Genomic DNA, 57,671 nt, shown 5'->3' on the forward strand with positions numbered 1-57,671 from the left:
ACGGCTACGCCATTATCTGGATGAGAAGGGAAATAATTCTCCTACAAACATTTTACTCATACTCCAAGACCGAAATAGTGGCGGAAATTATAGATAATCGGACTCCATTTATTTGGATCGATATGATTATGCCTGATAATAATCTCCTTGTGGGCATGGACATTGATAGCTTGTGTTTCAACAATAGCAAAGTAGGGAGAGTAATCAGGAATTCTAATATGCTTTACTTTTGCCTCAATTTGAATCGGACACTCTGCGATTCGAGAAGGTTTTACAGATTTAGATTCAAAAGAACTTTAGGTTTAATAACCTCAGTACTTGGGATATCAATTACGTTTTTCACTGTTATTTTCCTCCTTATTTGTGCTCTACTATATTGTAAAACTTATATATTTCTACTATCATCGAAATATGGATTACACAAAAGGAGGAGATTAAGCTGAATGCAAACCCGAATATTGCTATCATTGCTTCGATAGTTAGCGAAGCTTCGCGAGCTGCCATCTTAACAGTTCTGCTGGATGGCCGGTTCCATCCTGCAAGCGAGTTAGCGTATATGGCAGGCATCAAACCCCAGACAGCAAGCTTTCATCTGCATAAGATGGTCGATGCAAACATCATAACCGTTGAAAAACAGGGCAGACACCGATATTATGGGATCCGAAATCCGGAAGTTGCTCAAGTGATGGAATCATTGTTATCAATAGCACCAACGAATCAAATTAAGTCATTCAAACAAGCTAAAGAGGATAAGGAGATTCGTGCAGCGAGAACATGTTATGACCATCTTGCAGGAAATTTAGGTGTGAAAATCACCGATTCCTTAATTAGTATGGGGATGATTAAAGAACAACAGAAAGATTTTATCATTACCGAAAAAGGAGAGCAGTTCTTTTTAAGCCTTCAGATTGACATCCAACAAGTTAAAAGAAAACGCCGCTCATTTTCTCACAAATGTTTGGATTGGACCGAAAGACGTCCGCACCTGGCAGGAGCTTTAGGAAATGCTTTGTTTGAAAAACTGTTAGAGTTAAAGTGGATCAAGCGAATACCACAGACGAGGGCAATTAAAATCACTTCAGTTGGAAAAACCGGCCTGAAAGAATTATTTTCGATTGATGTTGTAATTAACAAATAATGAAATAGATACGAGCCGGGGTTATCTACAGAATAGTTAACGTCGGCTTTTTATTTTAAAAGCATTTGCACAGAAATATAAAAAGGATACAGAACCATTTTCTCTCTTTTAAAATTTATTGTTGTTTTCTAAATATAAGTGTTTTATTATATAAGTAAGTTCTTATATGTTTATAAAGGAGGGTAGCAATGGGAGACAGGTCATTAGAAGATAATGCCAAGATACTAAAGCTTTTAGGGGACAAAACACGCTTAGCGATGTTAGGCCTGCTTATGATTAATGAATGCTGTGTTTGTGAGTTTGTTGATATCTTTAAAATGTCTCAGCCTGCCATCAGCCAGCATTTACGAAAATTGAAAGATGCCGGTTTAGTCAAAGAGAACCGAAGAGGACAGTGGATTATTTACTCCCTAAATCGCGAAAATGCTTTTTTTCCTATGGTTCGAGATGTATTAAAGCATGTTCCGAGTCAGGAAGAAAAATTCATTTGGCTAGAGCAGCAAGGATTGAGAATTTCATGTGATTAATGGAGGATAGCAACCAATGTTACAGATTGTTTTAGCATCTGTCATTTTTTTAGTGACGCTCGTACTTGTCATCTGGCAGCCGAAAAATTTATCGATCGGGTGGTCTGCGTGTGGAGGAGCGATTCTAGCCCTTATCGTTGGAGTCGTTGATTTTCAGGATGTTCTCGATGTAACGAACATTGTTTGGAACGCAACACTTGCCTTTATTGCGATTATCATCATTTCCTTGATTCTTGATGAAATAGGATTTTTTGAATGGTCTGCACTTCATATGGCGGGAGTAGCTAAAGGTGATGGAATCAAAATGTTTGTCTATGTATCGATATTAGGAGCGATTGTAGCGGCATTTTTTGCGAACGATGGAGCAGCACTAATATTAACGCCGATCGTTTTAGCAATGGTAAGAGCATTAAATTTCGATGAGAAAATGGTTTTCCCATTTATCATTGCAAGTGGTTTTATAGCTGATACAACGTCTTTATCTTTAGTCGTCAGTAACCTGGTGAATATTGTTTCGGCAGACTTTTTTGGAATTGGTTTTAGTGAATATGCTTCCCGAATGATCGTTCCAAACTTGTTTTCACTAGTAGCCAGCATTGTAGTTTTATTTCTTTATTTTAGAACAAGCATTCCAAGGCGATATGACTTGAATGATTTAAAAAGACCAGTCGACGCGATTCGCGATAAAAAAATGTTTCGCCTCTCATGGGAAGTATTAGCTGTATTATTGGTTGGCTATTTTGCCAGTGAGTTCTTCAATATACCTGTCTCGATTATTGCTGGCATTATCGCGATTTTCTTTTTATTTATGGCAAGAAAAAGCCCGGCAGTCAATACGAAGCAAGTCCTAAAAGGCGCTCCCTGGGCAATCGTCTTTTTCTCAATCGGAATGTATGTGGTCGTTTACGGTCTACGTAATGCGGGACTAACAACTATCCTGGCCGATGTAATCCAAATCGGGGTTGACGAAGGGTTATTTGCCGGTACGATGTTGATGGGCTTCATTGCGGCGATTCTTTCTTCGGTGATGAATAACATGCCTACTGTCATGATTGATGCCCTCGCTATCGCAGATACTACAGCTGCGGGGACAATGAAAGAAGCGCTTATTTATGCAAATGTTATTGGGTCAGATTTAGGTCCTAAGATTACACCTATTGGTTCTCTGGCAACCTTGCTGTGGTTGCATGTTCTATCGCAGAAGGGTGTCAAAATATCGTGGGGTACCTATTTTAAAACGGGAATCGTCTTAACCATTCCGGTATTGTTTATCACATTATTAGGGTTGTACCTATGGTTACTCATAATTTAACCAGTTAATAAAACAAAGGAAAAGGAGCAGTAAAACATGTCAAATAAAAAAACCATCTATTTCTTGTGTACAGGTAACTCATGCCGCAGCCAAATGGCCGAAGGATGGGCAAAAAAATTTCTAGGTGATCAGTGGCGAGTTCTCAGTGCCGGAATCGAAGCACATGGGTTAAATCCAAATGCCGTTAAAGCAATGAAGGAAGTAGATATTGATATTTCCCATCAAACATCAGACATCATTGACACTGAAATATTAAACAATGCAGACTTTGTTGTCACTTTATGCGGTGACGCAGCAGACAAGTGCCCAATGACTCCTCCTCATATAAAACGCGACCATTGGGGCTTCGACGATCCTGCAAAAGCTGAAGGAACCGATGAAGAGAAATGGGCAGTTTTTCAACGTGTACGTGATGAAATTGGAGAACGCATTAAGCAATTTGCTGAAACAGGAAAGTAATACCGATTCCGGGAGAAATCTCGGCTATTCTTTCAAGGAGTGTAATCACATGAAAAAACTAGAGGTATTTGATCCAGCAATGTGCTGCCCGACCGGGGTGTGTGGACCGAGTGTAGATCCCGAATTGACGCGTATTGCTTCTGCACTTTTCCTGATAGAAGGGAAAGGGTTTACTGTAAAAAGGTATAACTTAGCTAGTGAACCAGATGTTTTTATTGATAACGCCAAGATATCTCAGTTGTTAAATGAAAAAGGCCCTAGTGTATTACCGATTGTGTTATTTAATGATGTCATAGTAAAAGAAGCAGCATATCCTACAAACGATGAACTGGCAGAGTGGTTTGAAATGGACACCAGTGAATTGTCAATAAAGAAATCTACAAATAAGCTTTTATAAGGGAGAAGGTGGCTTTTATGTTTCCTGTATTTAACCCGGCAGAAGTCAGTCTAACACCATACATGTTCTTTACCGGAAAAGGAGGAGTTGGCAAGACATCCACTGCAAGCGCACTAGCTATAGCTCTTGTAAACAAGGGAAACAAGGTTTTAATCGTTTCCACGGATCCAGCTTCCAATCTACAGGATGTCTTTGAAGTAGAATTGAGCAATGAAATTATCCCGATACCACAAGTAAAAGGTCTTTTTGCCTGTAACCTTGATCCTGAAGAGGCAGCAAGGCAATATCGTGAAAAATTGGTAGGTCCATATCGCGGAAAGATGCCTGACAGTGTCATCCAAACTATGGAAGAACAATTATCGGGCGCTTGTACAGTTGAAATTGCTGCCTTCGATGAATTTACAAATCTGTTGGCCAATCCCTATATTACAGAAACGTATGATCATATCATATTTGATACAGCACCAACAGGTCATACGTTGCGGCTTTTACAACTTCCGACTGCCTGGACGGATTTCTTAAATGACAATAATCATGGAGCCAGTTGTTTAGGTCCACTGTCCGGCTTGGCTGATAAAAAAGAATTGTATACCAAGTCAGTTGAGGCACTTTCCGATAAGAACAAAACAACACTGGTCCTTGTTGCACGCGCAGATGTTTCTTCTCTTAAAGAAGCAGAGAGAGCAGCAAAGGAACTTGGTGAAATTGGTATTTTAAATCAAATGGTATTGATTAACGGGGTTCTTCAACACGTCAAAGAAGATGATGAAATTTCTGCTGCTTTTTATCAGAAGCAGCAAGATGCATTATCTCAAATACCTGAGTACTTATTGACACTATCATTATTTGAAACACCTCTCGTTTCTTATTCTCTGACAGGAACAGATGCATTAACAAAATTCTTCGAGAAAGAAGCAATCCAAGAAATATCCTATCAAGAACTCGAAATTCTTTCTTTACCTGACTTTAAAGATGTAATTAATGATTTAGATCAGCGGGGAATTCGTGTAATATTTACGATGGGGAAAGGTGGAGTTGGTAAAACAACGATTGCTGCAGCGATCGCAGTGGGACTTATAGAAAAAGGATATCGTGTTCACTTAACTACAACGGATCCTGCTGCACACTTAGCTAATATATTAGGAGTGAACGATGTTCCTAAGAATTTATCAATCAGCCGAATTGATCCGAAAACAGAAGTTGAGAAATATCGAAATGAAGTGTTGAGCAAAGCCTCCGTCGATTTGGATGAAGATGCAATAGCTTATATAAAAGAAGACTTGGAATCACCTTGTACAGAGGAAATCGCCATTTTCCGGGCGTTTGCTGACGTGGTAGCAAAATCCAAAGATGAAATCGTAGTTATAGATACAGCACCAACCGGCCATACTTTGCTTCTTCTTGATGCGGCTCAATCCTACCATAAAGAATTGGAGCGCTCTACTGGAGAAGTATCAGAAAGTGTAAAGGACCTCCTACCTCGTTTAAGAAACACTAAAGAAACTGAGGTCATTATCATTACTCTTCCTGAAGCTACACCTGTTTTGGAGGCAAAGCGATTGCAGGAAGATTTAAGACGTGCTGAAATTTCTCCTAATTGGTGGATCATTAATCAAAGTTTTCATGCTACTGATACAACCGATCCAGTTTTAAGAGGGCGATCATTGGCAGAGAATTACTGGATTCAAACAATAAAGAATGAAATAGCAAAAAAAGCCGCTGTTATTCCATGGTTAAAGGATAAAAATATAGGATATCAACAAATAAAAAATCTTATTAATCATTGAGAGGTGGAACAAATTGAACATTACAAATCAGGCTCGTGATCTCTTGAACCAATTGTTTCAAGAACGGGATGCTTCAAATATTCGTGTATATTTTGCAGGTTTTGGCTGAGGTAAACCACAGGTGGGGCTGGCTCTGGATGAGCCAGATAAAGATGATAAAGTGGTAACTATTAATGGGATACATGTCGCAATTGATCCTAATATTGAACCCTATACAGAAAGTCTTACTCTCGAAATTAATCAGGAGAAAAATGGACTTGTATTGTTAGGGAATGAAAGTGATTGTTGTTAACAAAACATTCTTAATTGGACATTAGAATACAATATCCAATGACTAACAACCAATAATGAACAAGCTGATGAATCCTGCCAAAAATATAGGCAGGATTTTTTATATAATGAAAATGTTCTAAAAACTACCAACAAACCAGTTTTTTATGAAATAATAATTTTAATAAAAACGATTTGTTTGATAAAGATAGGTGATAAAATGAATGTGCTCTATGTGATGATTGGTGGTTTTTTCGGTGCTATTTGCAGGTATGCATTTGGAGAGTGGTTAGCTGCAGACAGGTTCCCAATAGGCACTTTAACAATTAATCTGTTAGGATGTTTATTCCTTGGCTGGTTTTTAACGTCCGTAAGTGAAAGAAAAACCGTCAGACCCGAAACAGTTTTGTTTATCGGCACTGGATTCACTGGCTCCTTTACTACTTTTTCAGCGTTCTCACTCGAAACAATTAACTTATTGAAAAATGGCAATGAATTCTTCGCCATTTTATACATTCTTGCGAGTATGATCTTAGGTGTATTTCTTACTTTCATTGGCTACAAATTAGCAAATGTTAAAGGTGAAGCAGGATGATTTGGTTAATTGGATTGGGTGGCTCTTTTGGCGCTGCTGCCAGATACATATTAGGTACGATTATAAATAAACGGACACAAAGATTATTTCCTTTTCCAACGGGAACCTGGCTTATTAACATCACAGGTTCATTTCTGCTGGGTTTCATTGCTAATCTGCATATTGGTAATCAAATAGAGGAGTGGGGATGGTTTCTATTTGGTGTCGGTTTCTGTGGTGCTTTCACAACTTTTTCAACTTTTGGATATGAAGTAATCATGCTGCTGCAATCCAAAGATATTAAATTGGCATTAATATATGTATTAAGCTCGATAATTTTAAGTGGCATTGCTGTCGCGATCGGACTCAATATTTAACAATCAATGACACCAGATGGGGGAGAGTTATCAAATGTATTCTATTATGTTATTTATACTTGCAGGTATTGCAGAAATTGGCGGGGGTTATCTTATTTGGCTATGGCTACGGGAAGGAAAGCCATTTTACCTGGGCATTTTTGGAGGATTATCTTTAGCCTTATACGGGGTTATTGCAACATTTCAGTCGTTTCCTTCCTTTGGCCGAGTCTATGCGGCATACGGGGGAGTTTTTATCGTTCTATCTGTTTTATGGGGATGGGGGATAGATAAAAAAACTCCTGATACATATGACTGGATTGGTGCCATTATTTGTATGATAGGTGTTTCCATTATGCTGTGGGGACCGAGACAATCATAAATATAAGGGGTGAAATTAAATGGTGATTCAATCGAATATGTCTCCAAAGTCTATTGTTCTGGTTTGGGAGTCTACAAAAGAAGTATTTAATAAATATAATATCCAACTAACTGACGAAACCTTAGAGTCTGTGATCAAAGAAGAAATTCTTATTTTGCTTCTTGCTGAATTAAATGAAAAAATTGGCAGTTCCAGTGCAACTTGTATAGAAGGCGGCTGACAATTGCCATCCAGAAATGGAGTAGGTAACTCCATATAATTTATTTATCAAGCATTTAAAAGCCGGATTTGGCGTTTACTCAAAAGATTCAATCCCCCTTCAATTTGAAGGGGGATCTGATAGAGTCAATAATTTAAAGCGACACTATCTGGAACAGCATTCGTCATGCTCATTGTTAGAACAGCATTGTTCTTTTTTTTCGGACGAACAACATTCATCTTCATCATTAGTTCCCTGATCTTTTACTTCTACGATCTGAACATTACAACAGCTTGCATTTTCTTCAGAACTCTTTTTGAATAGGTTAAACATAAGATCATCTCCATTTTTTATTTTTATTGTTCGTTAGCATTCGCTGCAACTAGGTGGCTGGCTTAATACACTAGTTTCTCGACTCACTTTCAAATTCTTCACTACCTTTACAAACCTATTTTCTTTTGTGATTGAGGCAAACTTCCAAGCTTCATTCGCAGCTTTTTCTATTTGCTTCCTCTTTAAATCAACTAACATATGTTGTTCATAAGAAAACATTGTAACCACTCCTTTTAATTTGTTATATATCAATCTTTTATAAAAGATTAATACCTTATATAAAATAGAACAGCGTGCCCGAAAGTGTAGACATTGAGAATACAGATAAAATAAAGGCAACAACTAAACGTTTATGGAAAATCGAATTAAGCAGTGCAACTTCCGGTAAGCTTGCGCCGGTCGAACTAATCATTATTGCCATCACAGGGCCTAATGCCATCCCTTTGACAATCATCATTTGCGCGATTGGAATCATCGTTGAAAGACGAATATACAATGGGATACCAATGATCGCCGCTACAGGAATTAACCACCATTGGTCACCACCAAAGTACGTTGTAATGAAATCTGTAGGAACTGCTCCATGAATGATTGAACCAATGAAAGCTCCGATAATGAGATAAGGATAAACGGTCTTCATTAGGCTTAATGTTTCATCCCAAGCTTTCTTTAGATTAAATTTACTGCTCTGTTCTTTTCCGCCTGAGATGATCACATTTTTAACGGCATTTTCAAAACCAAAAGCTTCAAGAGTGAAACCTATTACGATGGAAAAGATCGTGGTAATGACGGTATAGATGATCGCTACTTTCCATCCGAGCAGGGCACCCATCAAAGTTAATATCGTCGGGTCAAGAACTGGTGACGCAAACAAGAAAATCATCACAAAACCGAATCTGATTTTCTTCTGGAGCATGCCGACAACAACCGGGATCGTCGAACATGAACAAAACGGTGTAACAAATGCTAAAATGACTGCAATTACAGCTCCAACAATCTTATTTTCGTTAAATAAATACTTTTCCATTTTGTCATAGGGCATTAATCCTTGTAGAATACTGACTGCAAAAGAGATAATAAAGAACAAGATAGTCAACTCAAGAGCAATCGCTAAAAAACTAATCATTACATCTTTCCACATAATAATCCTCCTTTATTACTTGTAAAATGCAAGTATATATGTAAAAGTTAATTCTCCTTATTTCGGAGGACAACAATAGTTTTCCGATTTCCTCATCGCATCGTCCAACAGTGTCATCGACCGGATGACAGACTCACGTTCATACTCGCTCAAATGAGATAAAATTTGATTAAGATAATTATTCATCTCTTGATTAATGTTTTCTTCAATTCTCTTGCCTTCAGCAGTAAGCGACAAAATGTTCACCCGGTTATCGAGAGGATGAGGGGTCTTTTTCACTAGTCCTTGCGCAACAAGTGCCTTGACCTGCCGGCTGAAAGTCGTAATATCCAAGCCAAGTTCACCGGCGACATCTTGCATGGAAGGCTCGTTTTGTCTTGATATTTCATAAATAATATGGCTCTGAACCAGGCTGACATCTTCTCCGCAGCAGCTCTCACAGCATCGTTCATTGAGAAAGCCAAACCTTCTGACCACCATTTGAAACACACTTCTTAAGTTGTTATTTTCCATTAAATTCACCTCTAGTTCAGTTATAAATTATTTATTTGCATTTTGCAACTATTTTATTTTCAAAATGCAAATAATTTTATACAATATTTAAAAATACCAAGTAAGAAGGGGAGATCGGGTTTGAACACGGATATCGAGACAAGATTGGCAACCAAAGAGGATTTACAATCGATTTTGCGAATTTACAACCAAGGAATTGAAGACCGGGTTGCTACATTAGAAGAGGATCAGAAGAGCTTGGATTATATGGAAGATTGGTTTAGCCAGCATAACGAGCGTTTTGCCGTTGTAGTAGCCGTGCAAAATAATGAAGTTGTCGGTTGGGCATCGTTGAATCGTTATTCGAATCGATGCGCGTATAACGGAGTCACCGATTTGTCCATTTACATAAAAAGAGAGTATCGCGGCAGGGGAATCGGCTCAATTCTTTTATCCAATATCGAACGAATTGCCATGAAGAATAACTTTAATAAAATCGTTTTATTTACCCTGCCTTTTAATAAGTTGGGACAGGGCCTTTACCGTGACACCACCCACGACTGAAGCCGTGGGCTTCTTTTCTTGCTATTACCTTGCTTATTTCAGGTATAGCCCCTTCCGGAGAAGGGACCTAAAGCAGAGGCAGGGATACGGCAAGCAACATTTATTGGAGAAACAGTCCAATAAAAGGGCGGTGTCGTGCCTACTACGCCTTCCTCCAGGCGATACTTTTATCACTTGTTTCCTTACGTTTTTTTACTGTCAGGTACCTTCGGTACCAAACGGGTTGTCGATACAAAACATCGACCGATTTTGTCTCCATCGCGAATCTTTTCCGGCATATATTTTGTGCCCCGTTCACATCCCGATGGATTTCTGTATTGTGTACAGAACATTTAAACTTGCGGCCATTGGCTTTATGCCTTCCACCGCAAAAAGGGCAGTCTTGAGAAGTATAGCTTTCATTCACGAAGTGAATGTTGATGCCCTTAAGTTCGGATTTATATTTTAATTGTTGTTTGAATTCACCATAAGACCAGCCTGAGAGTTGCTGTCTTCTGGTTTTATTATTTTTCTTCTTTTTATTTTCGTCTTTTTTGCTGTTCTTCTCAATCCCTTCGGGATTTCCAACCACCAGATCAGATACTTCTTCCTGTACTAAAAAGTTAATCGCTTCTTTTGTAGACTTGTGGATCAAATATTCAATTTGAGCATCTGATTTTGACTTTAAACGATTTTTAGCTTTGATATACTTCTTCTGTTGCCGGGAGCCTTTCTTACATCGGCTGATTTTCTTTGACAGTTCAGAAAGCAACTTGGCTCTGCGTTGTTTGATGGAACGAATCGCCCGGCCGGAAATCACTAAAGCTTTATCTTCAGTTGCCAACGTGATGGAATGAATTTCTCCTAAATCAGAACCAGCAGGTTTGAATCTTTTAACTTTTGCTTCTTCTTCAACTTCAATGACATAATGAAACCAATACGAACCGTTTTTATAAACAATTTCTGCATAAGAAATGTTGGATAAGTTTTCAATCGCTAAATTTGGAATTTCGATATAATCTTTTTGTTTTTTGACCGTTTCGTTCCAGCCTTTTTTCTTCTTCTTTTCGACCATATTTTTTAAAGATAACTTGTTTGAATAGTTGCTGTTCTTTAAGATGATGATGTTGTCTTTCACGCTAATAGCCGACTTTTTATATGGAATGGAGAAGAAGCGTTTAGATCGCCAAGGATATTTAGCGTTTTTATCTCCATTTCGACGTTTAGTTAAAGTAGATGTTCGATTTTCATCATATTTGGCGACAATTTCTTGAACGGTTTGAGAATGAAGGTCATACGTATTTTTAGTCATTTTCACAAGTTCGGAAGTCGAAATCCATTTTTTAAAAGTGAAATAATGGTCATTTGCATATCGAACAACATCGGACCAGCATTTCCCGGATTCAAGTTGTTTATTTTTTAATTGATGATATAAATCTTTTTTATATGGAATTTTAAACTTATGAGTTAATTTCACGTGTTGTCCTCCTTTCTTTTACGAACGCAGGTTCGCTATTTATATTTTTATTTTAAACTTTATAAATAGAAAAAGACAAGGAATCACTCTCCTTGTCACTCTATTTTTTTTACCTTTTATGTCGAATTCATCCCACAGCTGAAGCAGTGGGCTTTCTTCGACTAATCTGTAAAAATGGTTATCGGGAAGTCGGTGTGTTTAAGAATCAGGGAATGCTGGATGGCCGTTATGTTGACGTAATGATTATGGAAAAGATTATCAATAATAATTGCTGATCTGGCTTGTGGAATCGTTCGGATGATATACTGGAAGTACCAAGATAATCGGAGTGATGAACGTGAAACAGATGGATTTTTCTGATTTAAATAGATCAATCGATGAAAAGAAAAGTGATGTTGAACGTAATTTGCTCCGGACAACTAGTTCGGAGCGAAAAATCCGCACCCGTCCCCGTGATGAGGAAGAAGCTAAAATTCTTGATAAACTATGCATCCAGCGGTGGAAAAAAGCAGAATCTGAAGGGAAGATTAAATATATAAGTGATCGGGTGTGGTATTATGAATTCGATTGAAGAAGCCAGGGCGAAAATCAAGTCACTTACTTCAAGAAATAAATTTGAGAAAATGATCGAGGTAGCTGCCATTCTGACAAAGCTGTTAGAGAAAAACCGCATCCGACCGGTGATTGTATTTTCGGATTGCAAATGAATCGCCGGGCCAGGCGGTTTTTGTTATGAGCATCCTGTAAGGCGAACGATACCAATCACTCACAGAAAGGGACATACTATTATTGTGACCCTCGCTCTGCTACATAAAAAACACCAAACGGGGAGGTTTTAACATTGTCAGGAAAAATAGAGTCCCGCTTCGCGGACGCTTGTATTGAACGGTGTGATAAGGAATCAGAACAGGTGATTGCTGCAGAAACACCAGCATTTTTAGAGCGGCCGATTGCATACCTTGAAAAACACAAAAATGAATTTATTTATCTCGAGTCTGATTGGTTCGACAAAATCGGAATCGATGCTGTTTCATTGGAAGTTGATGATGTTTTCGGAACATATGATACCATGGTTGGTTTAAAGCTCAAAAAAGCAGCGGAAGCCAGAATAAAGGCATACCTTAATCAAGAATTAAACGGGGAAGAAACGAAATATGATTTAATGTTCGATCATGCAGACGGTTTATGGAACTTAAATTTTACACTGAACTATGTGAACGCCTTTCACGAAGAGTTGTCAATCGGAGAAGCGTATAACCTGATTTATCTTTTTTTGTTTAAACTGGTTGAGGCGGCGGATCACGAATGCTCCGCAGAATTGAAATAAATCAAAAGTAACCGCTCCTCTGCCAGAGGAACGGCAACCGGTTCAAATCAGTTGTTGTTTTATCAAATATCTGATCACGGTCGCAACTGCATCGTCAAGTGAGTATAGACTCGTATCAATGACTAATTCCGGCGTTTCAGGTATTTCATAAGGGGAGTCAATTCCTGTAAAATCTCGGATTTCCCCTTTTCTGGCTTTCTTGTAGAGGCCTTTAGGGTCCCGTTTTTCACAAACTTCAAGCGGACATTTCACATAAATTTCAATAAACTCACTTTGTTCAAAAAGGTTGCGGACTGCGCGCCGATCTTCACGGAAAGGGGATATAAAGGTAGTGAGAACAATTTGCCCGCTGTCGACGAATAGCTTGGCGACTTCGCCAACTCTCCTAATGTTTTCAACCCGATCTTCTTTGCTGAATCCAAGCCCTTTGTTTAAACCGTGACGAACATTGTCACCATCTAAAACATAGCTTTTTGCCCCTAATGTAAACAGTTTCCGGTCAACTTCATTGGCGAGCGTCGATTTTCCCGATCCGGACAAACCGGTAAACCACAATACGAAACTGCGATGCCCATTCCTTTTTTGTCTGTGTGCCTTTGTCACTGTCAAAGGGTGCCATACAATATTACTTGCCATCGTTTGCCACCATCCCTGATCGGAATAGTGATTGCTGCTGCATGCCTTCGATTAGTATTTTGGCGACTTCCGGGCGGCTGAATTCTTTCGGGGGCATCTCCCCGTTTTGCAGCATGGCTCTAACCTTTGTTCCGGAAAGGGACACATGGTGTTCTTTTCCATGTGGACATGTTCTCGATGATGCCATGTTTTCACACTTGCGGCAATAATAGCTATTTTCAAAGAATATTGTCTGAATGCCAATTTCTTCTTGGGAAAAAATACTAAAAATCTTCTGGGCATCATAGCTGCCGTAATAATTTCCAACACCGGCATGATCACGCCCGACAATAAAGTGCGTGCAGCCATAATTTTTCCGGACAAGGGCGTGGAATATGGCTTCTCGAGGTCCTGCATAGCGCATCGCAGCCGGGAAAACCGATAAAAAGACGCGGTCGCTTGGATAATAATGCTTTAGTAGAATTTTGTAGCTTCGCATTCGGACATCGCTTGGAATGTCATCCGCCTTTGTTTCGCCGACAAGCGGGTTAAGAAATAAACCATCAACCATTTCAAGTGCGCATTTTTGCAGATACTCATGGGCGCGGTGGACAGGATTTCGCGTTTGAAATCCGACAATCGTGTTCCAGCCAAGTTTTTCAAACATGGCCCTAGTCGCTGTCGGCACTAAGTAATAACCAGCAAACTCATCATTTGTCGGACGCTTTACAAGTGTTACAGGTCCGCCCAAATAAACTTCAGGGCGGTCAAACAATTTTCTTACACCGGGGTGGTTCAGATCCGCTGTTTTAAAAACTTGCTTCGCTTCCTCTGTTTTGTCCGGCATAAACAAATCTTTTACTGTCATTACACCGTATACGATTCCATCTTTAACAAGATTAATGGTTTCACCGTAATGAATATTTTTCGCCACTTCATTTGAAACAGGGAGGGTAATCGGAATACTCCATGGCAGCCCGCTGCTGAGGCGCATTTCTCTGACAACGGAACGATAATCATTTTCCCCCATAAAACCTTCTAACGGGCTGTAAGCGCCAATCGCAATAAGTTCAAGATCACTAAATGAGATATTATCCAATTCTACGATTAAATTTTCATCATTGACCGGAAGTTCCTCGTCAACACGATTTATTAACACTCCACCGTGTGGCTGAATCATGTTATGTTCCTCCTAACAGCTTCTACAGTTACTGGTTTCTTATAAAATACTGGTTTTTTCTTGTTCCTTGGTTTAATCAGGCTCATAAAGCCGACAGTAGCCACAAACACACATAGGACTGCTGTAATCGAATAAAGGTCAAAATCCATAAACAGTTTTACCAAGTTATACGAAAGCACAAGGGAAAAAAACGGTGACATAAACCAGACTTTCAACAACCTGTTAATCACATCTTTTTCCCATATTTCCCATCCCTTGCTGGACATTCCGATTCCGAGAATGCTGCATGTCGTGATTTGGGTCTGCGGTACCGGAATTCCAAACAAGGACGCGATGATCACAAGAGTTGCCCCAAGGCCAGAAACCGCACTGCCCTGTAAAAGACTTAATTCAGTGATTTTTTTTCCGTTCGTTTCAATCACTCTGCCCCCGAGTAATAATGCACCCAAAGCAACGAATAAACCACCTATAAAGATCCCGCTGTTAACATGGATAAGCCCTGCAGCAACAAGCGGTCCCACAGAATTGGCCACATTATTCATCCCGGCTGACAGAGCCTCCATAAAGCCAGTTGCAATCACAAGCAGGGCTAGAACTTTGGCCCAGCGCTTTTCTTTCAGGAAAGTGAGCTTGTGCTCCATTTTCTTGATGAGCTTATCAGCAAAATAGGCGAGGAAAAAGGCGATGATTGGAATGAAAATCCAGTACATGACGATGGTGAGAAGCGACCCGATATACACCTTTTTAAAAGCAATGCCAACGCCGACAATCGCCCCTACGGTAACCTCGCTTGTTGATAAAGGTATGGCAGCCAGGTTGGCTATAAAAAGCGATATCGTCGCCGATGCAAGAATAATCAGTGAGATATTGACATTGATAACATCCTGGGGGATGATCTTCGAACCAAGCGTTTTCACAACTTCTCCGCCCCCAAGTGCAGCTCCAAGCATCACTCCAATGGCACATATAACCAATGCAATCCGCTTTGTTTTAACAGCCCCGGAACCATAAGCAATTCCCATCGAAGCGGCTGCACCGCTTGCCCCGATATTCATCGCAAAGAAAAGACCGACTGCACAAGCAAGGACAATAACAATCAATGTTGTACAACTCCCATCATGACTTGTGCAGTCCACATTCAGTTTTTTCGCTTGTTGCCCATCTTCCAGCCCGGGAATCTGCAGGTCCTTCGACAGACACCGTGCAAGGTGCACAGCCAATGCTAGGATAATGCTGATCATGCAGAGGGTTATATGGAAGTTGATTCAACTGGATATATTCCCAAATATCATTCCATGTCCAGTGAATGAGCGGGCAAATTTTGATACTTTTAAATTTGTCGTCCTTATTAATGAATTGAATGTTTCTCCTCGTTAATGACTGCTCCCGGCGCAAGCCCGAAATCCAGGCATCGACCTTGGACAGCTCTGAAGCAAGAGGTTCAATTTTTCGCAGCTGGCAGCAAAGATTCGGGTTCCGCTTCCATAGTTCATCTCCATACTGATCAGCCTGTTCTTGAATGGTTAAACTAGGTTTAACGAATTCGATTGAAAAATCTTTGTATCGATTTCTTATTTTGTCAGCAAGTTCATATGTTTCTTTAAAATGCAAATCCGTGTCCAAAAAAATTACTTTTGCTTCCTTATTTACTTTCGATAATAAATCTAAAAGCACCATACCTTCCGCTCCAAAGCTGCAGGCATATACGATGCTGCTGCCATATTGCCGAGTCGCCCACTTCAGCACATCCATTGAATCACGCAACTGTCCCAATATCTGCTGTAAATTCGCTTCATTCCAAGTCTCATATGTTAATGCACTTTCCATCGATTTCCCCTCGCTTTTAGAAAAGTTTTGGGTAAAGGGACATTCACGTCCAAACACCCGATTAACCTTAAAAATTAGGTTAAAGCCTAAAGCAGATTATTCATTTTTTGGGGGAAATGTTCGCTAAAACGGCGCCTATTTATTGCGTTTTCCGCAGAATCCGGGGGATAAGGTACCTTTTACCAATAGGCGAATATACTTATAATGGTTGTGGAGTTTTCTATGTTAATATTTCAATCAATTTCAGGTTAAGCAGGAGAGTGCTAATGAAAATTACCATTCATCAAGGACATCAGCACCAGTTAGAACCTTCCGATATCAACATTGTGATCGATGTAATTCGTGCATTCACCGTTGCACATTACGCTTTTCGGGGAGGCGTAAAAGAAATTTTACTTGTAAAGGAAGTAAGTCAGGCTGTCAGGTTAAAGGAACAATACCCGAACTGCCTATTGGCAGGCGAGGTTGGCGGCCTGCCGATTAAAGGATTTGATCTCGATAACTCCCCCAGGAATGTATCAACACACAACATGTTTGGCAAAACAATCGTGCAAAAAACGACAAACGGTGTAAAAGCAACACTGAATGCATTAGAAGCAAATGACGTTTTTGTTACAGGGTTTAGCAACGCAAGGTCAACAGCGGAATATGTGAAAAAATTAGCAGCTCAAATTGATGATGCGGTCATCAATATTATTGCTTCGCATCCGGACGGGGATGACGATTTAGCTTGTGCGCAATATATGAAATCAATCATCGAAGGGGTATATTCAATGAAAGCCGAGGAAGTGGTCAAAAGAATTGTAAACTGCCGGGCGGCCGAAAAGTTTTTTGATGAATCACAACCCGAGTTTGACCATGACGATATTTATTTTTGTATAAAAGAATTGCCGGAAGAATTTGTAATGAGGGTTGACGTTGGACGAGGAATACCAAGAATTTTGATGGTGACACTATGAGTTATGCGGGATTAAGTCTGCCTGTTAGGCAAAACAAACCTAGAAACAGTGGTCTGACGATTTTGATAGATAACGGTGCACCAATGAGCTTTTTGGAGGATACGATAACAGATGCCGGGCAATTTATAGATTTTGTGAAGTTTGGCTGGGGCACATCAATCGTGAGTAATAATATATCCAAAAAAATTGCCTGTTTACGGGAAAATAATGTTGAGTTTTTTTTCGGTGGAACTTTGTTTGAGAAGTTTTTAAGCCAGAAAAAACTGGACGATTACTATCTTTACTTAAAAAAGTTTGGTTGTAACTATGTTGAAATCTCCAATGGGACAATCGAGATAGCCAACAGAGACAAAGCAAAATTTATCAACGAATTTTCGTCGGAATTTTACGTTTTCAGCGAGGTTGGAAGTAAAGACAGTGATGTGTCAGGATCCATTGATTCTGTTGATTGGATTGAATTTATACTGGAAGACCTTGAAGCAGGCGCAAAAAAAGTGATAACGGAAGCGCGTGAAAGCGGAACAAGCGGCCTTTGTCTGGGAGACGGGGAAATGCGGTTTGATATTATTGATGACATATATAGATCCGGAATCGATATAAATCAAATCATTTTTGAAGCTCCAACCAAGAAAATGCAAACTGCTTTTATCAAGCTGGCCGGGCCAAGTGTAAATTTGGCCAACATACCATTAGTTGATGCTATACCGTTGGAAACGCTGCGACTTGGACTACGTTCCGATACATTTTATTTATTCGACAGGGAGGAGAATAAGTGAGAGCTTCCAACAAAGTATTCCATCTCGCCATTCCTTGCAAAGACCTGGATGAGACAGTAGCATTTTATGAAAAGCTTGGCTGTGAACTGGCAAGAAGATACCACGACAGGGCAACTTTCAACTTTTTCGGTGATCAGCTCGTCTGCCATTTAAGCCCCGAAAGTATTGATTTACAGCCTAAAATGTATCCGCGCCATTTTGGGATTACATTTATGGAAAGACAAGAATTTGAGCACACGCTCAATTATGCGTATGAAAGAAATTTGCCATTTTTTCATGAGCCTGCGATTCGTTTTGCCGGAAAGCAGGAAGAGCATGAAACATTCTTTTTAATCGACCCGGCTAATAATTTACTTGAATTTAAATACTATTATAATATAAATATGGTCTATTAAACTTACCTGAGAGCGGATGTTTGCTGCTCTCTTTTTATTTTTGATCGCATTAGCAGCTATTTCCTATCACAAATTCTTCCATTAATCAAAATATTTAAATTTTTTTGTTAAAAACATAAAATCATACTAAAGACCTAGCGAAATTTGTCGATATTAGTAATATAATGTTGAATATAGGCAAAAAGAATCATGTTCAATTTTTATAATTTTTACTATTTATCCCGATTAAATAGTCATATCCATGTCTTTTCTGTTAAATTCATTCTTTCGATTGGTTGATATTGCCATCGCACAAATGGAGATGATCAATCAAAATACATCTGAAACCGGAAGTGTCATTCAGATGTTAAACGAAAAGTCGCTGGAAATTGAGAAAATAGTTTCTCTCATAAAGAGCATAGCAGAACAAACAAACTTGTTGGCTCTTAATGCCGCGATTGAATCTGCCCGGGCCGGTGAGCACGGAAAAGGCTTTGCTGTCGTCGCAGCAGAGGTCCGTAAATTAGCGGAACAGTCCGGTGAATCAACTGGGCAAATTAATAACCTAATAAAAGACATTCAGCAAAGCGTCAACCAGGCAGTCGAATCAACGATAAAAGGTGAGACTGCCGTAAAAACAGGAATTGAATTAGTTAATAATGCTGGTCATTCCTTTGAGGAAATTACGACAGCAGTTGTTCAGGTAGTAGACCGGCTAAAAGACGTAACAACCTCTTGGATCAGATTAACGAAGGAACCTTTTCTTTAGTTGACACGATGGTTGGAGTCAATGAAACAACCGTCAAAACAAGCGAATACGCTCAGGAGATTGCAGCAGCAACTGAAGAGCAAACCGCCTCAATGGAAGAAGTCAGTGCTGCCACGGTCACATTGGCCCAAACCGCACAAGAATTGCAAAGCATTGCCAGACAGTTTAAGTTCTAATTTGGATAGTAGTTTGGAACGACTAATAAGCAGCAGAATTCATAAAGAGTTCTCTGCTTTTTTACTTTTATAGAAAATGATGCCTTCTCGATATTTAATAACTATTGTAAGATGAAATGAGAGAAGCTGGGAGGGCGCGTATGAAAATTTTATATATAGAAGATGATCTAGAAATTGGAAAATGGGTCAAGGAAGAGCTGGAATCAAAAGAATATGAAGTGTACTGGCTCACATCCGGACTGCAAATTCCTGAAAAATATAATGATTATGATTTAAAAATACTGGACACTGGTCTTAAGAAGAGAAGGATGCATCCATAATGGTATGCCTCATCGTGCAGCAAAGCAATTATAAATATATACCTCCGGCCTTCATGGTAAAATAGTAGAAGCTGTTTACAGAAACCAGAAGGAGTTTCCCTCGATGAATCAAACATTTAACAACAAGGAAAAAATGACACAAATATTGATCTTATTAATTCCGATCCTCATCACCCAGCTTGGGATGTTTTCAATGGTGTTTTTTAATACGGTGATGTCAGGTAAATATAATCCGGCAGATCTGGCAGGAGTGGCGATCGGTTCATCGATCTGGAATCCCATCTTTACCGGGTTAAGCGGTATTTTGCTTGCCGTTTCCCCGATTGCGGCCCAGCGCTTTGGTGAGAAGAAGAACAGTGAAATCACGTCTGTTGTGGCTCACGGTATTTATTTGGCTGTTTTGATTGCGCTGTTGGTTATCATAGTTGGTATTTTTGCACTCAATTCGCTTTTAAAAAACATGGACCTCAATCCAAGTGTAGCGCAAACTGCTCATGATTATTTGGTTGCGTTAAGTTTTGGAATGATTCCCTTATTTATCTTTAATGTGTTAAGGGCTTTTATTTATTCACTCGGGAAAACCAGGATCGTTATGATCATCACCATCGCTTCATTGCCTATTAATTTCTTCTTGAATTATGTATTGATTTTCGGCAAGTTCGGTTTTCCGGAGCTTGGAGGGGCGGGAGCGGGATATTCAACCGCGATCACCTATTGGATGTTATCAGGTGTAACGGCATGGATTATTGCCCGGCAGGAGCCATTTTCCGCTTATAATGTCTTCTCAAGTATGAATCATTTTTCATTGGCGGAATGTAAGGGAATTTTAAAAATCGGTGTGCCAATGGGGCTGTCGACTTTTTTTGAGACTAGCATGTTTGCCGTTGTCACGATTTTGTTGAGCCGATTTGATATTACCACAATTGCATCATACCAATCTGCGCTGAACATCGTATCCTTCCTTTATATGATCCCGATCAGTATATCGATCGCTTTGACCGTGTTAGTAGGGTTTGAAGTAGGGGCACGGCGCTATCAAGATGCAAAAATCTATAGCTGGATGGGAATTGCGTTATCCGTGTTGATCGCACTTTGCACAGGATTAATGGTCATTATTTTCCGCTACGAGGTTGCCGGCGTTTATTCCAACGAAGCAGCTGTTATTGCGTTAACAGCCCATTTCTTGATCTATGCTTTATTCTTCCAAATTTCCGATGCGATCCAGGCAACCGCGCAGGCTGCTTTACGAGGATATAAAGATGTAAATATCGCCTTTATCATGACACTTATTGCTTATTGGCTTATCTGTCTTCCTGTTGGTTTTATTTTAGCCCACCATACCAAATTAGGGGCGACCGGATACTGGATCGGCTTGACGATAGGATTATTGGCTGCGGGCATTTGTTTATCGATGAGGCTCATATATATTCAAAAACGGAAATTTAGCAGTGGCACACATGGGGCCTGACCCCAAAATGCAAGCAGCTCTTTTTTATAGGAAATAGAAAAAGCTGTCTATTTCCATGACAGCCTGCGCAATTCAAGTAATTGATTTTTTTATGTTAGATGGTTGACCTGTAACTGGCCGCCATAGAAATGTCTTTTCTTTAAGTAAACGTAAAGAGCAACAAACAAAACCGCGCTTAATGCCCTCATAACACTAGAGAGTCCCATTGCTATTTCCATCGTCGTTGTTTCAAGCATATACACACCGAATTGCGGAGCGATGAATCCAACAATAGCGAGTAAAATATTGTAGTTGGATATACAGCTGCTGCGATTTGTATCTTCCGTTACTTCAAGAAGCTGATTAAACAGCAGCAACACTGTCCCCGACACAAACAATCCGGAAAAAGTATTGATGACAATTAAGTAAATCAGATTTGTCGATAAAATTGTCAATATCGGAGCAGATGCCATTCCTAATGAAACAAACACGAGCATTTTCGCATTGCTGTGCTTATCAGCCATTCTGCCCCACCATTTGAAGCTGACAACTTGGCTGACTTGATTGGCCACAGCAATTAAACTAATCCATAAAGCTGTCGCTCCTGCATGTTTAATATTATAAATATTAAACAATGACCAGGACATCTGCCAGGCAAAATTAAAAAACAGTCCACAAACCAGAAAGTACAGGAAGGGTTTATGTTTAAAAACATTCACACCCAGCTTAAATGACTTGCTGTTCGTTTCCTTCTCAACACGGGGCTCAACATGCCTGTTTAAATAATAAATTTCAAGCAAGCCGACAAAAAAGGCAAACAAAAACAAGATCTGATAAGGAACAGGATTGCTTTTATCAAATTGTTGCAAGAGTAAACCCATTAAAAAAGTGGCGCCCATCCCAACAATTGTAATGATTTTATTCCGCTCGCTAAAAAAATCATTTCTTCTCTTCTCTGTAATGATATCGCCAATAAAGGCCTGCCAACTTAAATTTGCAAATGATCCCGGAAGATTCATCATGCCAACCAAAAGAACGAACAGCCAGCTTCTGTATTCAGATGGAATATAAATGACAAAAAACATCGCCACTAAAAACAGACGGGTAAATAAAAACGAGTATGCGGTAAATTTCTTTTTTTGTCCAAGCCGGCCTAAGATAACAGACCCGATCAGCATCGCAAACATACCAATAAATTGAGGCAGCGAACTTATTAATCCTACCTGATAATTGGTGGCACCTAAAACACTTATTGCGAACAACGGAAAATAGTTGTTACTTATGTTTAAAACAATCGATGTGCCAATTCCATTTTGAATACTCAACTTTTCGTTACTATCGTTCACACTTTTAATAAGTGCCATTGTTGATTTCATCTTCTTTCATTTATAAAAATAAACCTGGGCTGACTGACATGAAATTCCTTAGTTATCATAATCCTCTGATTATGTTTTGGCAATAGGGAATTTTGTTATTTTTTAACGAAATTATGACTGTGATCCAAGAAAAAATAACATGTGAAAAAAGCTGCGAAAGACGAGATGCAGGAGAGTTTTGCTATAATAGATTCTTGATGGATCAAACCATTATATCTCTTTGGCTAACCCGAATCTTTTCAAAAGTAATATCGATTTTAAATTTCAAAAGGAGGCAGGACAAACATGCGTTTACAAGGAAAGAAAATAGTAAGCCTTGTGCATCACGATTTTGAAGATCTTGAGCTATGGTATCCAATTCTTAGGCTGCAAGAAGAAGGGGCAGTTGTCCATCTGGCAGGAGAAAAGGCAAAAGAAAAGTATATCGGAAAATATGGAGTGCCAGCCATATCTGACTACTCTTACGGTGATATCAAAGCTGAAGATTACGATGCAATCCTTGTACCGGGTGGCTGGGCTCCAGATAAGATCCGGCGTTTTCCCGAAGTGATCTCACTGATTCAACATATGGACGAAAGTAAAAAGCCGATCGGGCAAATCTGCCACGCCGGCTGGGTGTTGGTTTCAGCGAAAATTTTGCAGGGTAAAAATGTAACCAGTACGCCCGGGATAAAAGACGACATGGAAAATGCAGGTGCAACATGGTTTGATGAGCCGGTTGTCGTCGACGGGCACCTCGTATCAAGCCGCCGTCCGCCGGATCTGCCTGACTATCTGCGCGAGTTTATAAAAGTACTGGAATAAAAGTAAACACAATTAGGAGCAGTCTGATAATCTAAAATTCCCCAAACAAAAAGCCGTTTTAACGGCTTTTTGTTAATACCTAAAGTCTATATGTACACAACTAATTTGGTTTTCTCTTGTTTATTTCCTCGGTTACAACATATGCTAATTCATCATTGCCAAACAGTGATAAAATATTAAGCAGCGTTTCGTCAGCAACTTCTCCAGCCTCATCCTTCGGCACAGTTAAATCTATTGCTTCCTTCAAGGCAACATTAGCGAACTGGTTTGGATAGGCCCTTAAATATAACTCTTCAGGGTTTAGATCATGATTAACGCACCACTGGGCAAATACGAGAATCATCATTTTCTCCTCACCTTGATAGTTTTCAATTATTTTCTTTTGCAGCTCTTTATGATCCATTTGAAATCTCCTTAAAGGTTCTATAGACAATTATAATAAAAGATGAATGATTTTTCACTGATGGAAAAAAAGTTGGCACATAGTTTTGCCCAATACAAAATCAACAATCTGTTTTGATTTTAAGTAGAGATAGCATTATTTTGTTTCTTTTAGGGAAGATAATGATTGAATGATTTTCATAAAGTAATTCATTAACTGAAAACGAACAGTTATTTAAATAAGATAGTATTATCGTTTCCTATGGCATACTTTGTTTAGACAACTTCATTCGTTTTTCGGTTTAGCTTATTACGTTATGAAATTTACTCGATTGTTAAGCTAATTCAAATGAGAGGGGAATATTCCATGGAAAAAATTGAAGTGGGCGAAGTGTTTACGATCAGTGATGAAAATGACGAGGAGCAGGAGGTTGAAGTGCTTGGATCGATGCATATTGAAGGCTCTGAGTATGTGGCAGTTAGCTTTGTCGAAGACCTCCAGCAGGACGACGAAGGCGACATTGATGTTTTCTTTTTAAAGGTTGATGACGATGGTGATTTCTCAGCTATCGAAACCGATGCGGAGTTCGAGAAAGTTTCTGCTGCATTTGCAGAAATTATGGAAGAGGAAGATTGAATGTACATAAAGTGAGCGATCAAGAATCAACAAGCAGGGGGGATGTTAGTATCCACCCCTGTTTTTTATTTCTTCCTTCCCGACGAAAGTAAGAATTAGCAGAAGTAAAACATAAAATGCCTGGTTTATTCATAGAATGGACAAGGTGTAAAAAAGGCATCAGACGATTGGAGACGGGTGAAATAATGGTGTTGTCGAAGGGAAACAATCGATCATTAGGCTCAATATTCTTTCGGCAAGTGCTTACCTATGGTTATTTAACATTCGGTGGGGTTATTCAGGGAATAGGGATGGCGTTATTCTTATTTCCTAATTCGATTCCTTCCGGCGGCGCAGCAGGACTTGCTGTTCTTTTAAATTTTTTTCTGGACCTTTCATTGGGGCTGGCCCTTTGGTTTTCGAATTTGATTGCTCTTTCATTAGCCGTTAAATATTTCGGCTACGAATGGACATTTCGGACCATGTATTCGGTATCAATTACTTCATTTACCGTGAATTGGGTAACTGCTTTTTGGTATATGCCTGAATTAAATATAGGATTAGACATCGTTTTAGGTGCAGTATTGTATGGGATCGGCGTTGGTATTTTAATCAGGTACGGTTCATCGAGCGGAGGGATGGTCGTCATCGCACTAATCATTGCCATGCAAAAAAATTGGTCTCCAGGGAAAGCAATGTTTTGGGTTAACATATCGATATTTTTCTTAACTGCTTTAGTGATTGATTTAAAAATCGTATTATTTGCGATTACTTGTCAATTCCTATCGACCAAAATCATTGATTTGGTGGATAAATACAAAATAGAATTCACCGTTTTTCAAGAGATGGGATGGAGAAGAAAATAGCTGATAGCAATGAAAAGACCTAAATCGGGTTGTACAACAGAACACTGAACATATTTAAAAATAGTGTATATAAAAAGTGTATTGATAAAAATGGGGGGAGCGAATATGTTCATTCACACGGTTGAAGCTGGTGAGTCTTTGTTTGCAATAAGTGAGCCAGGCCCTGTCGCACCGATCAACGAAGTAAGGAGAACGATACAATTTGCAATAGGCCGCGTACCAAGCAGAAAAATTATACTCGGAGTTCCTTTATACGGATATAATTGGGTGCTGCCGTATAGGCAGAAGATATAACCAAATTTAATTGTTATTTCCGCAAATTCGAGCAGAGTTACAAAACATGATAAATCTCGATCGATTATTTTTTCTCCATAAATGGGTTAATACTAAGATTATACATTGACATGGAGGAAAAACGATTAATGCGCAGAAAATGGGTTATTGTCACAGTTATTTTAATAGCTATTGTCCTTATTTCTATTGTTTCTTTCAGGTTTATCCATTTTGAATATGCTTATATGCCTGCAAGGAATAAGGTACTTTCGACTGAAAACAGAAATAGTGAAGGTTCCTATGATATATGGGGAACTATGGTTTCTAAAGAAGAAGCGGTTGAATTAAAAAAACAACATAAAGCAAGCAGTCTTTCCGCTGAAAACGGTGCAGTGGAAATCAACGACTCCTTATTACAACTAGGCAGAGAAACTTTTTACAAGGAAACCTTTGGTAATGAAGTTTTTCTTACAGATATTATGGGTGTCGTAGATGGCCCTTTAACGATAGCGAATATGTCTAAAGCTATTATAGCTCTGAAAGGACAAGGCACGACAAATTTGCGGGTTACGCTTGCAGAATCTGCTGTTATCGGAGATAAAAGTTTTAATAAAGGTGAATTGATCGATACCGGCATTGATGTTGCGAAGGGGAGTAATACTCCATTGGGGATGCCGGTTTCTTTATCTGATGGCAGAATCCGGGTAGGAATCAGTTGTGCTGCCTGTCATGCAACAGTTGATCCCACTAACAAACAGGTAATGGAAGGTGTCACAAATCCAGATTTAAACACAGGGCTCATTATGGCACTTGCTCCTAATACAGCTTCATATTTTACTCATTCTGAAGTTACTTCTCTTAAAAAGTTCTTAAATGAAAATTCAGCTTCGGTCACTAATAGTAGTGGCGAACAAGAATTACTGCCGGATCCTTATCTGTTAGAAAACTCGGTAGACCGCACACTATTAAAATGGCCGCGCGGTAATTTTGATTCATCCATTGATATGAAAAGCAATCCGACTCAAATCCCTGATGCTTTTACTTTAGGAGATCACCCATTCAGTTGGAGCGGAGCCGCAATGGCTGGCCCGTTTAAAGGGTTAAGCGCGTTCAGCAATAATGTTCATGCGCAAAATTCAGATAGTCTTGCGCAGGCGCCATCAAGCCAAGTTCTTTTTGGTATAGACCCGGAGGTTTATCTCGGAACCATTCTTCAAAATTCCGCTGCCGAAAAATATCGGTATGATCCGAAAAAAGGGCAAAAACCATCGAGCTTTTTCGCAGATATCGATCCAACCCCGGGCGTTCCCGGCTTAAACCAAATGGTTAAACCGCCTTCTTTTCCAAAAATTACACTGGTCGCGCCAGATGGCCTGCATGTCAGTGCGCCGGATCACAAAGTAAATGAGCAAAATAATAGTGTGGCGGCATGGCAGAATACACTTGAACCGCCACAGAGAAAGAAGAAAATAAACAAGGAGATGGCGAACCAGGGAAGGAGTGTGTTTGTAAACGCAGGCTGCATTTCCTGCCATGCAGGGAACTATTTCACAAACAATCAGGTCATATCGTCACAAGTGCTTGGTACCGAGCCGACAAGAGCTGCCGCATTTAGGAAAACAGAGACGTTGTTCGGCGAGAGTGGGCTGTATGCTCCTAATACACCCGTACCCGTTCCCGAAAATGCAAAAGTATTGAAGGTGCCAACAAAGCAGTTTGATCCGGAGCAAATCAAACTTGCCTGGGCTAAAGATGGATCTCCCGGAGGTTATAAAGTTCCAAGCCTGATCGGGTTGTATTGGGGCGCGCCTTATTTGCACGATGGCGGTGTAGCAGTGGGACAATCGCTAAAAGACGCTGGTGTCGCTAACACGATTTTAAAAGGGAAACCTGCAGATCCGCAAAATAGCTTGCTGGCATTGATTGATCGAGATTTGCGGCAAGAGGTTATCAAAAACAATCAATCATCGCAACACTTACAAGATGTTAGAGTTACTGGTAAAGGGCATGAATTTTGGGTTGACTCCGACAATGGCTTTTCTGAGACCGAACAAAAGGCGCTGGTCGAATACTTAATGTCTTTGAAAATGCCTTAAATAACATACTCTAAGCAAAAACCCGGCAAAATGTGCCGGGTTTTAACATGATTTATAACGTTCCCATCAAGATGCTTGCCACTATTACAGATGCAACGGTTACAGTTGTAAATCCGCCAATAAGGAGCGGTAAAAGGATTTGGTTGAAAATATATTGTTGTTCCTCATTTATTTATTATTATCTTCAGATAATTTCTTTTTTTAGAAATCTATAAATTAGTCTATAAAAAATCATAAAAAAGGACAAGTAGAAAATCTTTATTAAAAGCAAGAAATGTAAAAATACAACAATTGGAAAGTCATACCTATATATTAGAATAATTTAGATTAAAGCTGCTAAAGCCAGGAGAGAGCATATAAAACTCAATATAAGTTCAACAATGACATAAAAAAACGACCCACTGGGTCTTATATTTTAACTGCAGCAAAATCTTCTACAACCTGCTTTACTTCTTCCATTACTTTCTTGGCAATGTCAATCTCGTTCAGTTCGATTACTATAACGCTAAGTCTGCCAACATACTCTGGCTGTATTGCCCTGTCCATTTCGTTCACCTTTTGTTTAATCCTCGACAATAATTGGTCTTTTACTGACGAAGAACACACTGCAATTGTAGGCAGATATACACTGTACGGAGTTATATCCGTGTCCACGTTTGTGATTAAATTTACCCAAAATTGTCCCATCGGAGTCTCAAGCTCGTTAAAGTAGGTTTTTCCATTTTGATGGGTTTCTTCATAGCAGTCCCAAGCCAAAATTTCCACCTCCTTAAGTAAACCCTTTTCTTTTATACTATCATTTTTTGATTATTTTGAGTACTTATTCTAGTTGTTTAAGCGGATCAACTTTTTCCAAGTATCAAACTTTATATGAGTTAGCTAAAGATGTTAATAAAGACAAGCCTCCTGCGATAGCTCCTGGGTTTTCAGGGATTACATTAGCTTATAATGCGAAATATCTTGAAGAAGTGGATGAAATTTTGAAGAAGGCAGAATTAGCTGGCGCGGAAATAAAAAAAGAGACGACAAGAACAGATTGGGGCGGCTATGGCGGATATTTCACTGACCTTGATGCTACTATTGGGAAGTTGCATACGGAGATGACTGGGAATTTGATGAATCTAATATGTTAGTTATTGAAGAACAGTAATCAGTTCACATGAAATACTTGACCCGCTTTGCTATATGCAGAGCGGGTCTTTACTGATATGACAAGAGAGTGACATTGCTTTTTTCTTTTATAAAAAAACCAGAGTAAAGCTTGGGTGAACTTTATGAACAAAATTGATTTTAAGTTTTTTATGCTTTTTATTTAATTAATATTTAAAATAGTTTTAACTTTTGTAAAATTAAGAAAGCGATTACAAAGGGGGAATTTAAATGTTTACAATAAAAAAAGTTTCAGGAATGATGCTCGCTTTCGCGTTGGTTGGTGCTTTGGGGGCATGCAGCAGCGATGAACCGTCGGCCAAGGTTCAAAGAAGTGAGGAGAAGACAGGCTATCCGAATAAGGCGATTACGGTGGTTGCCCCATCAGGAGCGGGAGGAGGCTGGGATTTAACGGCCCGTTCGTTTGTAAAAGTTTTAAGCGAAACAAAACTGGTTGAACAGCCTATGACAGTAGAAAACAAACCGGGTGGCGGGGGTGCTGTCTTTATGGCGGAATATGCGACCCAGCAAGTACAAAATAACGATATGCTATTTGTAAACTCACCGCCCATCATCATCAATAATCTAAAAAAAGAAGGAAACAGTCCATATGGCTACAAGAACACGACACCATTGGCGCAGCTTACGAAGGATTATGGAGCGATTGTTGTCAAAGCAGATTCGTCATTCAGTAATTTGGAATCTGTGCTGGCGGAAGTGAAAAAAGATCCTCAGAAACTTACATTTGCTGGTGGATCTGCACCAGGATCGATGGACCACCTTGTATCCATTCTTCCAGCGTATGAATACGGAATTGATCCAACGAAGATTAAATATGTTTCTTATGATGGCGGCGGCGAAGCAATCACTGCCTTGCTTGGCGGCAATGCGGATGTGATTGGCACGGATGCTTCAAGTGTCAAAGAGTTTTTAAAGGCGGGAGATGTCAAGGTGTTGGCCGTCACTTCACCGGAACGGCTGGCAGGAGACTTTAAAGATATCCCAACAGCAAAAGAGCAGGGAATTAACGCGGAGTTTACAATCTGGCGCGGAGTATTCGGACCGGAAAAAATGTCTGAGGAAGCAAAAGCATATTGGGAAAAGACTATTGAGAAATTAGTAGACTCAAATGAATGGAAGACGGAAGTCGAAACACAGGGATGGGAGTTAGACTATAAGAACAGTGCAGACTTCAAGAAGTTTTTGGATGACCAGGAAAAACAAGTACAGCAACTGTTAGAAGCTCTTGGTATGGAAAAATAATCATTTAAGGGGAACGTCCTCCCCTTAAATGTCAACTGCGGTTCACCTCACGCTATCATTAAAAAGTAGGAAGAGGAATTTGCAACGAGCAGGGGGATAAACTTATGGAGTTGAAATTTGATCGTGTTGCAGCCATTTTGTTTCTGGCTGTCGGAGTGCTTTTTATGATTGGAAGCAGGGGGATTGCGAGTTCGGCATATGGAAGTGTAGTAGGGCCTGATATTTTTCCGTTCTTTTTAGGACTATTGCTAGTTTTATTAAGTATCCGCTTGTTTTTTGAAGCAAAAGGTACCGCTTCACATGCGGAAAAACAGGAAAAAAGGGAATACAAGCCTTTTCTCATCATTCTTACAGCAACATTGTTGTATATTTTAACGTTGGAAACAATCGGGTATGTGATCACGACTTTTCTTTTTCTGTTTGTGTGCTGTCAGACAATGGAACGTACAAAGGTGATTTCATCCCTTATTATATCGGCCTGTTTTTCTGGGTTGGTCTATTACTTGTACGTTGAAGTGCTGAAAGGGACGCTTCCGGGGTGGCCTGTCTGGTTTTAGTATTGGAAGGGGGGATTGCTGATGGGAACAATCGATTACTTAATTCAAGGTTTTGATACAGCATTCATTTGGTATAATTTGATTTTTGCGTTCGTCGGTGTGTTAATTGGGACTGCAGTTGGCGTTCTCCCGGGGATTGGCCCAATGAGTGGAGTTGCCTTGCTCATTCCCGTTACAGCTTCGATAACGGGAGGCCTGCCGCCGGAACAGGCTGCCACAAGTGCCATTATTTTGCTTGCCGGAGTCTATTATGGGGCCATGTATGGAGGTTCGACAACTTCTATTTTGCTAAACACACCAGGTGAGTCCTCTTCGGTCGTGACGACATTGGATGGATACCAAATGGCGAAACAGGGAAGGGCAGGCAGCGCGTTATCAATCGCGGCTATTGGTTCATTCGTTGCGGGAATTTTTACGCTGGTGGCCTTAATTGGCCTGGCCAAGCCATTATCGAACGTAGCGCTGAAATTCGGCCCGGCAGAATATTTTTCCCTTATGCTCCTGGGACTTGCCGCTGTCAGTGGATTAGCAGGGAAATCAGTCACAAAGGCGCTGATTATGACAGTTTCAGGATTGCTGCTTGGGACGATTGGCATTGATAATGTTTCAGGAATGGCACGTTTCACCTTTGAAGTACCATGGCTGTACCAGGGCATAGAATTTCTGACGATAGCAGTAGGGTTGTTTGCGCTCGGAGAAGTCTTCAAGACAATCCTTGAAAAAGATGAGGACAACGGTGAGGTTGCGAAAATTAATAATTTGCTTCCCTCTAAAGAAGAACTGAAGGAGTCGGCAGCACCCATTGCGCGCGGCTCTCTTTTAGGATTTTTTATAGGGATACTGCCAGGTGCAGGTGCAACCCTGGCTTCTTTCTTCTCATATATCATGGAAAAAAAACTTTCAAAGAATCCAGCGAAATTTGGAAAAGGAGCGATTGCTGGTGTCGCAGCACCTGAATCAGCAAATAATGCAGCGTCCGGTGGAGCGATGATCCCATTGCTCACTTTAGGAATTCCAGGTTCAGGTACGACAGCAATCTTGATGGGAGCCCTGATGATGTACAATGTTCAGCCAGGTCCATTATTGTTCGAAGACCATCCGCAGGTCGCCTGGGGCCTGATAGCGAGCATGTTCATAGGAAACGTCATGCTGTTGATTCTGAACCTTCCGCTCGTCAAAGTGTTTGCAAAAATTATCCAGACACCAAAGCAATTTTTAATTCCGATTATCATTGCCATTTCCATCTTTGGCGTCTATGCCGTCCAGGTGTCGACCAATGATTTGCTGCTATTGCTGGCGTGCGGTGTTCTGGGGTATTTTTTCAGCAAAAATGATTGCCCGATTGCTCCGCTTGTTCTTGGTCTTGTTTTAGGGCCCATGATAGAGAACAACCTTCGCAGAGCGTTGACCATTTCAAATGGGGACTACGGAATTTTCTTTGACCGGCCGATTTCCCTTGCATTTCTTTTGGTAACCGCCCTCTGGCTTGTAGTACCAATGATTTTAAAAATGAGAGGCAAACAGGTCATCGTCAATGAAGAAGCTTAAGATTATTTATATTAAACTGCCGCAAAAAACTCCTTTTTTCAAGGGGTTTTTTTCTATATGATTAAAAGAGAGGTGATTGGATGCGTTTACATACCAAACTAATGCTTGGAATCAGCATTGTGATTATCTTCCTGGGTGTGGTATATGAATATACTTTTAAAAACATCATGGAATCCAACCTTGAACATGATATAGGCACGAAAGCATTAGCAATTGCTGAAACGATTGCCAGTATGACGGAAATTGAACGGGCTTTTCAGTCAGAAAATCCCGCCTTTATCATCCAGCCGATCGCCGAAACAATACGGAAACAGGTCGGAGCAGAATTTATCGTTGTCGGTAATAGGGAGGAAATTCGCTATTCCCATCCAAACCCTGAGAGGATTGGACAAAAAATGGTGGGAGGAGATAATGGCCGTGTATTTAAAGGGAAATCGGTCATTTCAGAATCAACGGGCACTCTTGGACCGTCATTAAGGGGCAAAGCTCCGATCATGAGCGGGGATCAAGTGATCGGGGTCGTGTCTGTCGGGTATTTACAAACAGATATCGAAAAGGAAGTTTCAGCAATACAGCGTAAAATTTTTATCACTACAATGATCATTTTAGTAGGGGGGTTGCTCTCTGCTTTATTAATCTCTCTAAATATCAAAAGGGCGATTTTCGGACTCGAACCGAATGAAATTGCCTGGATGTATCAGGAAAAGCATGCAATACTGGAATCGATTCATGAAGGGATTATAGCCATCGATACTGCAGGCCGGATTACCGTTGTGAATGAGACAGCACACAGAATTATGAATATTCCAATTACCACCATTCTCCGTGGCAAAAGAATAGAAGACATCATTGAACATACTCATCTTCTTGATGTAGTCAGCTCAGGAAAAGCTGAATATGACCGTGAATTCATGATTGCCGGAGAGGTTTTTCTTGCAAACCGTGTCCCAATCTTAGATAAACACGGTGAAGTGATTGGCGCAGTAGCAAGCATGAGAAATAAATCTGAGCTCTCATCTCTTTTACAGGAGCTATCCCATGTAAAGGCCTACGCCGAAGGGTTGCGTGCACAAACCCATGAGTATTCAAACAGGATGTACACCCTGCTTGGTTTGATTCAGCTAGGTTCCTATAAAGAAGCGATTGATTTTATCTCAAAAGAAGTAGATGTAGCCCAAGGATTCATTCGTTTCCTTATGAAAGAAATACCTGATCCTATACTGGCAGGGTTTATTTTAGGGAAGATCAGTTTGGCGAGCGAGCTAAAAATCAATTTTTCCGTAGACCGGGAGAGCAGTTTTACAGATGTTCCCGTCGACATAAGCAGGGACCAATTGGTCACAATTATTGGTAACCTGATTAATAACGCCTTTGAAGCTGTACGCGAGAATAGACTCGAAGACAAGAAAGTTTCTTTATTCCTGACGGACCTTGGCAAGGAGTTGATCATCGAGGTTGAAGATAATGGCGGGGGAATAGCCATCGAAAACAACGGAAAAATCTTTCAGGAAGGGTTTACGACGAAAAACATACATGGCAACGCCGGGATTGGACTAAGCCTTGTGAACAACACGATAGAAAGATTAGGTGGATCGATCAGCTTTTCTTCCAAGCTGGGAGAGGGAACGATCTTTACTGTTGCTATACCGAAAAAAGGAGGTAAACTAAATGAAGGACAGCCGGAATATTGAAGTTTTGATCGTCGAGGATGACCTGAGGATCGCAGAAATCCAGAAGCGGTTTATTGAACAGATTGATGGGTTCCAAACGATAGGGATTGCGGCCAGTTACATGGAAGCAAAGAGCTTTATTGATATTATAAAACCGGATCTTCTTCTGCTGGATGTCTACTTTCCAGACATGAACGGGATCGATCTATTAAAAGAGACGAAGCAGCAAACAAAACAAATAGATGTCATCATGATCACCGCTACAAAAGAAATACATAAGGTTCAGGAGGCTGTTAGTATAGGAATCTTTGATTACATCATCAAGCCTGTCGTTTTCGAAAGGTTTAGGCAATCCCTAAACCGATATAAGGAATATCACACCAAACTTCATGAGCTAAGCAAAGAAAGTTTACTAGTCACACAGGAACAAGTGGACAAGCTTCTAAGGAAAGACATCGATGGTAGCGGAAGCGACAAATCGTTTTTGCCAAAAGGAATCGATCCGCTCACTTTGGATAAAGTATTAGAAGTCCTTGGCAAAGTCAATTCCGGTTTAACAGCCGAAACTGTCGCGAAAGAAATTGGGGTAAGCCGGACCACAGCGAGAAGATACCTTGAACATCTCATGTCTGAAGAAAAGGTCCAAGCCGATCTAGCTTATGGAACGGTTGGACGACCAGAGAGGGTTTATGTGGTAAAGGATTAAGATAGTAATAGCATCTTGGAATGCCGATGACTATCAATTCTAAGTCAATGTTCGTTTTTCAATTAAAGAATTGCTTTATGAAATTCATTCTATTAATAGAAAATTATAAATTATCATCAAAACATGTTATTTTATGCAGAGTTGTATAGCTTATAGGTTATAATTAAAAAAAAGACTAGGGGAATAAAGAAAAAGATGAATTCGATTGCTAGTGTTGGAAACTACTTAATAGTTAATGCAGAAGAAATAGCTGTTGAAATTGTTGAATATGTACTTGAAAAAATACATGCAGATATTCCTGACTGGGAATTAGCGAACTAAACATTGATTACTTAATTGTCGATTTTTCCGGAATTTTGAAAATTGACGCAGAAATTGCAGAATACCTATATCAAATCGAAAACGTTCTCCGTTTGCTTGGGATACACACAATTGTGACAGGTCTACGGCCGAAATTAGCACAAACAGTCGTAATTGCAGGTATTGACATGTCATCTATTCAGACATTTGCTACGGTTAAGCAAGCACTGGAAAGTATAAAGCTGTAAATATAATTTATAGCGGGGGTTGCTGCGGCAACTCTTTTTTTCATTGAACACGAAAAAAACGAATAAATGTTATGTACGGCATTGTTCTTTAAATACTTATAAGCTACTGTAAAACAAAATATTAGCCCTTGGTGAATGAAAGGGTAATAATAGAAGATGTATTTATCGAGGAAACAGGTGAATTACATGGCACAGCATGATTTTACGACTGGAAGCATCTATAAGCAGCTGATTGTTTTTTCAACACCGATTATGCTGACAAATATACTGCAGGTTTCATATCAATTTATCGACAGTCTATGGGTCGGAAATCTCCTCGGGGCTAACGCACTTGGAGCCATCTCCGTATCCGCGACGGTTATTTTCACTGTCTTGTCTTTTATTATCGGGATTAACAACGCTTCATTGACGATCCTCTCCCAACAAAAAGGGAAAGACAGCGAAGAAGGTTTAAAAAATTATCTAAATGCGTTTGTTGTTTTGCAGACAATATTGTCATTAATGCTGGGTGCAATTGGGTTTGTATTTTCCAAAGAGATCTTGTTGCTGCTCGATACACCGGAACCAATGGTGGCTGAAGCGACATCCTATTTGCAAATCAATTTTCTTGGGATTTTATTTTTGTTCGGGTATAACTTTATTGGCACTGTGCTGCGGTCGCTCGGGGACAGCAAAACTCCGCTCTATTTCGTTGTTGTTGCTGTCGTCTTAAATGCAGTCCTTGATCCAGTTTTTATTAAAGTTTTCGGATTAGGAATTGACGGCGCTGCATACGCGACAATTCTATCCCAGGGAATTGCCTTCCTATACGGATTGGCTTATATTTTGCGTCTATGCCTGGCACCTTTTACGCTTCCCAAAATTCCCCGAAGAGAAGAAGTTGGCATCATTCTAAAGCTTGGAATTCCTGCCGGGCTGCAAATGGTGGTTATCTCAGCAGGAGTGATGGCGATCATGAGCGTAGTTAATTCACTGGGTGCTGATGTTGTCGCCGGGTTTGGAGCGGCGCAGCGGCTCGACAGTATCATCATGATTCCGGCGATGGCACTCGGTACAGCCGTCAACAGCATGGCCGGGCAGAATATCGGGGCTAATCGCTGGGATCGACTCCATAAAATCGCCCTATATGGGACGCTGTATAATCTAGCAGTTATGTTTCTTATTTCTGCCGTCACGTTCCTGTTAGCACGTGTAAGCATCAGGCTGTTCATTCAGGAAGCAGCGGCCCTGGAGTTTGGGACCACATATTTGAAATTGGTTGCGTTTTTCTACCCGTTTCTTGGAATCAATTTTATCCTGAACGGTGTTGTCCGAGGCGCAGGAGCCATGTTCCAGGTGCTGATCTTAAACGTCATTTCCTTCTGGGTGCTTCGCTACCCTTTAACCTATTGGTTTGCCGGGATGTTCGGGGACAAAGGGATCGCATTGGGTATGGGTATAAGCTTTGTCATCAGCAGCATTATTGCGTATCTGTATTATAGATTTGGAAGATGGCGCAGGCAGGTAATTTTTAAAAAGAGTGAATAAAGGCTGGTAGGGCAGATACAGCACGGTTCATAAAGACTTAATCCTGCTTTTCAAAATGATCGTCATTGGGTATCTTAAAGGTATATATCTGCGAAGCGCTAAATCGAAGGGAAACAAAAACCCAAACCTTCTTCAGGTAGAGAACAATAAACAAGCAAGGATGATAAACATGGCAAGAATATTAGCCGTAATTGATATAGGCTCTAACACAATTAGACTGACTATTTACAATCATAAAGCGGAAAGTATTTTGAAGGAAATTGAGAATATTAAGGTTTCAGCCCGCCTGCAAAACTATCTGAATAGTGAGCAAATATTAACCTCCGAAGGTCTTAATATTTTGTTGGACACTTTAAGTGTTTTTAAAGAAGTAGTCGCTTTACATAGGGTCACATCAATAAAAGTGGTTGCCACCGCCGCGATAAGAAGAGCGCAAAATCAGTCCGAAATAAAACAATTGATACATAAAAAAATGGGGTTTTCTGTCGAAGTGTTGCCAGGAGAATCCGAAGCGTATTATGGTTTTCTCGGTGTCATTCACGCTACTTATCTGAAGGATGGAATAACGATTGACATTGGCGGCGGCAGCACGGAAATTACCCTGTTCTCAAACCGAAAAATGGTCCACACCCATAGTTTTCCTTTTGGCGTAATCAGTTTAAAACAACAATTTATAAAAGATAAGATTCCTACATCCGAAGAATTATCCCAACTGTCTTCATTTTTACAAACTACATTTCAGCAAATTGATTGGCTAAAAAATTGCCGGCTGCCGGTTATTGGTATTGGCGGAAGCGCCAGAAATATAGCGAAAATCGACCAGGCAATCAAGAACTACCCGATTGATTCCATCCATCAATATGAGATTAACCAACAAGATATATTGACGGTGCAAGAAAAATTATCTTTGTTAACCTATGAAGAAATCCAACGTGTCGAAGGGCTTTCGAAAGAACGGTCAGACATTATCATTCCTGCAATTGAAGTATTTCTGGCACTTTATCAGATTGTAAATGCACCATTTTTTCAAATTAGCCGAACAGGAATCAGGGACGGAGTTTTATATCAGCAGCTCATCAATGAAGGGAGCATAGACTCAAGTCAACAGCCGCTTCAGAGAAGCCTTTATCAAATGGCAACTGAGTATGATTTGGATGTGGAGAAAAGAACTCAAGCCGCTAAAACCGCTGAGAAAATCTTTAACGCTATCCGTAACGAGGAAATGGTTGAATTGAATGAGGATAATTTAAAAGATCTAAGAAATGCCAGCTCTATTTATAAATTGGGCGAGTTTTTTGAAAGAGATTCAGCCACTGCGCATACATTTTATCTGTTGTCGATCCGTAATATTGACGGACTTTCCCATCGTGACAGGATAAAACTGGCTTTATTGGCTTCTTATCATTCAAAAAAGTCTTTTAAGGAGAATATTAATCCTTTTCGGGATTGGTTTACTAATGAAGACAAACAGAAAATAAAGATCCTTGGAGCAATACTAAAGTTTTCATTCATTTTAAGCAGTACAAAAAGAGACATTATACAGGATGTACGTTTTATACACGGAAAAGATAATATTAATATGGAGCTGTTGTGCGATCAGAGCTGGAAAGTGGAGCAACAGGCAGCAGGAAAACAGGTCAAGCATTTGGAACAAGCCCTGGGGAAAAGCATCAGCTTGCATTTTAAATGGCAAACTTAACTTTAAGTGAAAGAAATTTGAAAATATCCCCATTAGAAAAGGGAGTGATCAATTTGCAACAGAAAATCGATTTAAATCAACCTGCTTTTTTTAATAATAGGGAACTTAGTTGGTTAGCGTTTAATAACCGAGTTTTGGAAGAAGCAATGGATGAACGGAATCCGTTGCTTGAACGGCTCAGATTCCTGGCGATTTTCAGTTCAAATCTCGATGAGTTTTATATGGTTCGGGTAGCCGGTCTCAAGGATCAGATAAAAGTAGGCTATATGAAGCCAGAAAATAAAGCGGGATTAACACCGAAAGAACAAATAACTGAAATTACGAAATTTACGCATGAAATGGTGTGCAGACAATACCTCACTTTCAAGCAACTACTACCGCTACTCGCAAAAGAGAATATTTCCTTTCTTTCAATCAAGGAACTTGAACACGATTCATTAATGTACCTGGAACAGCATTTTGACAAAGTTATTTTTCCTGTTTTAACACCGATGGCAATTGATGCTTACCGGCCTTTTCCTTTGTTGGCCAATAGAAGCATGAATATCGCCATTGTTCTTTCCGAAAAGGATGAATTATCAACTGACATAATAAAATTAGCAATTGTGCAAGTACCAAGAGGGTTCGCACGGTTTGTAGAAGTTCCAAACAAAGCAGAAAATGGCATCAAACAATTTGTATTAATTGAAGATTTGATAAGCCACTTTGTACATAAACTGTTTCATGGCTTACATGTTGAATCAGTGACTCAATTTCGCATCACCAGAAACGCAGATCTGGAAATACACGAAGAGGGCGCCAGAGACCTGTTAGAGGAAATTGAAGAAGAGTTGAAAATGAGAAAGTGGGGAGCGACCGTCCGTTTAGAAGTCGCCAAAGACTTTTTTGATCCTGAAATATTAACTTATTTATTAGATGAATTGGAAATACATGAAAAGGATATTTATTTTATCAACGGTCCTCTTGATTTAACGTTTTTATTCAGTTTTTACAAACAAATTGCTCCCGTCAAGGAACATCTCATTTTTGAAACGTATATGCCCCAGCCTCCGCAGGATCTTATCCAGAATACAAACGGGGAACAGCCACATATTTTTGATATTGCCGCAAGTAAAGATATTTTAATGCACCATCCTTATGAATCGTTTGAGCCTGTTATAGATTTAGTCAGGTGTGCCGCTGAGGACCCAAATGTGCTGGCCATTAAACAAACTCTTTACCGGGTCAGTGCAAGTTCCCCAATAATCGAAAATTTAAAAAAGGCGGCTGAAAATGGGAAGCAAGTGCTTGTTCTTGTTGAGCTGAAAGCGCGGTTTGATGAAGAGCATAATGTACATTGGGCAAAGGAACTCGAGAAGTCAGGCTGCCATGTTATTTACGGGAAAACGTCCTTGAAGACGCATAGTAAAATCACGCTCATTGTCCGCAAAATGAATGAAACCATTCAACGCTTTGTCCACCTGGCAACCGGAAATTATAATGAAGAGACAGCAAAGTTTTACACTGATTTAGGATTAATAACGTCAAATCCTGAATTCGGGATAGATGCGACAAATTTTTTTAATTATTTAAGCGGTTTTATGGAAAAACCGGATTTTCAGCATTTTTATGTGTCCCCTATGGATATTCGTAAATATTTAATTCGACTGGTTAACCAGGAAATAGAGTACCATCAGCAATTTGGGAACGGCAGGATCATTCTGAAAATGAATTCAGTCACAGACAAAAAAATAATCGTCAAGCTGTATGAAGCTTCACGGGCTGGAGTCAAGATCGATCTTATTGTGCGGGGAATTTGCTGCCTGCGTCCGAAGATCGAAGGGGTTAGTGACAATATCCGGGTCATCAGCATTGTTGGCCGTTATTTAGAGCATAGCAGAATATACTACTTTCATCACAATGGCCGAGAAAAAATGATCCTTTCCTCCGCTGATTTAATGACGCGCAACATGGAAAAACGTGTTGAAATTGCCTTTCCTGTTATCAACGATGAGCTGAAGGCTCGGCTGAAAAAAATGCTAACAATTCAACTAAGTGATAATGCTAAAGCCCGCGAACAAGACCAATATGGGAATTATTCTTATGTAACAAGAAATGCTGATGACCAGGAAATCGACAGTCAAATGATCTTTTTGGGTATGGCGTACCAGGTGACTGATGATGAAGAATAACAGGTGTTATGAACGCTCATTTTGCCCTAGTTCAACCATTCAAGTAAAGGGGGAGTGGTGCTGTAGTGACCGCCCTGATGCCCAAGGAGTATCACTTATGAATGCACTTATTTTAGTAAGTAATTTAAACGCGAAGGGCTGGAGAAGAAAAGCCAACATATGATCCCATTACGGGGTAAGTGGACAGGACAAAGAAAGGTAAAAGTTTTGGTTAGCAGAAGGATATCTTTTTTTCGAACATGTTGGAAATGGGTATGCGATGAACACGGATTTCGAGCTTACTCCACTCATCTTTCGTGGCGAATCGCCGTTTGTGATTGCTGATGAAATTTTGAAAGATAATGTCGACGATGTGCTTGAAGCAATATTAATAAAATATTATCACAAAGTTGAAAGCAGTGATTATGTGGATTACTATGATATTTTGGAAGAATTGGAGTGGGAATTATCATCTAAACAGCAAAAATACCTTGCTTTAGTCTCAGACATTCAATTCATTGATCGGAAATACCGGAAGATGATAACGTGATATAGACGCATAATGTCTCTATTGCTCTTTAATATTAAGGATGATAAGAACTATGATTAGAAATAAATATAGATTTATCCTCCAAAAAACCATTTCTTCAAATTAATATGACGAAGCCACCCGGAAAAGCCAGTAAGTATTGAAACTTACCGGAAAATCCAGTAAGTATTGAAACCTACCGGATTTTCCGGTAATATTTTTTGTGTACATAGCTCCCAGTATGTGTATAATTCGATGTATAGCAACAATTTTATAAGATTTCAATGAAACAGAGGGATTCGAATTGGAAGATAAAATAATTAAAAAATGTGTTTGTATATCAGCGGATGTCATTGACTCCAGAGTCAAAAGCAAACACAAGGAACTTGTAGATATAGCTAATGAACTTAATCTTAAATATGAAAATGAAATAATAACTAAATTTACAGTCAGAGCCGGAGATGAAATTTTTGGCGTAGTACACGACTTTGATAAAGGATATCGTGTATTTAAAGATCTATTTAAATTATCAAAAACACACCAGGTACCATTGTATGTCGGCGTAGGTTTTGATGATATATTTAACCAGAATCTTATTGACCCAAATACAGTAAATGGAAAGGCGATTTGGAATTCAGCTGATGCAATAAAAATTCTTAAAGATAGCAAAAAAATAGCTCATTTAAAAACCTTAGATAAAAATTTCTTGTTTTTATTTCTGGTTGGTCATAAATTCAATCATTATATGGCAATAAATTATTTATTGTATTTTATCATTGAGAAAGTCATAAAAAGAACAGAAAAACAAAATAAAGCAATAGAATTAATAGAGAACAATCCAGATAAGAATTATAAAGAAATAGGCTTAAATTTAGACTATGACATAAACAATGCCGAATCCAATATAAGTAAACTACTTAACAGAGCTGAATACAATATTGTAAAAGAAGCAGAAGAAAATCTAATCAATTTAATAAATATTTTATATGAAAATGAAAGGAATCAATAAGTAATATGATAATCATGTTCTTAATATTTGTATTGGCGCATTGTTTATCTGATTTTATTATTCAAACCGATTCGATTATCAAGAAAAAACAGGACAATAGTAATAGAGTTTTTAATGAAGGAATTTTTATTCATATAATACACCATTTTATTATTGGTGTTATGTTACTGGTTTTATTTGGAAATATCAAAATAAATCTGGTATTTGCTCTTATCATTATTTGTTTTGTACATTATTTTATTGATCTATTGAAAATTAAATACGATGAGAAAATGATAGAATACACTAAAAATGATGAATCCTGGAGAAAAAACATATTCTATTTTTTGCTTGAAAAAAGAACGATACTTTTTTTACTGGATCAAACCGTACATATTTTAACTATATATATGGTCCTAAAATTTTTTAACTACGTCTTTTCAATTAATGAAATAGCCAGTTTAGTTATTGATTTTTATCAAGACGCAATAACTATAAGTTTAACAACAAAAATCACTTCTGTTGCAATTTTATTAATACTACTAACATGGGGCAGTAGTTATTTAATAGCTGAGTTCTTTAAGGACATAAAGAAAGAATTAAATATGAATCCAGAAATCACAGCAAGTATAGAAGATCATCAACAAGGTGAATATTTATCAATAATAGAATCACAAATAAATGCTTTAAATCGAAATATAACGGTTGAACGGACATGGGAATTTTCAGCTAGTGAAAACGAAAAGAGAAGCATAAAAATCCAATTTCAGAATTTCAATGAGGCAGATAACAACTCCGTAGGAAAATATATAGGTATCTTCGAGAGAATTTTAATAGCCATTTTCGTTTTTCTCGGTGCTTATCAAGGTTTAGTACTGTTAGGGGGATTTAAAACTCTTACAAGATTCAAGCAGTTTGAAGATAAATCATTTGCAGAATATTATTTAATCGGCACTTTGTTTAGCATGCTCATAGGAGTAACCATCGGAGAAATAATCAAAAAAATAGTAATGAACTAACCCATTGAAAAACTACTGTACTATTGGAATGAAGTTTTAATTTTTCAGTACACATATCCCCATGAAGCTGGACTATTGTTGGTTATTGAGCAATGGACTCGCAACACCGACTTCCCGATCCTACAATTCACTACTTGTTAGGAAAGATAAATAAAGGATGTAATAATGAGTCCAGAGCCTATCGAAACATCGGTAGGATTTTTTTTGTTTAGTATACATCCTGATGAACCAAATCATCAATGACGCAGACGCAAATTTTTTGAAATATGTTCCTTGTATAGTTTTCACCCGGTAATCAAGGCGGACATTAAGCACATTTTCTGTCGTGTTTATTTTGAGAGAATCCTCAGTTCTCCTTTCTCTTTATTAGCTACAGCTAGTCCCAGAAGCAGCATCTGGCTTGCCACCTTAGTCACAGATTTTTTCAGCATGTCTCGGTATTTACATTTGTGCTCTGACGCCTTATTAATAATGTGATCATCCTGTTTCCGTTATGAACGGTGTTTACGGAGACCCAATAAAAATAGGCATTTGAAACAGTAACAATACCCAATTATAGTTCATATTTTGTTGGGGAGAAGATTCGATCGAAGTACTAGTGGATTCACCTAGTACACAGTTGTTTTTCTGATTATCTAGGTTCTGTTCCCCTGTCGTGTTGCTGGCACACTTTGTTAATTTAATTTACGGAGGTTATGAAAATGAATGATTTCCAAAGCCAACTTCAAATGTTGAATATTGGCGATTTCCAGGCGAACGAGGCAGTTCCTTGGGACCAAAACCAGTACTATATTGATCAGTCTCGACAATGCGGTGGCGGTTTTGGTGGTTGTTTTGGTCGTTGCTTTAGCTGCTTTAATTGCTTTCGCTGTTTTAGTTGCTTTAACTGCTTTAACTGCTTTAGTTGCTTCCGTTGTTCTAATTGCTTTAGCTGCTCTCGTTGCGGTGGTCGTTGCGGAGGTTAATAGTTCTAGTTTTCTTACGTAAACCCTAACAAGAGGCTGCCCCTGCATAAGCGCAGGGGCTTTTCACTTTAACATTAGACATAAGAGACAAATTGCGGCACATAGGATGATAGTAAACGTGATTCTACAGATTTGAGAATAAATCACGTGTAAGGAGGAGCGGAATGACAAATTTGATCCCTTCTATGCGTCTGAAAGTGAAAAGGGACACGTTTTTTCTCCCTGATCCAAATAGCAGTGTGTACTTTCGCAACAACTTAAGTTCGTTCCGTATGGAAGGCAGTTCAATTGATCAGTGGGTTGAGAAGCTGTTACCGATGTTCAACGGGGAGTACACATTGAGGGATTTGACAGACGGTTTGCCTGAGCCATACCGGGATCGGGTGTATGAGATTGCAGGAGTGCTGTATCGAAACGGGTTTGTTCAGGATGTGAGCCAACACCGCCCGCATCAATTGTCGGACCAGCTTCTAAAAAAGCATGCTTCTCAAATTGAATTTGTGGACAGTTTATGCGATTCTGGTGCTTACCGTTTTCAAGCCTATCGTCAGGCCAAAGTGTTGGCAGTTGGCTCTGGTCCTTTTTTTGTTTCGTTGGTTTCTGCTTTGATTGAATCCGGATTACCCAAATTCCATGTTCTAATCACAGACTCGGTACCAACCAATAGGCGGCGGTTGGAGGAACTGGCGGTACATGCTCTTAAAACAGACCCCGAGGTCGCGATAGAGGAGGTCACCTTGCATAAAGAGTGTGTGAGTTCATGGCGGGAGATTGTGCAGCCGTTTGATTCAATTTTGTATGTATCGCAGGAGGGAGATGTTGAGGAACTACGGGTTCTTCATTCGGTTTGCAGGAAAGAGAAGAAGATGTTACTCCCAGCAATATGCCTGCAGCAGATGGGTCTAGCGGGTCCGTTAGTTCATCCGGACTTTGAGGGCTGCTGGGAGTCTGCGTGGCGCCGCATACACCATACTGCGTTTTATAAAGACCAACAATTATCCGCCTACTCTAACATAGCGGGAGCGATGTTGGCCAATGTGATCGTGTTTGAATTGTTTAAACAGGTTACAGGAACAGTGAACGAAGTGGAACAGAAGAATCAATTCTTCCTGCTTGATTTGGATACGATGGAAGGAAATTGGCATTCGTTCATACCTCACCCACTGGTGACAGGACGGATATCGGCTGAATGGGTTGAAGATTTCGATATGCGGCTCGAACGGGGCGTCAGCAGAGGTGAGCCGAGTGAATTGCTTCTTTACTTTAACCAGTTGACATCAGAGGAATCAGGCATTTTCCATATTTGGGGGGAGGAGGATTTAAAGCAGCTGCCGTTGGCTCAGTGCCGCGTTCAGGCAGTCGACCCGTTGTCGAAGGGACCGGCTGAGCTATTGCCTAACATAGTCTGTACAGGTCTGACGCATGAGGAGGCACGGCGAGAAGCAGGTCTTGCAGGGATTGAAGCGTATGTGTCACGAATGGTCGATGTGCTCGTTCCGACTCTAACTCCACTTCAGGAAGTAGAGGTTAGCATGGTAGAACCACAAGAATTTGTCGGCGTCGGAGCGGGGGAAACGTTTGCGGAAGGCGTTTGCCGCGGGTTGCAAAGGTGTTTGGTCGAGGAGCTGAGCAAGCAACAGGTCAATCAGAAGAAATCTGCCTCCCGCGTGCAGTTGAGTGCCGTAGAAGATGAACGCTGCCGCTTTTATTTGCAGGCACTGACTACGAAGCAGGGAGCACCGATAATCGGCTTGGGGGAGGAAGTATCCGGTTTCCCTGTGGTATGGGTTGGTACGAACGGTCGCTGGTATGGTAGTGTAGGCTTGAATAAAACAATGGCGTTGCGGACTGCGTTACAACAGGCGCTTACGAAGGCACAAAACCAAGGGGCTTGCCTCACGACGGAAGCGTTTGAGGTTTCGTCCCTGCTTCTGGAAGAAAGGGTGCCGCTAAACCTAGTAATCCCTGTATGTGAAGAGACGGCACAAACCGAGGTCTTGCAGTCCGCCATGGAGTCATTGGAACGGAACGGCAAGCGGCTTTTCGTGTTCGAACTACTATTGGAACCATTTTTAAAAGAGGAACTGGCAGGGGTTTTCGGTGTGTTGTTACGAGAGGAGGAAACCGGGTGAGTACTGTCGTGGATGTTGTCGGCGAAGGATTGTTGGCGGACCTGGCGTGCACAGAACTGTCCGCCCAATACCAGGTAGTTCGACATACCGATTTCGAGGCAGGAGTATCAGAAGCGACTGATTTGGTTCTGGTGTTGCACGATGCCTGGAATCCCTCCGTTCACCAAAAGGCGGAACAGGTGTTGCGACCAACCGGCATCCCTTGGCTGCGAGGCTTCGTTTCGTTTGGCGAGGGCGTGGTCGGGCCTATGGTTCACGTTAGTAAGCCGGGGTGCTCCCAGTGTGCGGACATGCGACGTCTCATGGCAGGACGAGAGCGTAAAGAGATGTCGGAGATGCAACAGAAACTTGCGGCGCACGGTGGAATGTCGGGTGATGCGTGGGCATCGCGCACGGGACTATTGCAGATGGCCTACCTGCTCAAGGCGGAGGTCCAAAGGTTTTTGGAAGGTGATCAGGCTTACTCGAAAGAACGGGTATGTTTAATCAATCTCAAAACACTGAAGAGTTCATGGCATTCCTTTCTGCCCGACCCGTTGTGTCCGGTTTGCAGTCAAATACCCGACGATTCACCAACCGCGGCCCGAATTTCGCTGCAACCAAGTCCGAAAATTAGCATCGATAGTTACCGCTGCCGGTCGATGAATGATCTGAGTAAAGTTCTAGTCAAAGACTATCTGGATAATCGGACTGGCTTTTTGAATGGGAAAATGTATGACCTGGTGCCGCCATTTGCCGATGTAAGTGTTAATCTGCCGTTGTTCATGGGGGACGAGGGAGCAGCAGGCCGGACTCATTCATACGCGGTAAGTGAGTCGACTGCCATTTTGGAGGGTTTGGAGCGATACTGCGGTCTGGCACCCCGTGGCAAACGGACAGTAGTTCATGACAGTTTCCGCAATCTGAAAGATCAAGCGCTCAATCCTATCATGGTAGGAGTACACGCAAAGGAACATTATGCGCAGCCTGGTTTTCCGTTCAAACCGTTTAATCCTGATCACTCAATCAATTGGGTATGGGGATACTCGTTTTTGCAGGAGCGTCCGATTCTGGTTCCTGAGTTGCTTGCCTATTACAGCCTGGGCTGCGGTCAGGGATTTGTCTATGAAACTTCCAACGGATGTGCGTTAGGCGGAAGTTTGGAGGAGGCCATTTTCCATGGTATTTTGGAAGTGGTTGAGCGAGATTCGTTCCTCATGACTTGGTACGCGCAGCTGACCCTCCCGCGTCTTGACCCTAATTCCGCCAACGACCAAGAATTGCAGTTGATGGTTGACCGTGTGCGGGCGGTGGCAGGATATGACCTTTATTTGTTTAACTCTACGATAGAGAACGGAATTCCAAGCGTTTTGGCGTTGGCGAAAAACAGGAAGCAAAAGGGATTGAATCTTATCTGTGCGGCCGGAGCTCATCTGGACCCGGTCCGGGCAGTGAAAAGCGCGGTTCATGAGTTGGCGGGCATGATGATGACACTTGACGAGAAATTTGAGGCGAACCAGGAGGAGTATGTGCGAATGTTGAACGATTCTTCCCTGGTGCAAAAGATGGATGATCATGGCATGCTGTACGGTTTGCCGCAAGCGCAAGAGCGCCTGCAGTTTTTGCTGGACGATAATCGTACTTTGCAATCTTTTGAGAAGGAATTCAAGTTGAAGGCGAGGCATGCAGACCTGACCGATGATCTTCAGGACATTCTTAAGGAGTTTCGCCGATTGAACCTTGATGTGATTGTGGTAAATCAGACGACACCGGAAACCATAAGAAACGGACTGTATTGCGTTAAAGTGCTGATTCCGGGGATGTTGCCGATGACATTTGGACATCACCTTACCCGCGTAACTGGGCTGGAGAGGGTGTTGACGGTACCGATGGAACTGGGGTATGCGAACCAACCGCTGGCACTTGAACAGCTCAATCCACATCCGCATCCGTTTCCATAAATGGTGACTAGGAGGTAGGAACATGAGTCTAGAGGCGTTTCTGCACAATCTACATTTTGACATTGACAAAGCAAGCCCCCCGGACTGGGAAGTGGATTGGGAAAATGCACCGCTTGCATATAAGCTCTATCGAGGCTTGCCCGTGGTTCCGTTTTCTCTGGAAGTACCGCTGACGCTTGAAGGATGGGAATCGCCTGCAAAGCCTGACACTCGCAGAATCGGTGATTTTCTTTGGTATGTATTCGGACTTACTCAATTATCACAGTCAGTCTTTACCTTGGATTCCACAAAAAAAACTGCGGGCCTAATGCAGTCGTATCGGCGCTTTGCTCCTTCCGGTGGAGCGTTGTATCCAAACGAATTGTACGTGTATCTGAAGATGGAGGATTTGCCTGCCGGGGTATACCATTATGATGTGGCACACCACCGCTTGGTGTTGTTGCGAGAAGGCAATTTAGATTCATATATAGCCCGGGCTCTTGGTAATCGCTGTGATTTGTCCGCTTGTTTCGGTGCTGTTTTTGTATCGACAATGTTTTGGAAAAATTTCTTTAAATACAATAACTTGGCCTACCGTCTGCAAGGGTTGGATGCTGGTGTGCTGATCGGACAGCTGCTGGAAGTGGCGAAACGGTTTGGTTTCGCATCGGGGGTGTACTTCCAATTTCTTGATCGGACCATCAACCATCTGCTTGGGCTATCCGAGCAGGATGAGAGCGTGTATGCGGTTATCCCGCTATCGGTGGAACCTACGATCTGGTCTTCTAGCGGGAGGGACAAAGACGTGATCGTCTCTGCCGCCGAATTGTGTCGAGAGATGACAGCGATTCAGCATAATCTCTACATCCGGTCACAGAGGGTCATAGAGTATCCGATGTTAACTAAGATGAATGAAGCGTCCATGCTGGAGTCAACGCAATCGTTTAGGGAGATCAAAGCGAAGGAGAGTATGAATTGTGAGGATCAAGCGGTAGCCCTGCCTTACGTGAAGCGGTTGCCGTATGATCTCGCGTCGGTCTGCCGACAGCGGTATTCACCGGATATGGATTTCGTTTTGGGAAAGGTAAGTCAACCGCAACTGGCCGCTCTGCTACAGGAGGCGACGGCTTCCTTCTCGTATAGAAATGATTTGGATGGAGCACATAAGAAGCACGAGTCCCGTGTCTCACTGTATGGCTGTTTGTATAATGTTGAAGGCATTCCGGATGGTGCTTATCGTTATGACAGCGATGCTCATGCGTTACGACAGGTACATCCCGGAGATCATCGACTTCGGTTGCAATACGGATTGTCTCTAGATAATGTAAATTTATTCCAAGTACCGCTTTGCCTACATGTGGCAGGAGACAAGGATCACTTCAAAACGGCACTGGGGTACAGAGGATATCGGATTCAACAAATGGAAGCAGGTATGCTCGTGCAACGATTACTGTTAGCAGCGTCAGCCATCGGGATGGGGGGGCACCCACTCCTTGGGTTTGATGCCAACTTGAGTGATGAGATATACAATATGGATCCACAAGGCAAAACCAGCCTAATCCAAATCCCGACAGGCCTCTATCGACATCGACCTTGGTTGAAGGGGAGTTTGCATGGCTAAGTAAGGCAAGAATGAGAACTTTGGAGCAGTTGCGAGTAAATTCGTTATTCAACTTTTGCAGTTTAAAAATTAGCACTAAACCTTGACTGATCAAATGAAAACACTTCCTGTCCTCGTAACACCTTTTGATAAACAATTAGAGGCTATCGTATATAAAGAACATATAACTTTATTTGATTTAATAATTTAGACATTAAAAAGGGTAGTCTTTCCGTGGAAAGGCTATCCTTACTGTCATATTATCGAGATCAATTTGCTGGCCAACTAAGGTCCTAACTCTTTCGTATTCGATTTGCTGAAGGACTTTTATCGACTTTTCAATTTTGGAAGTTGCGTTCTGAGATTACTTCCGAATTCACGCAGGTTGGTAATCCCATATACCGCTGTTGGGTTAAAGGCAAATACGATCTTCCTAAACTAGCAAAGATTATATATAATAATGCTACCGATGATTGTATCAAGTATAAAAGGGACCTTATGTCACAGCGCTTAGAAGAACAGTTAGGTTATTAGTCAATTAGGAGAGATAAGTCTGAAATAAATATGTAGAAGCACCCAATAAAAAAAGAGCATAGAAAACAAGCCATCTATTGATGACTTTTGGAAATATATGCTTGATAGAAAATATCAAGTAGCAACAGCCATTACACGATAACCAAGCCTTGGAAATGAAAATTCAGTTACTAACTCCCAAATTAGAGAATACATTCATAAAAAGCGGACAGAAGTAAATGATGGTACAATTAACGCTCAAATCTTACTGTACTGTGTTAATTCATCAACTAGATTGCATTACCCAGAAAATCAGAAACCTCGAAGAGCTGAACATATATATGCTTATCTAAAACTTTTTTTCATTATAGCGCGGAAATGACAAAAAATATAAATTCTTGTGTCTGCTTTATTGACTATCAAAAATCTTAATACTTGGATAAACCAAATTGGTCTCTCCCTTTGAGAAAAACATTTTTTATTTAAAACTGTTTAAAAGAATAAAAGCATCTTTATCCAATTTTAATCTTGCATATCATATGATATTGATAATATAATATGATATATATCATATTAAGGAGTGTGTTGAAATGCCCTATCCAAAAAATCATAAACAAAAAAGTCGCGAAGCGATCATTCAAAGTGCATCGAGGGCATTCAGAAAATCCGGTATAGATTCAGTCAGTGTTCCTAAAATCATGAACGCTGCGGGTCTTACCCATGGAGGATTTTATGCTCATTTTGAGAGTAAAGACCAATTGGTTGCTGAAGCATGCCTAGAGGGGATGAAGGAAACAATTGACTTCTTCAGAAAAATTACGACAAGCCTTACTCCGAGTGAAAGCCTTATTAAAATCATCCAAATCTACCTTAGTATGGAACATTTGCATAAACCGGAACAGGGATGTGTGCTTCCCACATTGGGCAGTGAAGTAAGACAACAGTCTGATTTAGTTCGCAACTCCTATACAGAAAGCTTACATGAACTGATTGATTTGTTGCGTAAATTTTTACCCGAATCGTATAAAAACGAGGCAATATTTATTGTTTCTAGTATGGTTGGCGCCATGATGTTGGCACGTGCAATCAATGATCCTGACATGAGTGAAACGATTATCGTAACTTGCCAGGAACAACTGAAAGTTCATATTCGAAGTCTTTTTTAATAAAACCCGTGTTGGTACCTTTTATTTTTTTAACATAATATATGATAGTCATCATATTGTATTAGGATCATCATAATATTGCGACTGGGGAGGAAAAATGAATGAATCAAAATTTCAATGAACACCCTTCGGTTCAAAATTATTATCTCCACAAGAATAAACAGAATGAAACATCTGTGCTGGAGGCATCCTGGCTGCGGGATTTATGCTTGCAGTCGGGCGCTGATGATGTCGGGTTTGTATCGATTGATCGACCTGAATTGGATGATCAGCGTGCAGAAATTAAGTCTCTTTTTCCACAAGTGGAAACATTGATTTGTTTTGTTTGTAAGATGAATCGAGAACCTGTAAGATCCCCGGCTCGTTCTATTGCCAACATCGAATTTCATCACGTCCATGATCAGATTACTGAAGTAGGACACCGTATTGTCAGAGAATTAGAGTCTAAAGGGATAAGGGCGATGAACGAACCGATGGGTTTCCCGATGGAGGTGATGAGAGAGGGGAAGCCATGGGTGATTTCTCATAAGCCCATTGCAGTTGCGGCAGGATTAGGAAAAATGGGGATTCATCGGAATGTCATTCATCCTAGATTCGGAAACTTTATTGTTTTAGGGACTGTTGTCATAAATGTCAAAGTAAATGAAGAAAGCAAGCAAATTGATTACAACCCATGCCTGGAATGCAAATTATGTGTGGCAGCCTGTCCAGTAGGAGCGATCGGGGCAGATGGACATTTCAATTTTTCCGCTTGTTTTACGCATAATTATCGCGAATTTCTTGGTGGGTTTTCAGATTGGGTAGAAAATTTGGTGGAAAGCAAGAACACGAAAGAATATCGGAGTAAAGTTAGCGAGGGAGAAACACTATCAATGTGGCAAAGTTTGTCCTTCGGTGCCAATTATAAGGCAGCATATTGTATGGCTGTATGCCCCGCAGGTGAAGATGTGATTGGAACGTATATCGAGAACCGTAAGCAGTTTGTGCGTGAGATTGTAAACCCGTTGCAAAAACAGGAAGAAACCGTGTATGTTGTTCGGGGTTCTGACGCCGAGGAATATGTGCAGAGACGATTTCCACATAAGAAAGTGAAGCAAGTTCCTAGTCCACTGCAGCCACCTTCTTCCGTGAAGGCATTGATCTTTTCGATGCCGCATGTCTTTCAACGGAACCAGGCAAAACACCTTGATGCAACCTATCACTTTACCTTTTCTGGAAAGGAAGAGTTGGAAGCGGCAATTCATATTAAGGACAAAAAAATTGAAATTCAGAGTCAATTAACTGGAAAACCTGATGTGCATGTTTTTGCTGACAGTGAAACATGGCTTAAATTTATCAGAAAAGAAATTCATATTTTAAAGGCAATTTTGACACGGAAAATCAAAGTGAAAGGGAATGTGCGTTTGTTGAAATCGTTTGCCCGGTGTTTCCCATCTTAGTCACCGGGAACTGCAAAAGGTGGTGGATCATACACCAGAGAACACTCCTAACGCAGCGTCCGTACAATACAAACCTAATTTCAATGTATTAACATCGGATCCTGTCATTTTGGCTGACCTTGAAAAAGATCCCCTGCAGCACCAAATGAAAACCATTGGACTGGCAAGAGGGATGCTGGACGCTATCAAAAGAGTACTAAATAATGGCCACACATTAAACGTTCCTTTGCTGATGATGCACGGGTTAAAAGATCGAATTGTTCCGCCGGAAATGACCCGGATTTTCTTTGAGAAAGTGATGTTCGACGACAAGAAATGGATTGGATATCCCGAAATGCTGCATAACCCGCAAGATGATATACAAAGGGACCAGATTTTTGCGGATTGTATACATGGCTTAAGAAACACTCTGAAAACAGGGTGGGTCATAAACAATGAAGTTACAATCAGGGCGGCTGGAAGCGTTTTTCTTGTGCCAGAATGTGACTGGCTTAAACATAGAAGAAGACAGGCAAGAGAAAATTTTAATAGGGTTGTTTGGAGGATTTTACTAATGAGCCGGAAATCCGTGGCTCCGGAAATTGAATTGGGCGAATTTTCTCGTTGAGACACTGAAAAGTCTCATAGGAAAAGGCAAATCTTTTTTGGATTTTAAAAAATCTACTTAAATTGGAGGGGTTATGATGTTAAACAAAGATGTTGTTCTCTACAATGAAGAAAATGGAATTGCAAGAATTACATTAAACAGACCGGAGGCACTAAATGCCTTAAACCTGGATGTACTTGAACAACTTTCGTCCATTCTGGAGACAATTAAAAGTGATAATAGTATAAAGGCAGTAATCATTACCGGTGCCGGGGAAAAAGCATTTTCCGCAGGTGCGGACATTCAGTTTCTCAATAAAGCTACTCCTCTGGAAGTAAGGGATTTAGCTCAGTTAGCTGTTGCGGTTAATAATAAAATAGAATCATTGGGGAAATTAGTAGTTGCCGCTATCAATGGTTTCGCACTAGGAGGTGGACTTGAGTTAGCTGAAGCCTGCATGCTCCGTGTTTCTGCTCATCATGCCAGATTGGGTCATCCTGAAGTCCGTATTGGAGCTATTGCTGGTTTTGGAGGAACTACAAGGCTCCCCAGACTTGTAGGTAAGGGACGTGCTGCAGAATTGTTGCTCACCGGAAATACGATAAACACAGACGAAGCTTACAGAATAGGATTGATTAATAGGATCGTTGAACCTGATAAGTTACTATTAGAAACAGAAACTCTTGTCCTGGAAGTTTTGTCTCAGGCTCCTGTCGCTGTAAAACTGACATGGGAGGCAATTCATCGAGGCGGTAACCTATCTTTGGAAGAGTCCGCTCTTCTCGGTGCTGATTACTTCGGTTTGATAGCTGCTTCAGAGGATTTTAGAGAAGGAACTAAATCATTCTTGGAAAAGACAACGCCATCATTTAAAGGAAGATAATAATCAAAGCAATTTACAATTACCTCTATTGGTTCAACTAATTATATAAATAGAATTAGCCCTAGGCGTAATGCTTTAGAAAGTGCTTCTGGAAGCAGTTCGTCTGTAACTTTTTAAAGATTGCTAGTTGAATGTTACTCTGCAGGACGAACACTCATAAAAAATTGTTAAGAAATTTGTTTATTGAGTTTTTCCTTCAGCAATACAATGCAGAATATCTATTGCTTTTTCGATAAGGTTAAATTGACTAAACTTTCTTTAGAATCACTAAAGTAATCCTTGCTCAGTAATTGCAGTAAGGATTTTTTTATGAATAATAAAAATTATGGTAAAATTAAGAAATTTAAATGAGTTTAATATGAGTCATAATGTAATATTTTAAAATTTTCCAAAGAAACATAAAACCAAAATATAGAGGGTGTCGTCTAAATTGGAAAAGAGAGGAGGCTATCATGTTTGAAAGGGAGAGATCGGAAGCAGAGACACACGACAGTTTAAGCCGGGAAGACCGGCTTGTGTGGTTGATGGAGGAGTACGGAAAGAGCGTGGTTCGACTGGCATATACATATGTTCGCCAAAAGCAGTTAGCTGAAGATATTGCACAGGAAGTATTCATAAAATGCTATAAAAATTTGAATATGTTTCGCAACGAATCGTCATATAAAACATGGATTTATCGGATAACAGTTAATAAGTGCAAAGATGTTATGAAAAGCTGAGCTTATAAAAATGTCCTCTTTACCAATATATTTAGTCCTAAATGGAATCGCTCGCAGGAATCGACAGAAGCAAAAGTATTACTCAATGAAGAAAATCTTTTCATTTCCGAGAAGGTCGTTTCGCTTCCGAATTCACGCAGGCTAATAATCCCGTATACCGTGTTTGGGTTAAAGGTAAATACGATCTTCCTAAACTAGCAAAGATTATATATAATAATGCTACCGATGATTGCATCAAGTATAAAAGGGATCTTATGTCACAGCGGTTAGAAGAACAATTAGCTTATTAGCCAATTAGGAGAGATAATCATGTGGAAAAAAATTGACGGACGATTAGTTGCGACAACAGATGAATCCAGGGTCAAATTTAGAACTAACGTGAGCAAATCTATTATTGATCAATTAAATAAAGCTGCAGCAGAATATGATACTCATGTTAATTACCTAATCGAAAATGGTCTGAAGAAAGTTTTGTCTGAAGGAGTTATAACATACAATAAAGAAACCAGGCCTAAAGATCGTATTCAATATAAAACTACATATGACAAAGAACTGTTGGAGAAAGTTAAAGAGTTTGCAAAGGAGCACAATTTGTTTATTAATGACGTTATTGAATATAGCGTTAAATTTATTGATGTTGAAAATCTCAAACATAGTGGATATAAACACAGAATAGAGTAGACTGTTTTTCATATTTCAAATAACGCCCCCAACATAATATATATTATAGGTAGTTCTATAAATTATTAATTTCATATCTCAAATACCAAGTATACTCATGATAATGAGATGAAAAAGAAAATTTCATTATTTTAGATCACTACCGAATTCTAATCTTAAATAACCTATATTCCGTTATACGCATTCAACTTATTAAATTTTAAACAGATAAAATAAATGTTAGCTCACTAGCTATGTGCAGAATCCAACTGATGCATTAAAACTAATCAACCAGGTTTGTGTATGTATTATCTTAAAAAGCTATTAGCAACAATCGTGATTTTTATGATTGTTGCCCCATTTCCACCCTCCCTGAACGCTATTAGTTTACATAATATAATTATGGGATCATATATCTTTAAACTCCTTCTAACTGATCATTAAATTAAATGACTATCCTCCAGTGTTCTGCAGGCACGCCTCCCACCTGTTTCTCTGCTAACGTTTTCATTATAAGTGTAAAAAAAAATAGTCCCAAGCTAGAATTTAACTCGGAACCCTTCTCTCCATGGTCAGACATCAAAATTCGACTTAATTAGGACTTTGGACATTATGCTTAAAACTGTTTGCTCTTATAAAGGTTAAAGACTCGATAAAGCTATAACTGCCTTTAGTTGATCAGCGCCTGGAGCGGTGCGGGAATTCGTCCGGCGCGACGGATTAATTTTTCCGAGCTGTATGGATTTACACCCATTACTGGAGCACGGCCGAGCAGTCCCCCAAACTCAACAATGTCACCTTCTTGCTTACCTGGAACAGGAATAACACGTACAGCTGTTGTTTTCTTGTTAATCATCCCGATTGCTGCTTCATCGGCAATAAGTGCTGACAAAGTGGCCGGCGTTACATCACCGGTCAGGGCAATCATGTCGAGACCTACTGAGCACACGCATGTCATTGCTTCCAGCTTGGATAGAGTTAAGGCGTTGTCGATAATTCCGCGAATCATTCCATTGTCTTCACTGACCGGAATAAATGCTCCGCTCAACCCGCCTACATATGAACTTGCCATTGCACCTCCCTTTTTCACTGCATCATTCATAAGTGCGAGGGCTGCGATCGTTCCGTGGGTGCCAACTCGTTCAAGCCCGATTTCTTCGAGAATTTCGGCTACGCTGTCATTCATCGCATTCGTTGGCGCAAGTGACAAATCCATGATTCCAAACGGAATGCCAAGGCGTTCTGCTACGACCCTTCCGATCAATTCACCAGCGCGCGTGACTTTAAACGCCGTTTTTTTGATAATATCCGATACTTCCCCAAGATCGGCGTCCGGATGTCGCTTTAATGCACTTAAGACAACGCCGGGCCCACTAACACCTACATTAATGACCGCCTCTCCTTCACCGGCACCATGAAAAGCACCTGCCATGAAAGGGTTATCCTCAACTGGATTGCAGAAAACAACAAGCTTTGCGCAGGCCAGACCATTTTGGTCCTTTGTTCTTTCTGCAGCTTCTTTAATGATCAAGCCCATTTGCCGGACCGCATCCATATTAATGCCGGTTCTTGTCGTAGCCACCGAAACGGATGCGCATACCCTTTCCGTTACGCTTAACGCTTCTGGAAGCGCATCAAGCAATGTTTGGTCGCCCTTTGTGATTCCTTTATGTACAAGTGCTGAAAAGCCGCCGATAAAATCTACTCTAAGGTCAGCAGCAGCTTTATCAAGGGTCCTCGCAAGTTCGACTGCTTGTTCTTTCGTTGCATTTCCAAGTATTTCAGCGATTGGAGTAATAGATATCCGTTTATTTATGATTGGGATTCCAAATTCCTTTTCGACTTGGTCAGCAACTTCCTTTAACCGTCCTGCATAGCTGACTATTTTGTCATAAACCTTCGTATTCATTTGTTGAAAATCAGAATCTGAACAGTCATGCAGGCTAATCCCCATTGTGACAGTACGGATATCTAAATTTTCCATCTCAATCATGCGCATTGTTTCCATCATTTCATCAATTGCTATGTTCATTTTTTCACACTCCTTCTCACACTCGATGCATCGCCTGAAAAATTTCTTCAAGCTGGATATTAATTTTCAGGGAGAGGTTATCTCCGATCTTGCTAAGTTGCTCTTGCAAACGATCCAGATTACCGGTTCCATTTA

63 protein-coding genes and 4 pseudogenes (1 of these 67 running past the window's edge) are annotated in these 57,671 nt (G+C 40.3%); 53 read left to right on the plus strand and 14 right to left on the minus strand.

Features of this window, described 5'->3' with window-relative positions; all coding sequences use genetic code 11:
• Nucleotides 1-56: 56 nt before the first annotated feature.
• Nucleotides 57-287 (minus strand): annotated as a pseudogene (locus CVD23_RS22400) (flavin reductase family protein); the annotation flags it as partial.
• Nucleotides 288-439: 152 nt separating this feature from the next.
• On the opposite strand from CVD23_RS22400, the gene CVD23_RS08065 reads away from it, so the two are divergent.
• From CVD23_RS08065 to CVD23_RS08110, 11 genes are all read left to right on the plus strand, one after another.
• The gene (locus CVD23_RS08065) at nt 440-1,138 is read left to right on the plus strand and encodes an ArsR/SmtB family transcription factor (RefSeq protein ID WP_101665698.1); all 699 of its coding nucleotides are present in this window, start codon (nt 440-442) and stop codon (nt 1,136-1,138) included.
• 188 nt (nt 1,139-1,326) lie between these two features.
• Entirely contained in the window at nt 1,327-1,665 is a 339-nt protein-coding gene (locus tag CVD23_RS08070; protein WP_101579246.1) for an ArsR/SmtB family transcription factor, read from the plus strand.
• A gap of 16 nt (nt 1,666-1,681) precedes the next feature.
• A complete protein-coding gene (locus CVD23_RS08075) occupies nt 1,682-2,977 on the plus strand; it encodes an arsenic transporter (protein ID WP_101665699.1) in 1,296 nt (431 codons plus the stop codon).
• Nucleotides 2,978-3,013: 36 nt separating this feature from the next.
• Nucleotides 3,014-3,436: an arsenate reductase (thioredoxin) gene (arsC, locus tag CVD23_RS08080; protein WP_101579244.1), complete on the plus strand. Its 423-nt coding sequence runs from the start codon at nt 3,014-3,016 to the stop codon at nt 3,434-3,436.
• A 49-nt stretch (nt 3,437-3,485) separates the two neighbouring features.
• Complete coding sequence (arsD, locus tag CVD23_RS08085; RefSeq protein ID WP_101665700.1) at nt 3,486-3,833, plus strand: arsenite efflux transporter metallochaperone ArsD; 348 nt, start codon at nt 3,486-3,488, stop codon at nt 3,831-3,833.
• 17 nt (nt 3,834-3,850) lie between these two features.
• The gene (gene arsA, locus CVD23_RS08090; protein ID WP_101665701.1) at nt 3,851-5,620 is read left to right on the plus strand and encodes an arsenical pump-driving ATPase; all 1,770 of its coding nucleotides are present in this window, start codon (nt 3,851-3,853) and stop codon (nt 5,618-5,620) included.
• A 121-nt stretch (nt 5,621-5,741) separates the two neighbouring features.
• Nucleotides 5,742-5,912, plus strand: a complete 171-nt coding sequence (locus CVD23_RS21895; protein WP_180954855.1) for a hypothetical protein — start codon at nt 5,742-5,744, stop codon at nt 5,910-5,912.
• A gap of 198 nt (nt 5,913-6,110) precedes the next feature.
• The gene (crcB, locus tag CVD23_RS08095) at nt 6,111-6,485 is read left to right on the plus strand and encodes a fluoride efflux transporter CrcB (RefSeq protein WP_101665702.1); all 375 of its coding nucleotides are present in this window, start codon (nt 6,111-6,113) and stop codon (nt 6,483-6,485) included.
• Nucleotides 6,482-6,841 (plus strand): fluoride efflux transporter CrcB, encoded by a 360-nt coding sequence (crcB, locus tag CVD23_RS08100; protein ID WP_101665703.1) that lies wholly within the window; start codon nt 6,482-6,484, stop codon nt 6,839-6,841. The genes crcB (CVD23_RS08095) and crcB (CVD23_RS08100) overlap by 4 nt, the downstream gene beginning before the upstream one ends.
• Before the next feature lie 34 nt (nt 6,842-6,875).
• Nucleotides 6,876-7,202, plus strand: coding sequence for a YnfA family protein (locus CVD23_RS08105; protein WP_101665704.1), 327 nt, complete (start codon nt 6,876-6,878; stop codon nt 7,200-7,202).
• A gap of 19 nt (nt 7,203-7,221) precedes the next feature.
• On the plus strand, nt 7,222-7,422 hold the full coding sequence (locus tag CVD23_RS08110) for a hypothetical protein (RefSeq protein ID WP_101665705.1): 201 nt from the start codon (nt 7,222-7,224) through the stop codon (nt 7,420-7,422).
• Between the two features lie 345 nt (nt 7,423-7,767).
• Here the strand turns inward: CVD23_RS08110 and CVD23_RS08115 are convergent, their stop codons facing one another.
• From CVD23_RS08115 to CVD23_RS08125, 3 genes are read right to left on the minus strand one after another with little or no spacing between them, the layout of a single operon-like run.
• Nucleotides 7,768-7,953, minus strand: coding sequence for a hypothetical protein (locus CVD23_RS08115; protein WP_101665706.1), 186 nt, complete (start codon nt 7,951-7,953; stop codon nt 7,768-7,770).
• 55 nt (nt 7,954-8,008) lie between these two features.
• A complete protein-coding gene (locus CVD23_RS08120) occupies nt 8,009-8,875 on the minus strand; it encodes a permease (protein ID WP_101665707.1) in 867 nt (288 codons plus the stop codon).
• A gap of 57 nt (nt 8,876-8,932) precedes the next feature.
• Nucleotides 8,933-9,388: a MarR family winged helix-turn-helix transcriptional regulator gene (locus tag CVD23_RS08125; RefSeq protein WP_101665708.1), complete on the minus strand. Its 456-nt coding sequence runs from the start codon at nt 9,386-9,388 to the stop codon at nt 8,933-8,935.
• A 120-nt stretch (nt 9,389-9,508) separates the two neighbouring features.
• Between CVD23_RS08125 and CVD23_RS08130 the strand changes: the two genes are divergently transcribed.
• Entirely contained in the window at nt 9,509-9,931 is a 423-nt protein-coding gene (locus CVD23_RS08130; protein WP_101665709.1) for a GNAT family N-acetyltransferase, read from the plus strand.
• A gap of 142 nt (nt 9,932-10,073) precedes the next feature.
• On the opposite strand, the gene CVD23_RS08135 is transcribed toward CVD23_RS08130, so the two are convergent.
• Entirely contained in the window at nt 10,074-11,387 is a 1,314-nt protein-coding gene (locus CVD23_RS08135) for an RNA-guided endonuclease InsQ/TnpB family protein (protein WP_101665710.1), read from the minus strand.
• 170 nt (nt 11,388-11,557) lie between these two features.
• Between CVD23_RS08135 and CVD23_RS22405 the strand changes: the two are divergent.
• From CVD23_RS22405 to CVD23_RS08150, 4 genes and pseudogenes are all read left to right on the plus strand, one after another.
• Nucleotides 11,558-11,662, plus strand: a pseudogene (locus tag CVD23_RS22405) (arsinothricin resistance N-acetyltransferase ArsN1 family A); the annotation flags it as partial.
• A 56-nt stretch (nt 11,663-11,718) separates the two neighbouring features.
• Nucleotides 11,719-11,958 (plus strand): hypothetical protein, encoded by a 240-nt coding sequence (locus CVD23_RS08145; RefSeq protein ID WP_245917425.1) that lies wholly within the window; start codon nt 11,719-11,721, stop codon nt 11,956-11,958.
• Complete coding sequence (locus tag CVD23_RS21900) at nt 11,945-12,094, plus strand: hypothetical protein (RefSeq protein ID WP_180954847.1); 150 nt, start codon at nt 11,945-11,947, stop codon at nt 12,092-12,094. The genes CVD23_RS08145 and CVD23_RS21900 overlap by 14 nt, the downstream gene beginning before the upstream one ends.
• A gap of 134 nt (nt 12,095-12,228) precedes the next feature.
• Nucleotides 12,229-12,714, plus strand: coding sequence for a branched-chain amino acid aminotransferase (locus CVD23_RS08150; protein ID WP_101577495.1), 486 nt, complete (start codon nt 12,229-12,231; stop codon nt 12,712-12,714).
• A 42-nt stretch (nt 12,715-12,756) separates the two neighbouring features.
• Here the strand turns inward: CVD23_RS08150 and cysC are convergent, their stop codons facing one another.
• The 4 genes from cysC to CVD23_RS08170 are packed head-to-tail and all read right to left on the minus strand — an operon-like array spanning nt 12,757 to nt 16,336.
• Nucleotides 12,757-13,350 (minus strand): adenylyl-sulfate kinase, encoded by a 594-nt coding sequence (gene cysC, locus CVD23_RS08155; protein ID WP_101577496.1) that lies wholly within the window; start codon nt 13,348-13,350, stop codon nt 12,757-12,759.
• Entirely contained in the window at nt 13,340-14,509 is a 1,170-nt protein-coding gene (sat, locus tag CVD23_RS08160) for a sulfate adenylyltransferase (RefSeq protein ID WP_101577497.1), read from the minus strand. The genes cysC and sat overlap by 11 nt, the downstream gene beginning before the upstream one ends.
• Nucleotides 14,506-15,609 (minus strand): inorganic phosphate transporter, encoded by a 1,104-nt coding sequence (locus tag CVD23_RS08165; protein WP_281258885.1) that lies wholly within the window; start codon nt 15,607-15,609, stop codon nt 14,506-14,508. Before CVD23_RS08165 ends, sat begins: the two co-directional genes overlap by 4 nt.
• A gap of 16 nt (nt 15,610-15,625) precedes the next feature.
• The gene (locus CVD23_RS08170; protein WP_101577498.1) at nt 15,626-16,336 is read right to left on the minus strand and encodes a phosphoadenylyl-sulfate reductase; all 711 of its coding nucleotides are present in this window, start codon (nt 16,334-16,336) and stop codon (nt 15,626-15,628) included.
• Between the two features lie 266 nt (nt 16,337-16,602).
• Here CVD23_RS08170 and CVD23_RS08175 point away from each other — a divergent pair, with 266 nt between their 5' ends.
• From CVD23_RS08175 to CVD23_RS08200, 7 genes are all read left to right on the plus strand, one after another.
• The gene (locus CVD23_RS08175) at nt 16,603-17,295 is read left to right on the plus strand and encodes a 2-phosphosulfolactate phosphatase (protein WP_101577499.1); all 693 of its coding nucleotides are present in this window, start codon (nt 16,603-16,605) and stop codon (nt 17,293-17,295) included.
• Nucleotides 17,292-18,071 (plus strand): phosphosulfolactate synthase, encoded by a 780-nt coding sequence (locus CVD23_RS08180; protein ID WP_101577500.1) that lies wholly within the window; start codon nt 17,292-17,294, stop codon nt 18,069-18,071. Before CVD23_RS08175 ends, CVD23_RS08180 begins: the two co-directional genes overlap by 4 nt.
• Nucleotides 18,068-18,466: a VOC family protein gene (locus tag CVD23_RS08185; RefSeq protein ID WP_101577501.1), complete on the plus strand. Its 399-nt coding sequence runs from the start codon at nt 18,068-18,070 to the stop codon at nt 18,464-18,466. Before CVD23_RS08180 ends, CVD23_RS08185 begins: the two co-directional genes overlap by 4 nt.
• A 295-nt stretch (nt 18,467-18,761) precedes the next feature.
• Nucleotides 18,762-19,214, plus strand: a complete 453-nt coding sequence (locus CVD23_RS08190; RefSeq protein ID WP_374702624.1) for a methyl-accepting chemotaxis protein — start codon at nt 18,762-18,764, stop codon at nt 19,212-19,214.
• Entirely contained in the window at nt 19,181-19,390 is a 210-nt protein-coding gene (locus tag CVD23_RS21635; protein WP_142382890.1) for a hypothetical protein, read from the plus strand. Before CVD23_RS08190 ends, CVD23_RS21635 begins: the two co-directional genes overlap by 34 nt.
• A 140-nt stretch (nt 19,391-19,530) precedes the next feature.
• On the plus strand, nt 19,531-19,710 hold the full coding sequence (locus CVD23_RS21905; RefSeq protein ID WP_180955597.1) for a response regulator transcription factor: 180 nt from the start codon (nt 19,531-19,533) through the stop codon (nt 19,708-19,710).
• Between the two features lie 103 nt (nt 19,711-19,813).
• A complete protein-coding gene (locus tag CVD23_RS08200) occupies nt 19,814-21,178 on the plus strand; it encodes an MATE family efflux transporter (RefSeq protein ID WP_101665712.1) in 1,365 nt (454 codons plus the stop codon).
• An 89-nt stretch (nt 21,179-21,267) separates the two neighbouring features.
• Here the strand turns inward: CVD23_RS08200 and CVD23_RS08205 are convergent, their stop codons facing one another.
• A complete protein-coding gene (locus CVD23_RS08205; protein WP_180955598.1) occupies nt 21,268-22,521 on the minus strand; it encodes an MFS transporter in 1,254 nt (417 codons plus the stop codon).
• A gap of 297 nt (nt 22,522-22,818) precedes the next feature.
• On the opposite strand from CVD23_RS08205, the gene CVD23_RS08210 reads away from it, so the two are divergent.
• Nucleotides 22,819-23,337: a type 1 glutamine amidotransferase domain-containing protein gene (locus tag CVD23_RS08210; RefSeq protein WP_101577505.1), complete on the plus strand. Its 519-nt coding sequence runs from the start codon at nt 22,819-22,821 to the stop codon at nt 23,335-23,337.
• Between the two features lie 100 nt (nt 23,338-23,437).
• Here CVD23_RS08210 and CVD23_RS08215 read toward each other — a convergent pair whose 3' ends face one another.
• Entirely contained in the window at nt 23,438-23,740 is a 303-nt protein-coding gene (locus CVD23_RS08215) for a hypothetical protein (RefSeq protein ID WP_101577506.1), read from the minus strand.
• A 345-nt stretch (nt 23,741-24,085) separates the two neighbouring features.
• Here CVD23_RS08215 and CVD23_RS08220 point away from each other — a divergent pair, with 345 nt between their 5' ends.
• From CVD23_RS08220 to CVD23_RS08235, 4 genes and pseudogenes are all read left to right on the plus strand, one after another.
• A complete protein-coding gene (locus CVD23_RS08220) occupies nt 24,086-24,355 on the plus strand; it encodes a DUF1292 domain-containing protein (RefSeq protein WP_101577507.1) in 270 nt (89 codons plus the stop codon).
• 185 nt (nt 24,356-24,540) lie between these two features.
• Nucleotides 24,541-25,200, plus strand: a complete 660-nt coding sequence (locus CVD23_RS08225; protein ID WP_101577508.1) for a YitT family protein — start codon at nt 24,541-24,543, stop codon at nt 25,198-25,200.
• Between the two features lie 150 nt (nt 25,201-25,350).
• A pseudogene (locus CVD23_RS08230) lies at nt 25,351-25,482 on the plus strand (sporulation protein); the annotation flags it as partial.
• Between the two features lie 140 nt (nt 25,483-25,622).
• Nucleotides 25,623-27,569 carry an electron transport protein gene (locus CVD23_RS08235; RefSeq protein WP_101665713.1) on the plus strand — a complete coding sequence of 649 codons (1,947 nt, stop codon included), beginning with the start codon at nt 25,623-25,625 and terminating at the stop codon, nt 27,567-27,569.
• A gap of 408 nt (nt 27,570-27,977) precedes the next feature.
• Here the strand turns inward: CVD23_RS08235 and CVD23_RS08240 are convergent, their stop codons facing one another.
• Complete coding sequence (locus CVD23_RS08240) at nt 27,978-28,325, minus strand: hypothetical protein (RefSeq protein ID WP_101665714.1); 348 nt, start codon at nt 28,323-28,325, stop codon at nt 27,978-27,980.
• Between the two features lie 56 nt (nt 28,326-28,381).
• Between CVD23_RS08240 and CVD23_RS08245 the strand changes: the two genes are divergently transcribed.
• From CVD23_RS08245 to CVD23_RS08355, 25 genes and pseudogenes are all read left to right on the plus strand, one after another.
• Nucleotides 28,382-28,702 carry a VOC family protein gene (locus CVD23_RS08245; protein ID WP_257988172.1) on the plus strand — a complete coding sequence of 107 codons (321 nt, stop codon included), beginning with the start codon at nt 28,382-28,384 and terminating at the stop codon, nt 28,700-28,702.
• A gap of 247 nt (nt 28,703-28,949) precedes the next feature.
• Entirely contained in the window at nt 28,950-29,981 is a 1,032-nt protein-coding gene (locus CVD23_RS08250) for a Bug family tripartite tricarboxylate transporter substrate binding protein (RefSeq protein WP_101665715.1), read from the plus strand.
• 104 nt (nt 29,982-30,085) lie between these two features.
• Nucleotides 30,086-30,538, plus strand: a complete 453-nt coding sequence (locus CVD23_RS08255; RefSeq protein WP_101665716.1) for a tripartite tricarboxylate transporter TctB family protein — start codon at nt 30,086-30,088, stop codon at nt 30,536-30,538.
• Nucleotides 30,539-30,559: 21 nt separating this feature from the next.
• Nucleotides 30,560-32,086 carry a tripartite tricarboxylate transporter permease gene (locus CVD23_RS08260; protein WP_101665717.1) on the plus strand — a complete coding sequence of 509 codons (1,527 nt, stop codon included), beginning with the start codon at nt 30,560-30,562 and terminating at the stop codon, nt 32,084-32,086.
• 80 nt (nt 32,087-32,166) lie between these two features.
• Nucleotides 32,167-33,777, plus strand: a complete 1,611-nt coding sequence (locus CVD23_RS08265; protein WP_101665718.1) for an ATP-binding protein — start codon at nt 32,167-32,169, stop codon at nt 33,775-33,777.
• The gene (locus CVD23_RS08270; protein WP_101665719.1) at nt 33,755-34,462 is read left to right on the plus strand and encodes a response regulator; all 708 of its coding nucleotides are present in this window, start codon (nt 33,755-33,757) and stop codon (nt 34,460-34,462) included. The genes CVD23_RS08265 and CVD23_RS08270 overlap by 23 nt, the downstream gene beginning before the upstream one ends.
• A gap of 195 nt (nt 34,463-34,657) precedes the next feature.
• Nucleotides 34,658-34,783, plus strand: coding sequence for a hypothetical protein (locus tag CVD23_RS22410; RefSeq protein WP_257985656.1), 126 nt, complete (start codon nt 34,658-34,660; stop codon nt 34,781-34,783).
• A 2-nt stretch (nt 34,784-34,785) separates the two neighbouring features.
• Nucleotides 34,786-35,010 (plus strand): STAS domain-containing protein, encoded by a 225-nt coding sequence (locus CVD23_RS08275; protein WP_257988190.1) that lies wholly within the window; start codon nt 34,786-34,788, stop codon nt 35,008-35,010.
• A 186-nt stretch (nt 35,011-35,196) separates the two neighbouring features.
• Nucleotides 35,197-36,537, plus strand: a complete 1,341-nt coding sequence (locus CVD23_RS08280; RefSeq protein WP_101665721.1) for an MATE family efflux transporter — start codon at nt 35,197-35,199, stop codon at nt 36,535-36,537.
• A gap of 169 nt (nt 36,538-36,706) precedes the next feature.
• Nucleotides 36,707-38,236, plus strand: coding sequence for a Ppx/GppA phosphatase family protein (locus CVD23_RS08285; RefSeq protein WP_257988176.1), 1,530 nt, complete (start codon nt 36,707-36,709; stop codon nt 38,234-38,236).
• Between the two features lie 53 nt (nt 38,237-38,289).
• Nucleotides 38,290-40,407 carry an RNA degradosome polyphosphate kinase gene (locus CVD23_RS08290; RefSeq protein WP_374702623.1) on the plus strand — a complete coding sequence of 706 codons (2,118 nt, stop codon included), beginning with the start codon at nt 38,290-38,292 and terminating at the stop codon, nt 40,405-40,407.
• 259 nt (nt 40,408-40,666) lie between these two features.
• Nucleotides 40,667-40,936, plus strand: coding sequence for a hypothetical protein (locus CVD23_RS08295; RefSeq protein WP_101665724.1), 270 nt, complete (start codon nt 40,667-40,669; stop codon nt 40,934-40,936).
• A 283-nt stretch (nt 40,937-41,219) separates the two neighbouring features.
• A complete protein-coding gene (locus CVD23_RS08300; RefSeq protein ID WP_101665725.1) occupies nt 41,220-41,924 on the plus strand; it encodes a SatD family protein in 705 nt (234 codons plus the stop codon).
• Between the two features lie 5 nt (nt 41,925-41,929).
• The gene (locus tag CVD23_RS08305) at nt 41,930-42,922 is read left to right on the plus strand and encodes a DUF3307 domain-containing protein (RefSeq protein WP_101665726.1); all 993 of its coding nucleotides are present in this window, start codon (nt 41,930-41,932) and stop codon (nt 42,920-42,922) included.
• Nucleotides 42,923-43,650: 728 nt separating this feature from the next.
• The gene (locus tag CVD23_RS08310) at nt 43,651-43,887 is read left to right on the plus strand and encodes a heterocycloanthracin/sonorensin family bacteriocin (RefSeq protein WP_308314930.1); all 237 of its coding nucleotides are present in this window, start codon (nt 43,651-43,653) and stop codon (nt 43,885-43,887) included.
• Nucleotides 43,888-44,051: 164 nt separating this feature from the next.
• Nucleotides 44,052-46,019, plus strand: a complete 1,968-nt coding sequence (locus tag CVD23_RS08315; protein WP_101665728.1) for a putative thiazole-containing bacteriocin maturation protein — start codon at nt 44,052-44,054, stop codon at nt 46,017-46,019.
• Nucleotides 46,016-47,959: a TOMM precursor leader peptide-binding protein gene (locus tag CVD23_RS08320; RefSeq protein ID WP_101665729.1), complete on the plus strand. Its 1,944-nt coding sequence runs from the start codon at nt 46,016-46,018 to the stop codon at nt 47,957-47,959. The genes CVD23_RS08315 and CVD23_RS08320 overlap by 4 nt, the downstream gene beginning before the upstream one ends.
• A 22-nt stretch (nt 47,960-47,981) precedes the next feature.
• Nucleotides 47,982-49,559 carry a SagB family peptide dehydrogenase gene (locus CVD23_RS08325; protein ID WP_101665730.1) on the plus strand — a complete coding sequence of 526 codons (1,578 nt, stop codon included), beginning with the start codon at nt 47,982-47,984 and terminating at the stop codon, nt 49,557-49,559.
• A gap of 679 nt (nt 49,560-50,238) precedes the next feature.
• Nucleotides 50,239-50,433 (plus strand): annotated as a pseudogene (locus CVD23_RS22970) (DUF7669 domain-containing protein); the annotation flags it as partial.
• Nucleotides 50,434-50,641: 208 nt separating this feature from the next.
• A complete protein-coding gene (locus CVD23_RS08330) occupies nt 50,642-51,217 on the plus strand; it encodes a TetR/AcrR family transcriptional regulator (protein WP_101665731.1) in 576 nt (191 codons plus the stop codon).
• A 101-nt stretch (nt 51,218-51,318) separates the two neighbouring features.
• Nucleotides 51,319-52,656: an SCP2 sterol-binding domain-containing protein gene (locus CVD23_RS08335; protein WP_101665732.1), complete on the plus strand. Its 1,338-nt coding sequence runs from the start codon at nt 51,319-51,321 to the stop codon at nt 52,654-52,656.
• Between the two features lie 19 nt (nt 52,657-52,675).
• Nucleotides 52,676-53,263 carry a serine aminopeptidase domain-containing protein gene (locus tag CVD23_RS08340; protein ID WP_180955600.1) on the plus strand — a complete coding sequence of 196 codons (588 nt, stop codon included), beginning with the start codon at nt 52,676-52,678 and terminating at the stop codon, nt 53,261-53,263.
• A gap of 76 nt (nt 53,264-53,339) precedes the next feature.
• Complete coding sequence (locus CVD23_RS08345) at nt 53,340-54,125, plus strand: enoyl-CoA hydratase-related protein (protein WP_101665734.1); 786 nt, start codon at nt 53,340-53,342, stop codon at nt 54,123-54,125.
• A 452-nt stretch (nt 54,126-54,577) separates the two neighbouring features.
• Nucleotides 54,578-54,844, plus strand: coding sequence for a sigma-70 family RNA polymerase sigma factor (locus tag CVD23_RS22415; RefSeq protein ID WP_257988185.1), 267 nt, complete (start codon nt 54,578-54,580; stop codon nt 54,842-54,844).
• 309 nt (nt 54,845-55,153) lie between these two features.
• Nucleotides 55,154-55,525 (plus strand): rRNA methyltransferase, encoded by a 372-nt coding sequence (locus CVD23_RS08355; RefSeq protein WP_101665735.1) that lies wholly within the window; start codon nt 55,154-55,156, stop codon nt 55,523-55,525.
• 649 nt (nt 55,526-56,174) lie between these two features.
• On the opposite strand, the gene CVD23_RS08360 is transcribed toward CVD23_RS08355, so the two are convergent.
• Both CVD23_RS08360 and CVD23_RS08365 read right to left on the minus strand, forming a co-directional pair.
• Nucleotides 56,175-57,536: a PFL family protein gene (locus tag CVD23_RS08360; RefSeq protein ID WP_101577527.1), complete on the minus strand. Its 1,362-nt coding sequence runs from the start codon at nt 57,534-57,536 to the stop codon at nt 56,175-56,177.
• A 16-nt stretch (nt 57,537-57,552) separates the two neighbouring features.
• Nucleotides 57,553-57,671, minus strand: partial view of an ACT domain-containing protein gene (locus CVD23_RS08365; RefSeq protein ID WP_101577528.1) — the 3' end only. The gene runs 151 nt beyond the window's last position; 119 of the gene's 270 nt are visible here — the last part of the coding sequence; the start codon falls outside the window, past its right edge; it ends in the stop codon at nt 57,553-57,555.

It is taken from the genome of Bacillus sp. V33-4, from assembly GCF_002860225.1.
Lineage (GTDB): Bacteria > Bacillota > Bacilli > Bacillales > Cytobacillaceae > Bacillus_BJ > Bacillus_BJ canaveralius.

Coding starts and splice junctions, on each gene's coding strand:
- CVD23_RS08070 (WP_101579246.1), top strand. CDS start 1,327: ATGGGAGACAGGTCATTAGAAGATAATGCCAAGATACTAAAGCTTTTA.
- CVD23_RS08075 (WP_101665699.1), top strand. CDS start 1,682: ATGTTACAGATTGTTTTAGCATCTGTCATTTTTTTAGTGACGCTCGTA.
- arsC (WP_101579244.1), top strand. CDS start 3,014: ATGTCAAATAAAAAAACCATCTATTTCTTGTGTACAGGTAACTCATGC.
- arsD (WP_101665700.1), top strand. CDS start 3,486: ATGAAAAAACTAGAGGTATTTGATCCAGCAATGTGCTGCCCGACCGGG.
- arsA (WP_101665701.1), top strand. CDS start 3,851: ATGTTTCCTGTATTTAACCCGGCAGAAGTCAGTCTAACACCATACATG.
- crcB (WP_101665702.1), top strand. CDS start 6,111: ATGAATGTGCTCTATGTGATGATTGGTGGTTTTTTCGGTGCTATTTGC.
- crcB (WP_101665703.1), top strand. CDS start 6,482: ATGATTTGGTTAATTGGATTGGGTGGCTCTTTTGGCGCTGCTGCCAGA.
- CVD23_RS08105 (WP_101665704.1), top strand. CDS start 6,876: ATGTATTCTATTATGTTATTTATACTTGCAGGTATTGCAGAAATTGGC.
- CVD23_RS08110 (WP_101665705.1), top strand. CDS start 7,222: ATGGTGATTCAATCGAATATGTCTCCAAAGTCTATTGTTCTGGTTTGG.
- CVD23_RS08115 (WP_101665706.1), bottom strand. CDS start 7,953: ATGTTTTCTTATGAACAACATATGTTAGTTGATTTAAAGAGGAAGCAA.
- CVD23_RS08120 (WP_101665707.1), bottom strand. CDS start 8,875: ATGTGGAAAGATGTAATGATTAGTTTTTTAGCGATTGCTCTTGAGTTG.
- CVD23_RS08125 (WP_101665708.1), bottom strand. CDS start 9,388: ATGGAAAATAACAACTTAAGAAGTGTGTTTCAAATGGTGGTCAGAAGG.
- CVD23_RS08145 (WP_245917425.1), top strand. CDS start 11,719: ATGAACGTGAAACAGATGGATTTTTCTGATTTAAATAGATCAATCGAT.
- CVD23_RS21900 (WP_180954847.1), top strand. CDS start 11,945: ATGAATTCGATTGAAGAAGCCAGGGCGAAAATCAAGTCACTTACTTCA.
- cysC (WP_101577496.1), bottom strand. CDS start 13,350: ATGGCAAGTAATATTGTATGGCACCCTTTGACAGTGACAAAGGCACAC.
- sat (WP_101577497.1), bottom strand. CDS start 14,509: ATGATTCAGCCACACGGTGGAGTGTTAATAAATCGTGTTGACGAGGAA.
- CVD23_RS08170 (WP_101577498.1), bottom strand. CDS start 16,336: ATGGAAAGTGCATTAACATATGAGACTTGGAATGAAGCGAATTTACAG.
- CVD23_RS08175 (WP_101577499.1), top strand. CDS start 16,603: ATGAAAATTACCATTCATCAAGGACATCAGCACCAGTTAGAACCTTCC.
- CVD23_RS08180 (WP_101577500.1), top strand. CDS start 17,292: ATGAGTTATGCGGGATTAAGTCTGCCTGTTAGGCAAAACAAACCTAGA.
- CVD23_RS08190 (WP_374702624.1), top strand. CDS start 18,762: ATGGAGATGATCAATCAAAATACATCTGAAACCGGAAGTGTCATTCAG.
- CVD23_RS21905 (WP_180955597.1), top strand. CDS start 19,531: ATGAAAATTTTATATATAGAAGATGATCTAGAAATTGGAAAATGGGTC.
- CVD23_RS08200 (WP_101665712.1), top strand. CDS start 19,814: ATGAATCAAACATTTAACAACAAGGAAAAAATGACACAAATATTGATC.
- CVD23_RS08205 (WP_180955598.1), bottom strand. CDS start 22,521: ATGGCACTTATTAAAAGTGTGAACGATAGTAACGAAAAGTTGAGTATT.
- CVD23_RS08210 (WP_101577505.1), top strand. CDS start 22,819: ATGCGTTTACAAGGAAAGAAAATAGTAAGCCTTGTGCATCACGATTTT.
- CVD23_RS08215 (WP_101577506.1), bottom strand. CDS start 23,740: ATGGATCATAAAGAGCTGCAAAAGAAAATAATTGAAAACTATCAAGGT.
- CVD23_RS08220 (WP_101577507.1), top strand. CDS start 24,086: ATGGAAAAAATTGAAGTGGGCGAAGTGTTTACGATCAGTGATGAAAAT.
- CVD23_RS08225 (WP_101577508.1), top strand. CDS start 24,541: ATGGTGTTGTCGAAGGGAAACAATCGATCATTAGGCTCAATATTCTTT.
- CVD23_RS08235 (WP_101665713.1), top strand. CDS start 25,623: ATGCGCAGAAAATGGGTTATTGTCACAGTTATTTTAATAGCTATTGTC.
- CVD23_RS08250 (WP_101665715.1), top strand. CDS start 28,950: ATGTTTACAATAAAAAAAGTTTCAGGAATGATGCTCGCTTTCGCGTTG.
- CVD23_RS08255 (WP_101665716.1), top strand. CDS start 30,086: ATGGAGTTGAAATTTGATCGTGTTGCAGCCATTTTGTTTCTGGCTGTC.
- CVD23_RS08260 (WP_101665717.1), top strand. CDS start 30,560: ATGGGAACAATCGATTACTTAATTCAAGGTTTTGATACAGCATTCATT.
- CVD23_RS08265 (WP_101665718.1), top strand. CDS start 32,167: ATGCGTTTACATACCAAACTAATGCTTGGAATCAGCATTGTGATTATC.
- CVD23_RS08270 (WP_101665719.1), top strand. CDS start 33,755: ATGAAGGACAGCCGGAATATTGAAGTTTTGATCGTCGAGGATGACCTG.
- CVD23_RS22410 (WP_257985656.1), top strand. CDS start 34,658: ATGAATTCGATTGCTAGTGTTGGAAACTACTTAATAGTTAATGCAGAA.
- CVD23_RS08280 (WP_101665721.1), top strand. CDS start 35,197: ATGGCACAGCATGATTTTACGACTGGAAGCATCTATAAGCAGCTGATT.
- CVD23_RS08285 (WP_257988176.1), top strand. CDS start 36,707: ATGGCAAGAATATTAGCCGTAATTGATATAGGCTCTAACACAATTAGA.
- CVD23_RS08295 (WP_101665724.1), top strand. CDS start 40,667: ATGAACACGGATTTCGAGCTTACTCCACTCATCTTTCGTGGCGAATCG.
- CVD23_RS08305 (WP_101665726.1), top strand. CDS start 41,930: ATGATAATCATGTTCTTAATATTTGTATTGGCGCATTGTTTATCTGAT.
- CVD23_RS08310 (WP_308314930.1), top strand. CDS start 43,651: ATGTTGAATATTGGCGATTTCCAGGCGAACGAGGCAGTTCCTTGGGAC.
- CVD23_RS08315 (WP_101665728.1), top strand. CDS start 44,052: ATGACAAATTTGATCCCTTCTATGCGTCTGAAAGTGAAAAGGGACACG.
- CVD23_RS08325 (WP_101665730.1), top strand. CDS start 47,982: ATGAGTCTAGAGGCGTTTCTGCACAATCTACATTTTGACATTGACAAA.
- CVD23_RS08330 (WP_101665731.1), top strand. CDS start 50,642: ATGCCCTATCCAAAAAATCATAAACAAAAAAGTCGCGAAGCGATCATT.
- CVD23_RS08335 (WP_101665732.1), top strand. CDS start 51,319: ATGAATCAAAATTTCAATGAACACCCTTCGGTTCAAAATTATTATCTC.
- CVD23_RS08345 (WP_101665734.1), top strand. CDS start 53,340: ATGTTAAACAAAGATGTTGTTCTCTACAATGAAGAAAATGGAATTGCA.
- CVD23_RS22415 (WP_257988185.1), top strand. CDS start 54,578: ATGTTTGAAAGGGAGAGATCGGAAGCAGAGACACACGACAGTTTAAGC.
- CVD23_RS08355 (WP_101665735.1), top strand. CDS start 55,154: ATGTGGAAAAAAATTGACGGACGATTAGTTGCGACAACAGATGAATCC.
- CVD23_RS08360 (WP_101577527.1), bottom strand. CDS start 57,536: ATGAACATAGCAATTGATGAAATGATGGAAACAATGCGCATGATTGAG.